Source organism: Pseudoalteromonas sp. JC28 (assembly GCF_013319255.1).
In the GTDB taxonomy this organism is placed as follows: domain Bacteria; phylum Pseudomonadota; class Gammaproteobacteria; order Enterobacterales; family Alteromonadaceae; genus Pseudoalteromonas.
The window spans coordinates 749,377-807,047 of sequence record NZ_QOKX01000001.1 but is presented as its reverse complement, the minus strand read 5'-3'; the positions used below and the strand labels follow the sequence as shown (position 1 = coordinate 807,047).

Annotated in this window: 44 protein-coding genes and 1 tRNA gene (2 of these 45 only partly in view); 8 read left to right on the top strand and 37 right to left on the bottom strand. The window is 43.7% G+C overall.

Going from position 1 to position 57,671, the window contains the following annotated elements; all coding sequences use genetic code 11:
* Window positions 1-844, top strand: the 3' portion of a protein-coding gene (locus DS891_RS03455) for an integron integrase (RefSeq protein ID WP_174168848.1). It extends 116 nt beyond the left edge of the window; only the last 844 of its 960 coding nucleotides appear in the window; its start codon lies off the left edge, out of view; the stop codon is at window positions 842-844.
* A 272-nt stretch (window positions 845-1,116) separates the two neighbouring features.
* On the opposite strand, the gene DS891_RS03450 is transcribed toward DS891_RS03455, so the two are convergent.
* Entirely contained in the window at window positions 1,117-1,551 is a 435-nt protein-coding gene (locus DS891_RS03450; RefSeq protein ID WP_026000942.1) for an AAA family ATPase, read from the bottom strand.
* A 228-nt stretch (window positions 1,552-1,779) separates the two neighbouring features.
* Between DS891_RS03450 and asnS the strand changes: the two genes are divergently transcribed.
* From asnS to DS891_RS03425, 5 genes are all read left to right on the top strand, one after another.
* Complete coding sequence (gene asnS / locus DS891_RS03445; RefSeq protein ID WP_010379069.1) at window positions 1,780-3,177, top strand: asparagine--tRNA ligase; 1,398 nt, start codon at window positions 1,780-1,782, stop codon at window positions 3,175-3,177.
* A 279-nt stretch (window positions 3,178-3,456) separates the two neighbouring features.
* Window positions 3,457-4,467: a heme-binding protein gene (locus DS891_RS03440; RefSeq protein ID WP_174168847.1), complete on the top strand. Its 1,011-nt coding sequence runs from the start codon at window positions 3,457-3,459 to the stop codon at window positions 4,465-4,467.
* 533 nt (window positions 4,468-5,000) lie between these two features.
* Complete coding sequence (locus DS891_RS24430; RefSeq protein ID WP_227387119.1) at window positions 5,001-5,186, top strand: hypothetical protein; 186 nt, start codon at window positions 5,001-5,003, stop codon at window positions 5,184-5,186.
* Window positions 5,187-5,481: 295 nt separating this feature from the next.
* Window positions 5,482-7,875, top strand: coding sequence for a TOMM precursor leader peptide-binding protein (locus DS891_RS03430; RefSeq protein WP_174168846.1), 2,394 nt, complete (start codon window positions 5,482-5,484; stop codon window positions 7,873-7,875).
* 9 nt (window positions 7,876-7,884) lie between these two features.
* Entirely contained in the window at window positions 7,885-8,847 is a 963-nt protein-coding gene (locus DS891_RS03425) for a Gfo/Idh/MocA family oxidoreductase (RefSeq protein ID WP_174168845.1), read from the top strand.
* A gap of 213 nt (window positions 8,848-9,060) precedes the next feature.
* Here the strand turns inward: DS891_RS03425 and DS891_RS03420 are convergent, their stop codons facing one another.
* From DS891_RS03420 to DS891_RS03380, 9 genes are all read right to left on the bottom strand, one after another.
* Complete coding sequence (locus DS891_RS03420) at window positions 9,061-9,675, bottom strand: FKBP-type peptidyl-prolyl cis-trans isomerase (protein ID WP_010604796.1); 615 nt, start codon at window positions 9,673-9,675, stop codon at window positions 9,061-9,063.
* Window positions 9,676-9,794: 119 nt separating this feature from the next.
* Complete coding sequence (locus DS891_RS03415) at window positions 9,795-10,178, bottom strand: hypothetical protein (protein ID WP_010604797.1); 384 nt, start codon at window positions 10,176-10,178, stop codon at window positions 9,795-9,797.
* Between the two features lie 53 nt (window positions 10,179-10,231).
* Window positions 10,232-10,322 (bottom strand) — tRNA-Ser (locus DS891_RS03410).
* A gap of 90 nt (window positions 10,323-10,412) precedes the next feature.
* Window positions 10,413-10,784 (bottom strand): hypothetical protein, encoded by a 372-nt coding sequence (locus DS891_RS03405; RefSeq protein ID WP_010379077.1) that lies wholly within the window; start codon window positions 10,782-10,784, stop codon window positions 10,413-10,415.
* A 234-nt stretch (window positions 10,785-11,018) separates the two neighbouring features.
* Window positions 11,019-14,069, bottom strand: a complete 3,051-nt coding sequence (locus DS891_RS03400; protein ID WP_174169085.1) for an efflux RND transporter permease subunit — start codon at window positions 14,067-14,069, stop codon at window positions 11,019-11,021.
* Between the two features lie 45 nt (window positions 14,070-14,114).
* Window positions 14,115-15,152, bottom strand: a complete 1,038-nt coding sequence (locus DS891_RS03395) for an efflux RND transporter periplasmic adaptor subunit (protein WP_010604799.1) — start codon at window positions 15,150-15,152, stop codon at window positions 14,115-14,117.
* Window positions 15,153-15,350: 198 nt separating this feature from the next.
* A complete protein-coding gene (locus DS891_RS03390; RefSeq protein ID WP_174168844.1) occupies window positions 15,351-16,361 on the bottom strand; it encodes an L-threonylcarbamoyladenylate synthase in 1,011 nt (336 codons plus the stop codon).
* A 107-nt stretch (window positions 16,362-16,468) separates the two neighbouring features.
* Window positions 16,469-17,851 (bottom strand): NAD-dependent succinate-semialdehyde dehydrogenase, encoded by a 1,383-nt coding sequence (locus DS891_RS03385; RefSeq protein WP_174169084.1) that lies wholly within the window; start codon window positions 17,849-17,851, stop codon window positions 16,469-16,471.
* A gap of 302 nt (window positions 17,852-18,153) precedes the next feature.
* Window positions 18,154-19,137, bottom strand: coding sequence for a rhodanese-related sulfurtransferase (locus DS891_RS03380; RefSeq protein ID WP_174168843.1), 984 nt, complete (start codon window positions 19,135-19,137; stop codon window positions 18,154-18,156).
* Window positions 19,138-19,345: 208 nt separating this feature from the next.
* Between DS891_RS03380 and DS891_RS03375 the strand changes: the two genes are divergently transcribed.
* Together DS891_RS03375 and DS891_RS03370 are read left to right on the top strand one after the other, a co-directional pair.
* A complete protein-coding gene (locus DS891_RS03375; RefSeq protein WP_174168842.1) occupies window positions 19,346-20,677 on the top strand; it encodes a DEAD/DEAH box helicase in 1,332 nt (443 codons plus the stop codon).
* Window positions 20,678-20,679: 2 nt separating this feature from the next.
* Window positions 20,680-21,510, top strand: a complete 831-nt coding sequence (locus DS891_RS03370) for a S1 RNA-binding domain-containing protein (RefSeq protein WP_010379092.1) — start codon at window positions 20,680-20,682, stop codon at window positions 21,508-21,510.
* A 288-nt stretch (window positions 21,511-21,798) separates the two neighbouring features.
* Here the strand turns inward: DS891_RS03370 and DS891_RS03365 are convergent, their stop codons facing one another.
* The 27 genes from DS891_RS03365 to tssC form a co-directional block, all read right to left on the bottom strand.
* The gene (locus tag DS891_RS03365) at window positions 21,799-22,680 is read right to left on the bottom strand and encodes a patatin family protein (protein WP_102056833.1); all 882 of its coding nucleotides are present in this window, start codon (window positions 22,678-22,680) and stop codon (window positions 21,799-21,801) included.
* A 161-nt stretch (window positions 22,681-22,841) separates the two neighbouring features.
* Window positions 22,842-25,958 carry an efflux RND transporter permease subunit gene (locus DS891_RS03360; protein WP_174168841.1) on the bottom strand — a complete coding sequence of 1,039 codons (3,117 nt, stop codon included), beginning with the start codon at window positions 25,956-25,958 and terminating at the stop codon, window positions 22,842-22,844.
* 9 nt (window positions 25,959-25,967) lie between these two features.
* On the bottom strand, window positions 25,968-27,008 hold the full coding sequence (locus DS891_RS03355) for an efflux RND transporter periplasmic adaptor subunit (RefSeq protein WP_174168840.1): 1,041 nt from the start codon (window positions 27,006-27,008) through the stop codon (window positions 25,968-25,970).
* A 278-nt stretch (window positions 27,009-27,286) separates the two neighbouring features.
* On the bottom strand, window positions 27,287-29,455 hold the full coding sequence (locus tag DS891_RS03350; RefSeq protein WP_174168839.1) for a DUF6359 domain-containing protein: 2,169 nt from the start codon (window positions 29,453-29,455) through the stop codon (window positions 27,287-27,289).
* 70 nt (window positions 29,456-29,525) lie between these two features.
* A complete protein-coding gene (locus DS891_RS03345) occupies window positions 29,526-31,565 on the bottom strand; it encodes a bifunctional 2',3'-cyclic-nucleotide 2'-phosphodiesterase/3'-nucleotidase (protein ID WP_102056837.1) in 2,040 nt (679 codons plus the stop codon).
* Window positions 31,566-31,884: 319 nt separating this feature from the next.
* A complete protein-coding gene (locus DS891_RS03340; protein WP_174168838.1) occupies window positions 31,885-34,599 on the bottom strand; it encodes a DUF5666 domain-containing protein in 2,715 nt (904 codons plus the stop codon).
* 136 nt (window positions 34,600-34,735) lie between these two features.
* Window positions 34,736-35,008, bottom strand: a complete 273-nt coding sequence (locus tag DS891_RS03335) for a hypothetical protein (protein ID WP_254605663.1) — start codon at window positions 35,006-35,008, stop codon at window positions 34,736-34,738.
* Window positions 34,983-35,834, bottom strand: a complete 852-nt coding sequence (locus DS891_RS03330) for a hypothetical protein (RefSeq protein ID WP_254605661.1) — start codon at window positions 35,832-35,834, stop codon at window positions 34,983-34,985. Before DS891_RS03330 ends, DS891_RS03335 begins: the two co-directional genes overlap by 26 nt.
* Window positions 35,835-35,885: 51 nt before the next feature.
* On the bottom strand, window positions 35,886-36,158 hold the full coding sequence (locus DS891_RS03325; protein WP_254605660.1) for a hypothetical protein: 273 nt from the start codon (window positions 36,156-36,158) through the stop codon (window positions 35,886-35,888).
* On the bottom strand, window positions 36,133-36,984 hold the full coding sequence (locus DS891_RS03320) for a hypothetical protein (protein ID WP_368032159.1): 852 nt from the start codon (window positions 36,982-36,984) through the stop codon (window positions 36,133-36,135). Before DS891_RS03320 ends, DS891_RS03325 begins: the two co-directional genes overlap by 26 nt.
* 49 nt (window positions 36,985-37,033) lie before the next feature.
* Window positions 37,034-37,996 carry a hypothetical protein gene (locus DS891_RS03315; RefSeq protein WP_174168837.1) on the bottom strand — a complete coding sequence of 321 codons (963 nt, stop codon included), beginning with the start codon at window positions 37,994-37,996 and terminating at the stop codon, window positions 37,034-37,036.
* Between the two features lie 13 nt (window positions 37,997-38,009).
* Window positions 38,010-41,819 (bottom strand): toxin VasX, encoded by a 3,810-nt coding sequence (locus DS891_RS03310; RefSeq protein ID WP_174168836.1) that lies wholly within the window; start codon window positions 41,817-41,819, stop codon window positions 38,010-38,012.
* Window positions 41,816-42,838 (bottom strand): DUF4150 domain-containing protein, encoded by a 1,023-nt coding sequence (locus tag DS891_RS03305; protein WP_174168835.1) that lies wholly within the window; start codon window positions 42,836-42,838, stop codon window positions 41,816-41,818. The genes DS891_RS03310 and DS891_RS03305 overlap by 4 nt, the downstream gene beginning before the upstream one ends.
* Complete coding sequence (locus DS891_RS03300; protein WP_174168834.1) at window positions 42,835-43,737, bottom strand: hypothetical protein; 903 nt, start codon at window positions 43,735-43,737, stop codon at window positions 42,835-42,837. Before DS891_RS03300 ends, DS891_RS03305 begins: the two co-directional genes overlap by 4 nt.
* The gene (locus DS891_RS03295) at window positions 43,727-44,767 is read right to left on the bottom strand and encodes a DUF2169 domain-containing protein (protein ID WP_211200958.1); all 1,041 of its coding nucleotides are present in this window, start codon (window positions 44,765-44,767) and stop codon (window positions 43,727-43,729) included. Before DS891_RS03295 ends, DS891_RS03300 begins: the two co-directional genes overlap by 11 nt.
* A complete protein-coding gene (locus tag DS891_RS03290; protein WP_174168833.1) occupies window positions 44,754-45,905 on the bottom strand; it encodes a hypothetical protein in 1,152 nt (383 codons plus the stop codon). The genes DS891_RS03295 and DS891_RS03290 overlap by 14 nt, the downstream gene beginning before the upstream one ends.
* Window positions 45,906-45,922: 17 nt before the next feature.
* Complete coding sequence (locus DS891_RS03285) at window positions 45,923-46,345, bottom strand: hypothetical protein (RefSeq protein WP_174168832.1); 423 nt, start codon at window positions 46,343-46,345, stop codon at window positions 45,923-45,925.
* Between the two features lie 16 nt (window positions 46,346-46,361).
* Window positions 46,362-48,401: a type VI secretion system Vgr family protein gene (locus DS891_RS03280; RefSeq protein WP_174168831.1), complete on the bottom strand. Its 2,040-nt coding sequence runs from the start codon at window positions 48,399-48,401 to the stop codon at window positions 46,362-46,364.
* 26 nt (window positions 48,402-48,427) lie between these two features.
* The gene (tssH, locus tag DS891_RS03275; protein WP_174168830.1) at window positions 48,428-51,115 is read right to left on the bottom strand and encodes a type VI secretion system ATPase TssH; all 2,688 of its coding nucleotides are present in this window, start codon (window positions 51,113-51,115) and stop codon (window positions 48,428-48,430) included.
* A gap of 28 nt (window positions 51,116-51,143) precedes the next feature.
* Complete coding sequence (gene tssG / locus DS891_RS03270) at window positions 51,144-52,109, bottom strand: type VI secretion system baseplate subunit TssG (protein ID WP_227387105.1); 966 nt, start codon at window positions 52,107-52,109, stop codon at window positions 51,144-51,146.
* Window positions 52,110-53,834, bottom strand: a complete 1,725-nt coding sequence (gene tssF, locus DS891_RS03265) for a type VI secretion system baseplate subunit TssF (RefSeq protein WP_039495808.1) — start codon at window positions 53,832-53,834, stop codon at window positions 52,110-52,112. It abuts the gene before it with no gap.
* Window positions 53,834-54,235, bottom strand: coding sequence for a type VI secretion system baseplate subunit TssE (gene tssE / locus DS891_RS03260; RefSeq protein ID WP_010604823.1), 402 nt, complete (start codon window positions 54,233-54,235; stop codon window positions 53,834-53,836). The genes tssF and tssE overlap by 1 nt, the downstream gene beginning before the upstream one ends.
* Before the next feature lie 78 nt (window positions 54,236-54,313).
* Window positions 54,314-54,799 (bottom strand): Hcp family type VI secretion system effector, encoded by a 486-nt coding sequence (locus DS891_RS03255; protein WP_010377064.1) that lies wholly within the window; start codon window positions 54,797-54,799, stop codon window positions 54,314-54,316.
* 165 nt (window positions 54,800-54,964) lie between these two features.
* Window positions 54,965-55,453 (bottom strand): hypothetical protein, encoded by a 489-nt coding sequence (locus DS891_RS03250; RefSeq protein WP_254605657.1) that lies wholly within the window; start codon window positions 55,451-55,453, stop codon window positions 54,965-54,967.
* A 47-nt stretch (window positions 55,454-55,500) separates the two neighbouring features.
* Window positions 55,501-55,992: a hypothetical protein gene (locus DS891_RS03245; protein WP_174168828.1), complete on the bottom strand. Its 492-nt coding sequence runs from the start codon at window positions 55,990-55,992 to the stop codon at window positions 55,501-55,503.
* Window positions 55,985-56,317 carry a hypothetical protein gene (locus DS891_RS03240; RefSeq protein ID WP_174168827.1) on the bottom strand — a complete coding sequence of 111 codons (333 nt, stop codon included), beginning with the start codon at window positions 56,315-56,317 and terminating at the stop codon, window positions 55,985-55,987. Before DS891_RS03240 ends, DS891_RS03245 begins: the two co-directional genes overlap by 8 nt.
* A gap of 80 nt (window positions 56,318-56,397) precedes the next feature.
* Window positions 56,398-57,671, bottom strand: the 3' portion of a protein-coding gene (gene tssC / locus DS891_RS03235) for a type VI secretion system contractile sheath large subunit (RefSeq protein ID WP_174168826.1). It continues 253 nt past the right edge of the window; the window shows 1,274 of its 1,527 coding nt (coding positions 254-1,527); its start codon lies beyond the right edge, outside the window; its stop codon occupies window positions 56,398-56,400.

The window sequence follows — 57,671 nt, the reverse complement described above, 5'->3', positions numbered from 1 at the left end:
CCACAAGCGTCACCCTGAGACAATGGGAACGGAAGAGGTTACACAATTTTTAACCTTCCTTGCCAACCAACGAAATGTGGCTATCAACACACAAAAAATTGCACTTAACGCGTTAGCCTATTTGTATCAGAAGCTTTTGCACCATGAGCTTGGGGATTTAGGTTTTTGCTATGCCACTAAACAAAGATATTTACCTACAGTGTTATCCCCATCAGAAATCTCACTAATACTAAATGAACTTGATGGCCGTGATAGACTAATAATAGAACTACTCTATGGTAGCGGACTAAGAGTTTCAGAATGCCTCAGGTTACGTATCCAAGATATTGATATTGATAGAGCTTCGCTGACCGTTAGAGACGGTAAAGGGCATAAAGATAGGCAAACCATCCTCAGCAATAGATGCTCAAAAAAGCTCACTACATATATTGAAATGGCTATTAAGATTCAACAGGATGACAACCTTCACGGGATAGGTCCATCTCTGCCAAATGCAGTAGAACGCAAGTATCCCAACGCGTTTAGGCAGCATGGGTGGATGTTTATTTTCCCTTCCAGCACTACTTGTATCAATCCTTATACAGGAACACTTTGCAGGCACCATTTACATCAAAGTGTTATTCGTAAAGCGCTCGGGAATGCCGTGCGTAATATTCAAATAAATAAACGCGTCACCTGCCATACGTTTAGGCATAGCTTCGCAACCCATTTGCTTAAAGCTGGTCGTGATATAAGAAGTGTTCAAGAATTACTGGGCCACAATGACGTTAGTACCACACAAATCTATACACATGTACTTGGCCAACATTTTGCGGGTACAACTAGCCCGTTAGACACAATATAAATGTCAGAGCCCTTTCGAAACTCAGTAGCATTACGAAAATTGGGTCAACTGAAGCTAAAAAAGTTGGTTGCACATCACACTGCTGAATAGCAATGGGGCAGGAATGAGCTAACTAAACGGCCGCTATGTAGAATAAGGCTAACATTGACGACCGTCTCTTGTTTGCTCTAAGGTGAAGTCTAAACCCGCTCTTTTTAACTGTAAGATCGGATATGATACTACCCTGTTTAACATACACGAGCGTTGTTAGGGTTACTCTACCCTAAGCTTGATCACCATTCGAAAAGGTGGGCCATTTTTGAAATTGTTTTCAAGCCAATGCCATGGCTATTACGCTTGGCATATAAGTGCTGTAGGGATTTATCTTTAATTTCACCGACAATGACTTCTTTCACTTGATAACCCATTGCCACAGCAGCTGACGCATAAGCAACAAACTCCCATTTCTTGATATTGGTGTTATCAACAACGACCAAAGGGATACCTTCAGCTAAGGCGTTAATAAACCGGGCTAAGTTTAAGTTGTGATATTCTGAAAGGCGTTGTTTTTCAAAATGATACTCGCCGTTTTCATTAAGAAAATAATCATCGGTTGAACAGATAAAATACTGTGTTTCATCGCCGGAGACTAGGTCGTCGGCTAGCGTTTGCGCATAATGCGATTTTCCAGAGCCAGGTAGACCCCTCAAAATAAAAACTTGTTTCATCGAGTTTTGAACGTCACTGTTAGTATTAATAAAGCTATTTTTATCATCGAACATTCATAATGCCACAGTCCGACTGTTTTTTCATGGCTTTTACTCATTCTTTTCAGCCCAGTTTTTTGCATTTCAGTGTTTTTTTATTTGTCCATCGCAGGTAAGATACGGCTTACATGACGATAAGACACTCTGTCTTTTAATTTACAAATAAAAAATAAATCATTTGGAGTAAAGATGAGCCACACAGCGATAACGGAGCTACTAGCAGGCACCGTTGCGGTTGACAGCCAAGTAACAGTAAAAGGCTGGATCCGTACACGACGTGATTCAAAAGCAGGTATTTCATTTCTAGCCGTTCATGACGGTTCTTGTTTTGACCCTATTCAAGCCGTAGTCCCTAATTCGCTGAATAATTATGACGAAGTGACTCGTCTTACTGCTGGGTGTTCAGTAGCGGTGACTGGTGTGCTTGTACAATCACAAGGTCAAGGTCAATCTTTTGAGATCCAAGCGAACAGCGTTGAGGTATTAGGCTGGGTTGAGAATCCAGATTCATACCCAATGGCTGCAAAACGCCACAGTATTGAATACTTACGCGAACATGCGCACCTTCGCCCTCGCACTAATGTTATGGGCGCGGTTACGCGTGTACGTAACTGTCTTGCACAAGCTATTCACCGTTTTTATCATGAGCGTGGCTACCAGTGGATCAGCACGCCTATCATTACCGCAAGTGACTGTGAAGGCGCAGGCGAGATGTTCCGTGTATCTACACTTGATATGAACAACCTACCACGCACAGACAAAGGCGATGTAGACTATTCAGAAGACTTTTTTGGTAAAGAAGCATTCTTGACCGTATCGGGTCAGCTTAACGGTGAAACATACGCCAGTGCCCTTTCAAAAATCTATACTTTTGGTCCAACATTCCGTGCTGAAAACTCAAACACTTCTCGTCACTTAGCAGAGTTTTGGATGGTTGAGCCTGAAGTGGCATTCGCCGACCTTAACGACATCGCAGCGCTTGCAGAAGACATGTTGAAGTATGTGTTTAAAGCAGTACTTGATGAACGTCGTGATGATATGGAGTTTTTCGCACAGCGCATCGAAAAAGATGCCATTACTCGCCTAGAATCATTCATCGATAAAGACTTTGCTCAGGTAGATTACACAGATGCTATCGAAATTCTAAAAGCATGTGATAAAGAGTTTGAATTCCCTGTTGAGTGGGGCGTCGACTTACAATCAGAACACGAACGTTACCTTGCTGAAGTACACTTTAACGCACCAGTAGTTATCAAAAACTACCCTCGTGATATCAAAGCATTCTACATGCGCCAAAACGAAGACGGTAAAACCGTTGCTGCTATGGACGTCGTTGCGCCTGGTATTGGTGAAATCATTGGTGGCTCACAGCGTGAAGAGCGTTTAGATGTGCTAGATGCGCGTCTTGAAGAGATGGGCTTAAACAAAGAAGATTACAGCTGGTACCGCGACCTACGTAAGTATGGAACAGTGCCTCACTCAGGCTTTGGTCTTGGCTTTGAGCGCTTGGTTGCTTATGTTACTGGCATGGGCAACGTACGTGACGTTATTGCCTTCCCTCGTACTAAAGGCAGCGCGACTTACTAAAACGTCACAAACTCAGCTTTGCTAAAAACGCTCCCTTTTATGGGAGCGTTTTGCATTGTGCGTTTAGAGAGCTCTCATGATAACGTCAGCACTTTACTATAGTTGTACCAACATAGCGCTCACCCGAGTTCAAAGAACCCTACCAATTCAAACGCCTAAGCATTCGAATGCACAACACAGCCCTTAATGTAATGTGATGTAATCGATTAATTTGCATAACCATACTTAAATTAAACACCGAAAACACTTTATTAACAAACCTTTTAAAGGGAGTTTTTTATGTTTAATACTGTCACCAATCAGCAAGCAAAAGCCACAGCAGATCACCTACAAGCTGCGCTGCAACCTAACAAGCAAGGTTTTGTCCCAGATTACAATATACCTTTACTCGCAACAGGAGGAGGAAATAGCCAGCCAGAAACCCTCAGCGCACTTGGGCCATTGGCAGATCTCATCGGCACTTGGGCAAGCGCTCGTTTTGCGGGATTTAACGTCATGCCGCTGCCGCAAGAAACTGCTCCAGAAGGGGTTATATTATTTAATTTCCCTTACTACGAGGTGATCACCTTTAGCGCCACACAAGGAAAAGTAGTAAATCGAGGTGGAGATTATCAACAAAATAGTTATACTATCTTTTATGAACAACGTGTATTTTTTGCCGACGGTGACAAGAAAGACCAACTTGTGCATGCTGAAAATGGCACTTGGCTCAATTTAGCCACCACCAATCAAGGTTCAGGTAAGTACAACCGCCCTCCTTATATCCCCGCTCCTTCAGGTGGAGCAAACGTGCCAATACAAAATCCAGAGCATGCGATAGTCAAACAGGTTTCAATTCCACACGGTAACTCAATTTTAGCACTTGGAAATCATCACTTTGTCGATGGTCGTCCAGAAATTCCCATTGCCAACACGCTGCCGCAACCAGAAACTAAGGCAGGTACTGCCATTGCGGGTTTGTATGGAGAAAACTCACCGAGTAATCCAAATATCAATCCGAATATCGTGTTAGAACAACAATTGCTAGTTAACCAAGCATATAACCCTATCACTAAAACGGATATTTTGACCGTTAACAGTGACAATGATGGATTAGTTTCAAGTATCCCATTTTGTAAAAACCATGTAGACGTTCCAAACTTTTCTACCACTTACTGGATAGAAAGGTTATCCAGTGGCGCGTCGCAACTGCAATACACACAGAATATTTCGCTACAGTTTAACAACACCAAAAACAGCAAACTACTGTTTCCCCACATTACTGCAAACACCCTGTTTAAGGTGGGATAGCGATACTAGGATTTCGCTCAGGTTCAAAATATAAGTTGATATCTACATGTAGTTAGTCAGGTCTCAACCTTGTTGTTATTTGCCATGGCGAATTTAGCGGTGTCTATCGCTCGGCACCAAACATCAATCTAAAGCCATGACTTTGGTCATAAAGGATTTGAAAATGAGTAATGACGTTAAAGATCTTCAGGTTCAGCTCACAGAGCTAAGTTCAAAAGTTAAAGAATTAGAAAAGCAATATTCTGAGCAGCAAGCAGAGGGAGTACGTAAATGCGACGCTTGCGCCCTTACGTGCAGTCCTTGCTATTTATGTACTCCTTGCACTCCATGCTCGCCTTGTACAAACTGCCTCCTTTGTGTTGTCAATTTCTGTAACTGCTGCCTTCACTGTCAGCCTACTGCTACGCCAGAATCTGCATCACTGCAATGTCTACAGTGTCAACCTTCAGGGGGCGCTAGCGTTCAATGCGCACAAAGCATACAGTGTGTTCCTTGTATCATTTCGTTCTGTGTAACCTGTCAGCCTGCGCAGTGTGTTACTTGCCAGCCAACACAATGTGTTTTATGTCAACCGCAGTGCGTTCCTTGCCAACCAACACAATGTGTTTTATGTCAGCCGCAGTGTGTTACTTGCCAACCAACACAATGTGTTTTATGTCAACCACAGTGCGTTCCTTGCCAACCAACACAATGTGTTTTATGTCAACCGCAGTGTGTAACTTGCCAACCAACACAGTGTGTATTATGTCAACCGCAGTGTGTTCCTTGCCAGCCAACACAATGTGTTTTATGTCAACCGCAGTGCGTTACTTGTCAGCCGACACAGTGTGTGTTGTGTCAACCCTCTGTTAATCACTTTCAAGGTGCACAATTGTGTGCCGGAAGTAACCCAACATACCAATGTTATACCTGTACACCAGGTCCAATTTATTGCTGTATGTTGAGTGCAGTTCAAGGATAAAGACATTAGTGAAGCCTCTCTATCGGGGCTTCCATAACTTACAGAGGATGCATATGAATAAAGATAAAATAAGGCTATCACCTGCCGCAAGTATCTTACCTAACGATGAGGGAGTATTGCTACGCTCTGATCTTGGAGATTTTCAACTCCATGGAAAAGACATAAGTGCTTTTGTTGACGACATTATTCCTTTATTAAATGGTGACTTTGGCCTCGATGAGATCGCATCACAGATAACGCAATACTCTAGCGCTAGTGTTGAGCAATTATTGCGCTTATTGGAGCAAAAAGGTCTCATTGAACGCGTTGTTATCAACTCAACCTCAGCTCCTTGGCCTGAACAATACCGCTTTATTAACGCGTGGCAAAATGAGGCAAAGCGTGATCCACGAACACTCCAGAATAACCGTATTCTGTGTATAGGGTTAACGCCTTGGGCGATGCCTATGCTAGAAGAGCTGTTAAATGCTGGCGTGGGGTATATTCATATTCTTGATGATGCTAATTGTACTAACCAAAGTGGCTATTATCATCATGCAGTTAATCACCTGCCAAGTAATACTACAACGGTCGATGCCTTCACAGACTACCTAAAGCAACGCTTTGTTCACTCAGAAGTTAGTGCACAAACTGCCGAACTGAACTCCCCATTAGATGAAGTTATTCTTCAAAACTGGGATCTGGTTGTTATTTCTCTGCCATCGGACTCGCTCAGTGCGCATACCAACATCGCCACGCATTTAGCTAAGCTTGCACTACCTACTTTTTACGTCTCAATTGATGGACTAACCGGGCATGTAGGTCCATATGTTACCAATCAAGGCGGTGGATGCTGGAACTGTTTACGACTGCGAAAACTTGGCACTGCAATAAATCCGCAAACTGCACACAAGATTGATGAGATCACGAATAAAGCACATTCCGGCGCTCGAGCCCATTCAATTTTAAGTAGTATGTCAGCATCAATCGCAATGCAGGCTGCAACTGATATACAAACCATTTTGTTACAGTACACGCAATCTGTGCTGCAACATACTACCAGAACAACCAATTTGGTTAGTGGAGAAAGCTCGCTCCACCCTATTATTCCAGTCCCTGAATGCGCAGTATGCTCTGGCCCTAGCGAACAAGATATCGCTGCTAGCAATAACACCTTAGCGGCCATTTCTGAATTAAAGACAGTTGAGCAATTTAAAACAATGATGCGAGGTTGGGTTGACCCAGAATTTGGCGTGATAAAACAACTAACGGGCCATGCCCCCCACTTACCTGAACTCCCAGTCACCGCATCTGCTAGCCTAAGTAGTTTTACAAGTGGTCAGTTTGATCCGAGAACACAAGGCCAAGTTGGTTCAGGCAAAGGATTAGACTCGCTTTCAGCTCATATTAGTGCCGTGGGTGAAGCACTTGAACGTTATTCAGCAGCGAGATACGATATTCGTAACTGTCGTTATGCCACGGTAAATCAACTTCAAGGAGACTACGTAAACCCAGCAGATCTAGTCCTCTATTCTCCCGAGCAGTATGCAACACCTGGATTTCCCTTTAGCAAATGGCGAAGTAAACAAAAAATTCATTGGGTTGAAGGCAATTGGATTGGCACAAGTCGCGCTACTTGGGTACCCGCATTAGTGAGCTACTTTAATTTTAGTTGCCCTTATGAAGAGCAATTCAGTCAAGTTTCTTCCAATGGCTTAGCGGCAGGTAAAGATAACGAAGATGCCGCTATCAGAGCTTGCTTCGAACTCATTGAAAGAGATGCGATGATGCTTACTTGGTACGCCCAACTCCCTTGCACTAGATTAGATGCCGACTCTTTGCTAACTGGTAAGTTGAAGCTCATGGTCGAATCGATAACGCAGCGAGGCATAGCACTAGAATTATACCTTCTTGACGTCGGCATCCATATCCCAACGGTGGTTTGCCTTGGTCTAGGCGATGGCATCACCACGCCTGCGGTATCAGTTTCATTAGCAACCCATGACAACATCAATGTGGCTGTCACCAAAGCATTATTAGAGCAAGGTCATGTTATGCCCTATCTTTGCAGCCTAATGCAGAGTGGGCATAAAGCTCCACAAACCGTAGAACAGGTCAGGACGTTAGAAGATCATGCCGCGTTTTATTTCTCTAACGCGCACTTATCCACCTTTAACTTTATGAGACAGCCTAAATCTGAAGCTAAACCACTATCATGCTGGCCTTATCCTACTCTTGAGGGAGCCGCAGATCTAAGACAGCGCATTACCAAAGCGGGGGTTGATATTGCCATTGTTGATGTCACTGCTTCAGACGTTGCATTAAGTCCATTTAGAGTGGCTCGAGCTGTTGGTGTTAATATGCAGCCCATTCACTTTGGCGAACAATTCAAGCGCATTGACAACCCAAGATTGCATAAACTCTTGGCTGGCCGCGCGGTTAACTTGTATCCACACCCCATTGCATAAGGACTCGCTATGAAAGTTTTAGTATGCGGAACCAATTACGGTGCTACTTATATTCGGGCATTACAATTTCAAAATACGGGATTGATGCTCAGTGGCATATTGTCAACTGGTAGTCTTCGCTCAACACAGTACGCTCAGTCCTTTGCCGTACCACATTACACCAATGCAGAGCAGATAACAGACAAACAAGTGGATATTGCTTGTGTGGCTATCGCTGGCGATGCCGGTATTGAGATTACTATCGCACTATTAGAAAAACATATCCATGTAATTTGTGAACATCCAATTGGGCCGACCTCGATGGCACAGGCACTAGCAGTTGCCAAAGTTAATGGTGTTAGATTCTGGGTGAACGCCCATTTCGCTGATCTGTACCCTATTCGCTCTTTCTATGACAGCTACTTCGGTGCCGCAGCACATGGCCAATGTATGCATTTAGACCTCGCCGTCAACCTCAGGACACTGTATTCGGGACTGGATTTAATTTATCGTCTATTTACCGACGAAGTTGATGTGACAGTAGCCATTCAACCCAAGGCTACTCCGAGTGCGTTTGCTAGTATTTTGCTACAACGCGGGGCGATGTCCATTTCGCTGCTTTGTCAAAACTTTGCGTCTGAGTTTGATGATGGCTCAGCAACATTTATCAATCATAGAGTCTCAGCCATATTTAACCATGGCACATTACTACTAAGCGATACTTATGGTCCATTAACTTGGTTACCATCACCTATCACTATGTCTAGTAAAGAGTGGCGAAGCCACTACCTGCTGGAGCAACATGCGTTTACGGTGAATGAAATAATGACATTGCGCGATAAGGCCAACTTAGCCGTACTTGAACAACTTAAAGCCGTGATCTATGGCGACCGCGTCTGTCCCCATTTTCAAACGCCTGACTACCTAATTGCATTATCAAAGATTTGGGAGAATGTGTATTTAGTATTGAATGGAAGCAATGAGGCGGGTTAAAGAAAATATGTCGAAAAAGTAATAACAGCTAGCGTAGCTCAGTGACCCTTTTTGAGGCGATAAAATCTTGTCGATAGCACAGCTGTGGGCAAGGTAGCGACGTCTGTGTCAGCAAGGTAAAAGTTTTTGTTATTTTAGTTGCTCAATTTGAGGGTGTATTAAAGCTAAATGGAATAATAGAGTGGATCCAACAGATCCACTCAAAGCATAGACTTAAAGTACGTCTAGTAGCTCAACGTCAAAAATCAACGTTGAGAAAGGTGCGATTGCAGCACCCGCACCACGCTCGCCGTATGCAAGCTCATGCGGCACGTATAGACGCCATTTAGAACCTGCTGGCATCATTTGAAGTGCTTCAGTCCAACCTTTGATCACGCCATTTACTGGGAATTCAGCTGGTTGACCGCGCTCGTAAGAGCTGTCAAATGTAGTACCGTTGATTAGAGTACCGTGGTAATGAACACGTACTTTTGAATCTTCAACAGGCTTATCGCCTTCGCCAGTTTCAACTACTTCATACTGAAGACCAGACTCAGTTACTGTTACTTCAGCACGTTTTGCATTTTCTTCTAGAAATGCAACACCTTCAGCTGCTAATACTTTCGCTTCTTCTTCACGACGCTGTTGGATTTCAGCATTGATCTTCTCAAATGCTGCTTGAATTTCAGGGATCTCAACGCGGAAGCTGTCACCAGCATAAGCGTCTTTCATACCTTCGAATACAGAGTTAAGGTTTAGACCTTCAAAAGGGTTTGCTTTAAGTTGCTCACCCATTTGTAAACCAATACCGTAGCTCGCTTTATCTGCGTCTGTGTTGAATTGAGACATAGTCTTTCCATATTTTTTATTAACAAGAACCTTAGATTGTATCACAGCCAAAATAGGCAAGATACCGGAGCTGCTTGATTATCAAGCAGTCGAGCTATTCGTCGGACACAAAAAAACCGCTAACTAGCGGCTTTCTCTTCGGCATATTGTTTGAGTTTTTTCATTACAAAGGTTGCAAATGGCAGCAATAATACAAGACCAATATTAAGCTCATCACTGTACTCTCCCAAGCTACCAACAAAGTAGTGTCCAAATCCAACCACACCAAATAATGCAATAACTACACTGGCGATTTCTGGCCAGGATTTTTCATATTTAGTGATCAGATGACCAACAAGGCAATTGAATAAAAAAACATGCAGCAGCGTCATCGTAATATCAGGGTCTTGTTGCGAATCAATCGACAACGTTAGCGCCATGTTTAGGCCGCTAAGATAAAAATAACTAAATACAATCCAAATAGAACTATGTTTTATTATTGCCATGTTACTAGCCGCAGACATACACGCCTCCAAACGAAAAAAACCGCCATTTGGAGGCGGTTTTGGGAATGAGGTGGCGGAGAGATAGGGATTTGAACCCTAGATACGCTATTAACGTATGCCGGTTTTCAAGACCGGTGCTTTCAACCACTCAGCCATCTCTCCGTTGTTGGCGCGCATTTTATGGAGTTATCCATCGGTTGTAAAGCACTATTTCGATTTTTGCATTCAAAAGCGCAAATAATAGCCGAATAATCAATAATATTGCTTTGGCCTTTTGGCAATGTAAGCAAAAATACAACTGGCGATAACCATTGCAATCACGATGATCCCCGAGTCAATCATACCGATGACTGCGTTTTTTGCAGGCAGCACTTTTTCAATGATAACCGGAATAGATGAAAACAACACAACGGTACTAAGCACTTTGAATGCTCTGGAAAAATCAAATCGCTTGGTGTAACTCATCCATGTTGTTAGTAATCCTAATACCAAAATAGGCGCTAATAGCCCCATCCATATCTCACTGGTATAACTCGATAATGCAACGGTTGCCGTGCATCCTATCAAGCTCCAAATAATCCAGGCGGTCCAATTTTCCCGTTCTTTTAAAAATAAATTACCCATGACACATCTTCTTTCAATTAGCTTGTTATTTTTATTATTGTTATAGAAAACAGGATTTACTGTCTTAGAGTAGCAAACATACTGGCTATAAAACAACCACATCGGTTGTGACAGTTTAAATAATGAAAAGTTCAACAAAAAGTATCAAAGAATGTGTTACCACAACATTAATCGCTGTATAAAAAAAGCGCAGCTATTGCTGCGCTCACCTTACTTTATTTTTACCCGCGGAATTTAACTTTCAGCTTTATCAAGTTCATCCACTAATAATTTGGTTTCATCCGCCCTCGGTTTTGTAAATCTCGCTAAACCGAGATAAACGACAGGTGTGAGGTAAAGCGTAAAGAAAACCGCTAAGCCTAATCCGCCAAATACGACCCAGCCGATTGCATTTCTCGACTCAGCACCTGCGCCTACCGATAAAATCAATGGTAAAGCACCAAGCAATGTGGACACCAAAGTCATCATGATAGGACGCAAACGGATCACTGCTGCTTCTTCAACGGCTTGTCTTACTGACCGTCCTTTGTCACGTAACTGATCAGCGAACTCAACTAACAAGATGGCATTTTTAGCAATTAAACCAATCAACATCACTAAGCCGATTTGCGAATATATGTTTAGCGAAGTACCAGTAAGATACAGCGCCAATATGGCGGAAGTGATCCCAAACGGAACTGTGATCATAACTACAACGGCACTATTCACGCTTTCAAATTGTGCAGCAAGTACGAGCAATACAATTAAGAATGCCAGCACGTAGGTAAGTAACACTTCGTTGGCCGTTTCTTCAAACGTTAACGCTTCCCCTTTAAACGCCAGCGTCACGCTGTCGGGTAAACTCTGATCTGCTAGCGTTCGTAATTTTTCAACCACTTCTGCCATAGGCATGTCTTCTGGCTGTTTCATATCCAGCTCGATACTACGACGCTGCGCATGACGTTCAAGCTCGGCAGCTACGCCCTCTTCTACAATAACGGCAAGGCTACTTAGCGGAACCAATGCACCAGAGCGGCTGCCAACATAAAGGTTAGCCAAATCACTTGGGTCTCTGATGGTATGGTTTTGAGCTTGCAGCATAATTGGTATGGATTGGTCGCCAACATTCAAATCAGCAACATCATCGCCATTAATGGCTGCCCTAAGTGTCGTTGAGATATCACTCAAACTGACGCCAAGCTCTTCTGCTCTTCTACGGTCAATGTTTACGCGCAGCTGAGGTTGTGAGGGTTGATAAGAGATTTGCACCGGAGCCACGTCTGGCATTTCTTTTTCAACCAAAGCCGCAAATTGTTGCGCTGCTTTAAAGATCTCTAAATAGTCGTTACCAAGTAGCGCAAGCTCGATACCACCACCTTGGCCTCTTAGGTTTAAGCTATTTGCACCAAAGGCACGAGCAGGTGCACCTGGTATATTACCAAGCGGTCCTCTGATCTTATCGATAATTTCCTGTTGCGAGAAATGACGTTCATCCCAATGCTTTAATGGCACAGTGATAAATACAATATTTGGATCCCACTGACCGACAACCGTATAGATTGACTCTATTTCTCCGCTTTCTACAAAGGGTAATAAGATGTCCTCCATCTGTTTGGCCTGTCTATCCATAAAGTTAAGACCAACACCGTCAGGCCCTCTTGCGAAAATGCGAATTTTACCTCTGTCTTCAGATGGCAAAAGCTCATTATCCAATTGCGAATAGAGCGCACCTGATAGGCTCGCAATAACCACAAATACACCAAAGGTTAGCCATGCATGGTCAAGTACCCAGTGGATCGTACCGCGATACATTTCTGCGAGTTTCACACCAATACTCGAAAATAGATGCTTTTTGCTATCTTGCTTTACTTTTAACTTAGATGTTAATGCTGGCACCAATGACAGTGCCACAAATGAAGAAATAATCACGGCACCAGCTAACACGCCACCAAACTCCCTGAACAATCGGCCCGCAGTCGAGGGTAAAAAGGCAATCGGTACGAATACCGCAGCAAGTACTGCGGTTGTCGCGACTACAGCAAAGAAGACTTCTCTTGTCCCAAGTACCGCCGCGGCGCGACGACCTATCCCTTCGCCACGACGACGCTGAATATTCTCACTAACAACAATCGCATCATCGACGATAAGTCCAGTGGCCAACACAAGTGCTAGCAAGGTTAAAATATTAACAGAGAAGCCAAGCGCCCAGATCAGCGCCAAAGAGCCAATAAGCGCGACCGGGATTGCAAAAGCTGGAATAAGCGTCGCACGCCACGAGCCGATAAATACCCAAAGCGTGAATACCACCAGCAATATGGTTATCACTAACGAGCTCAAGACTTCGTCTACGGATGAGCGAATAAACTGTGCATCATCGGAGGTAACAAAGAGCTCCAGATCTGGAAAGCGTACTTTTATCTTATCGACGAGCTGTAGTACTTCATCTGAGATTTCAATGGTATTGGACTGTGCTTGGCGAATGATCTCAAGCCCAATTACAGGCTCTCCGTCGAGTCTCACCATAGAGCGAGGATCAGCCGGTCCAAAATACACAGAGGCAATATCCCCCACCCGAGTCTCATCACGAATGATGATATCACTCACCTGCTCAGCGGTTACAGAAGTGGCATCGGCACGGACAATCAGCTGCTGATCGTCTGACTTTAAACTGCCTGCGGGTACATCAAACGGTGCTTGTCTAAGCGCCGCAGCAACATCCGGAACGGTTAGATTAAAGCTTGTCAGTTTTAACGGATCAAGTCTTACGCGCAGCACCCGCTCTCTATCGCCGTTCAGGCGCACATCGGCTACGCCAGGAATAGTTAAAAACTGCGGCGCTAAGTCTTTTTCTACTCGCTCGGTCAATCCTTCAAGTGTTAAAGAGGCACTACTTACAGTTAAAGACACCACGGCTTCTGCGTCATTATCCGCTTTAATAATGGACACCCGTTCAACTTCTTCAGGTAGCTCTCTTTGTACTCGAGAAACAGATTCGCGTGTTTCGTTTGCTGCATCGTCTAGGTTAATGCCCGGACGAAATTCAACAACAATCCGCGCATTATTCTCTTCACTTTGTGCACGAATGCTTTTTACACCACTGACACGCGCAACAGCCCCTTCTAACTTACTCGTTACTTCGGTGTCGACAGTCTCAGGCGAGCCCCCAGGAAACGATGCGGACACCGTTAAACGCGGCCTATCTACATCGGGCAGTTCACGAACTTCAACGCCGGCAAGAGCAGCAATACCTGCAATAATAATCAATAAATTTAATACAACGATTAATACTGGACGGCGAATGGCCATCGACGGTAAATCTTGTAACTGTGGTAACTCCGGTTTAGTCACGATTTATTCCTTCGCCAGTGCATTCGTCACCGCAATTTCTTGCCCAGGACGAAGACGTTGCACCCCTTCTACAACTAATAACTCTCTTGCAGCCAAATCGCCTGATACCAGCAATTTACCCGGCAACCGCTGTTGGATTTTGACATCAATACGCTTAGCTTTGCCATCTACTTCTTTCCATACATAAGGACCTGTTGCGCCCCAAAGCAGTGCGGCTTCAGGAATAACGGCAAACTCTTCACCCAATACCGTTAGCGATACTCTAAAGCTCATTCCAGGCAAAAAACGGTCATTGCGGTTTTCAAAGATGGCTTTGATTTTTAGTGTGCGGGCTGTTGGGTCTATTCTAGAGTCCATTTGCGCTATCTTTGCGTCGATCCGTGTTGAATTATCATTCCAAGGTGTCAGCAGCACGCTATCGGTCGATTTAAGCATGCCATACGCCGATTCCGGTGCCGCAAATTGAACATACAACTTATCAAAGTTATCGATACTCGCAATCGCGGTTTGGGTGGTAATGCGATCTCCAACCTCAACGTCGGTGAGTCCCATTACGCCAGAAAAAGGGGCGATCACTTGGCGGTCTTCTAATTCATTCTTAGCTTGGATCAAGGCGACCTTTGCTAAGTCTCTGTCCGTTACCGCTTTATCTAATTCATTAATTGGGACGGCGCCGCGCTTTTGGCTATCGGTTAGACGGTCGACGGTGCGCTGCGCATCTGCAAGACGAATTTTAGCTTCTTCAAGCGCCGCTTTTTGGCGGCGTGAGTCTAGCTCCAATAGCAAAGTACCCGCTTTAACCTGATCGCCCGGTTTAAAATGTACCGCAGTCACCCTATCACCAATCGCGGGATACAAAATAACCGATTGAATAGCTTCAGCATTACCTACTGCCTGAATTTGCTGGCTACTGCTTTCAAATTGAATAGGCTCTGCAATCACTTGCGAAGGTTTCGCCAAAGCGGCATTGGTTATCAGCATAGTGGCCGTAAAAACCACCAAGCGCGTTACTTTACACATATTAACCTTAATAATTTCCATTGTTCTTAGCTATATTTGAGTGTAACAGTTAATCACTCACATCAAGATAAACTATTCGATAACACACAGTATAAGTGCGATAAGATGCAGTATGCCTTGCAGCGTTTTAAAGGCAAGATAAGCCCATGTAAAGTAAGGTAAAGTTATGTAAAGATTGAGGCAGAGTTAGGCGCGATAGACTACCACGCCAAATAATGACTATTGTGCGGCCGCGCGCATCAGTCTGTCATTAACATCGCGCCACTCGGGCGCCGTTGGTGGTGCTTCCAACAAAATCTCGGTTGCACTTGATTGGTCCAATTGATGTAACCCGTGATAAAGGCCCTGCGCATACTTGGCTTTGTCAGCACCAAGTTTGAGATCCACCAGCTCGTTGTTTGCTGAATTCTCAGAGATCATTCGCTCAATTTGCGATGAATAATACAACACACCGGTATTCGCTTCGCACTGGCCGCTTAGGCGAGCAACTAACTCTTCCGTTGACAACAGGGTAAGCGGTTTGCTTGGTTGATAATGGGCTTTTACGTTACCAGGGACGGCTACAGTGTGCACATCGGGCTCATCCACTTCAATATTGAGCACCGCTTCAAGTGCAGCTTTAGTAATAGGGCCTGCTCGCAAGATCCTCGGTGTCGCTGAAGATATATCGACAATCGTAGACTCAAGTCCTACTTCACACGGACCGCCGTCTAACACAGCTGCTATCTTGCCAGACAATCCAAACAACACTTGCTCGGCGGTGGTTGGACTAATTTTTTTGTAAGGATTGGCAGAGGGCGCAGCAAGTCCGGAGTTAATGTGCTGCAATAATGCTAGCATTGCAGGATGATTTGGCACACGTATACCCACGGTTGGGTGGCCGCCTGTGACTACATCGCTCACATGTGCTTGCTTTTTGGCAACGATCGTCAGTGGTCCCGGCCAAAAAGCATCTGCTAAAGCGTCAAAATAGTCTGGCAATGTTTCCACCCACTCAGTGACCAAAGGCTTGTCAGCGAGGTGTACGATTAGCGGGTGATCAGCTGGGCGTCCTTTTGCTGCAAAGATTTTTTTTACCGCATCGGGTTGCCTTGCATCTGCTGCTAAGCCGTAAACGGTTTCTGTTGGAACCGCAACAAGGTGACCATCACGTGCAAGTTCAGCCGCTTGCGCCACTGCGCTTGGATCGGTTGCCAATAAATGTAAGGTTGTTAAGCTTGCTTCGCCCACGTGTCTTTCTCAGTGTAAAAAATGGACGCGAATTATAACCAATTTAAAATGCAAAGAGCCAGTATTACTGGCTCCAGCGTAAAAACTAACATCAAGAACGGTTTGCGTTATTCAGCGCTTGCGACCATTACGGTTTTCACGTTAACAAACTCTTTGATCCCAAAGCCACCATGCTCTCTACCATAGCCACTGTCTTTAACACCTCCAAACGGCAAATTTGGTTGTGCCAGCGAATAACCGTTGATATTCACCATGCCAGTATCAAATTCCTTGATAGCAAGCTCTGTGGCACGTTGAGTGTCTTCAGAAAAAATGCCACCACCTAAACCATAGCGTGAATCATTGGCTACCATCATCGCCTCAGCCTCATCATGCACACGAATTAGCGACGCCACAGGGCCAAAGAGTTCATCATCATAAGCCGGCATACCGGGTTTGACGTCTTCCAAAATGGTGACAGGATAATAAAACCCCTGTTGCTTTGGAATTTCTCCACCAAGTGGACAAGTCGCTCCCGCCTTAACGGACGCTTCAACTTGTTGGTGTAATTCATCACGTAAATCTTTACGCGCCATAGGACCTAAGTCGGTGTCTGCTGCGGTTGGATCTCCCACCTTAAGCTGCTTAAACCCAGCCACAAAAGCCTCTCTAAATTGGTCATAAATTTCATCAACGATAATAAAGCGCTTCGCGGCAACGCAGGTTTCACCATTGTTGACAATACGACCTTGAATACACGCGGACACCGCTTTATTAATATCAGCATCTGCCAGCACCACAAAGGCATCGTTACTACCAAGCTCTAGGACGGTTTTTTTAGAAAGCTCAGCAGCTTGTTTGGCAACTTGTTTACCTACTTTATCGCTTCCGGTAAACGTAACACCACGAATATATGGATTCTTTATCAACTCGCTTGCTGTCTCACCATCAATTAACAGTGATTGATAGCAACCTTTTGGAAAACCGGCTTCTAAATACAGCTCTTCAATTAATTTAGCCATACCAAATACATTTGAGGCATGTTTCATTACCGTGGTATTACCCGCCATCACGTTCGAAACACTGTATCTAATCACCTGATAAAGCGGAAAGTTCCAAGGTTGTATTCCTAAGATCACGCCTATTGGTTGATAAGTGATAATGGCATGTCCCTGCTCAAATACCCGATGCTCGTCCTGTAATTCTTTTTCGCCATGCTCAGCGGTATATCGGCAAATTTCAGCACACAAGGAAACTTCCTGTTCACCCTGCTCCGTCACTTTGCCCATTTCCTCGGTCATCAGTGAGACTAACTTGGATTTATTTTGCTCAATTAAATCAGCAAGCCTGTTTAGCTTTTGTGCTCTTTGTGTAAATGTGGCTTTCTTCCAAAATGAATAACAATCATTGGCTAAGTCTACCGACTTTTGCGCCTCGTCCAAGCTCATTAACGTGTATTCGTTAACGGGTTGCTCTGTCGCAGGATTAATTGTGGTTACCGTATTTGACATCATAAAGCTCCTTCAAAAATTTAACGGCGTAAATCAATTTTTAGATTTACAGCGATAGCCTTTGAATAAGCAAGGAAGGCACCAATCTGAGAATAATGAATATCCCATTGATTATTATGAATTAATTTAATTTCAGAATTAGATTTAAAAGAATTTGAATACGTGAATTAGAAAAGGCTACACACCTAATATGAAAAGTTTGCAGAGCGAATGGCGCTTGCGCAAATAGCTTGCAATGAAAGTTTAGCTGAGAAAAGGGACCATCCGGTCCCCTTGTTATGTATTCTTAGTACAATGCACCTTTAGCGCTTTTGACGTTGCGCTTCTTTTTGCGCTAGCTTTTCTTCTTTACGCTTACGAATAGCATCCTGTGCTTCATGACCGATATGACCTTCGCCGCGTAGCTTCGCCAGTTCAATTTGCTTTTGGCGCTCAGCAAATCGTGCAACTTGCTCTTCTGTTAAGTCTTTGTGGCAGTGGTGACAAGACACCCCTTCCATATATTCTTCGAGTTGTTTCTCTGCTTCCGTGATTGGCATACGACAAGCATGGCATTGATCATAAGACCCTTTGTTTAAATCATGATCGACAGCAACACGGTTATCAAACACAAAACACTCGCCTTCCCACATGGTTTCTTCTTTTGGCACGTCTTCTAAGTATTTTAGAATGCCGCCTTCCAAGTGATAAACCTCTTCGAAGCCTTGCTCTTTCATATACGCTGTCGATTTTTCACAGCGGATCCCGCCAGTACAGAACATCGCCACTTTTTTGTGTTTTTCTGGGTTTAAGTTATTTTGCGCCCACTCAGGGAACTCACGGAAAGTCTTGGTTTTAGGATCGATGGCATTTTTAAATGTACCGATCTCGATTTCATAGTCGTTACGCGTATCAACTAGCACAACGTCAGGATCTGAAATCAATGCGTTCCAATCTTGTGGTTTTACGTACGTACCAACCACTTCTTTAGGGTCTATACCTTGTACACCCATGGTCACGATTTCTTTCTTAAGCTTTACTTTAGTGCGGTAGAAAGGGCAAGTTTCATCGAACGACTCTTTATAAACGATGTTATCAAGGCCCGGTTGTTTGTTTAACCATGTAAGTAGCGCATCAATGCCTTCACGTTTACCGGCAACGGTACCGTTAATGCCTTCTTCGGCAAGTAATAACGTGCCGCGAACTTCATTCGCTTCCATCACATCGTGAAGTGGCTGTCTTATCTCTTGATAGTTAGGTAAAGAGACAAACTTGTACATAGCACAAACAACGTATTGTTCTGACATTGTATTTTCCTAGATTTAAGCTTTGATTAGCTTACACATTAAGCATGACGATGTGTAAAGCACGAAAACCGAGTCGCAAACCCGGCGCTGAGGCGCGTATTTTACGGATTTTTGATTAAAATGCAAAAAACACAAATTCTATATCCGATAGCGTCTATGCTTTGGTATAATCTCGTGTTTTTAAAATTCAAGACTTGGAGAAATTGACTTGAGATTCACTGAACTTGGGATAGATACGCGCCTAGAACAACAATTGGCTCACCAAGGGATCACGGAACCGACCGAGATCCAAGCGCATGCCATCCCAACGGCTCTAGCTGGCCACGATGTTTTTGCGCAGTCTAAAACAGGCTCTGGCAAAACCCTAGCCTTCTTGCTGCCTGCCGTACAGCGTGTAATGAAACAAAAAGCGCTGAGTAAACGCGATCCTCGCGTTGTTATCGTAGCTCCAACTCGTGAACTCGCGACTCAAGTATTCTCTGAGTGTCGTGCACTGTGTGCTGGCACTAATATTCAAGTCTGTAAGATTTTGGGTGGTGAAAACTACAATGATCAGGTAAAAGCGCTACGCCGCGACCCGCATTTTGTGGTGGGTACTCCTGGTCGTATTGCCGATCACGTTGAAAATCGTTCATTATTTTTAGGCGGTCTTGAACTGCTTATTTTTGATGAAGCAGATCGTATGTTTGACCTTGGCTTTGAAAAACAGTTGGACGTCATTAATGATTCTGCGGATCACCGCCAAAGACAAACGCTGCTATTTTCAGCCACACTAGACCATACTCAAGTTGAAGCATCATCACGTCAATTACTTAAATCGCCAAAGCGCATTATGTTAAGCAATGCCCACCAGCAGCATGAAGACATTAAGCAAGCACTCTACTTTGCCGATCATTTAGATCATAAAGAAGCGCTGCTTAAGCACTTCATCACACAAGATGACGTAGGACAGTGCATTATCTTTACCGCAACTCGTGGCGACACAGACCGATTAAGCAAACTGTTAAATGAGATGTCGATTAAAGCGGTATCGTTGTCGGGCGATATGCCGCAAAATAAGCGGTTAGACATTATGGAAAGCTTCAGCCGTGGGATTTATAAAGTGCTGGTTACCACAGACGTTGCCTCTCGTGGTCTCGATTTGCTCTCCGTTACCCATGTTATGAATTTTGACTTGCCTAAGCAGGCAGAAGAATATGTCCACCGTATCGGTCGTACAGGACGTGCCGGATTTAAAGGCACTGCGATTTCATTTGTTGGCCCCAAAGATTGGGATAGCTATGTGGCAATCAAAAACTATCTTGATGAGCCACTACGTTTTGAAGAAGTCTCTGGTCTTGTTGGTAAATTCAAAGGACTTAAGCAAAAACCGCAGCAGAGTAAAAATCGCTCTGCAGAGTCTGCGCCAAAGCAAACAAGTAAACCTAAGAAAAAGCCGGTGAAAAAATCACAACCGAGAAAAGTGGTCCCGCCACCAATTGATATTGACGGTACTATGCCGATGCGTCGCAAACCAAAACCACAAACTGACGAGGAATAATCATGTTAGGTCAAATCAAAATGTTAACCATTGAAGAGCTTACCGCGGAAGGGGCTTATTTAAACGGTGGTGAGCTTGGCGATGTGTTTCTTCCTCGAGCAGAAGTGCCAAAGCACACCGAAGAAGGTGACTCTGTTGAAGTATTTATCTATTTAGATAACTTGGGACACGCAACGGCAACAACCAAAAAGCCACTTGCACAAGTCGGTGAGTTTGCTCTGCTTCGCGTAAAAGAGATCAATAAGGTTGGTGCTTTTATGGATTTGGGCATTGAAAAAGACGTGTTAGCGCCTTTCAATGAACAAAAACCGAAAATGCGCGACGGCTATAGCTATTTGGTTAGGCTTTACCTAGACAACGCGAGTAAGCGTATTTGTGCGTCTAGTGCGCTGGGTAAATTTTTGAGTAAATCAAAAGCCGAGTACGAAAAATTCGAAGAAGTAGACCTAATCGTCGCGGCAAAAACCGATCTTGGCTATAAAGTGATCGTCAATGAAAAACACTTTGGATTGGTCTTTTTCAATGATGTGTTTAAGCGCATGTATATCGGTCAGCGCATGAAGGGCTTTGTAAAAGCGGTTCATGACGAAGATAAGATTGATATCGTGTTAGAAAAGCCAGGTATAGGTAAGGTTAAAGACCTTGCGGAAATCATTTATAGCAAACTCGAAGAAAGCGGCGGCTATTTACCGCTAGGCGATAAATCAGATCCTGACGCCATCAAGCGTACTTTCTCTACCTCTAAAGCTAACTTTAAAAAAGCCATCGGTGGTTTATTCAAAGATGGCCGAATTGATATCGAAGCGACTTCTATTTCAATTCGCAAGTCTTAAACGCACATAATACTTAACCTGAGGTTTGGATAAGGAATGTTCCAACTCATTGTTTCTAAAGAACAACTTAGTTTTTCCTTTTCTAGCCAGAGAGTTTTAGGGAAAACACCGCTTCCGCGTCCTGCTCTCGCTAAGGTACCTACATCCTGTAGGCAAGGCGAATTTACGCACCAATAGCTGGCTATTGGAAGTGAATTCAACGCAGTTAGCGCTAAAACTGGCTGCTAGAAAGGCATTAATTATCCGCAGCTCAGGTTACTTAGCAAGTCTCAACCTGAGACTTGCTTGTTACATTACACTGACTTCAAGCATATCACGCCATTTATCTACCGCTTTTAATCCCAGCTCAAACCCCAATTTATAATCAGACTTTAAGGTCTCAGGGCTTGAGCCTAAAATCATAGATTCCAGTGGTCTATTGGGCGCTATTTGAATGATGTTAACATCTTCTGGTGGTGAATTCATAAAGTTCACCGCATCGGCATAGCGACTTTGATAGTGATGATACATTTCAAACATTCGAGGAGATTGATTAACGCGCCGCATGATTGGCTTTAAGCGCTCAAGCACTGGCATTTTGCCATCGTCATGTGCCTCAATGGTTCTGATCACCCAAATCGTCTTTGCCCCTTGACTGTGTGCCCAGCGCACGGGTAAAGGATCGGCCACGCCTCCATCCATCATTCCGTGACCCGCAACTTTAACGCCTGGACGATATAAAAAAGGGATCGCACTAGAAGCCTTTAAATGGGTAAACATGTTATCGTGCCACGTATGCAAATAATGTGGCTCAAGCGAGTCTAAGTGACTTGCAACCGCATAAAAGTTACTTTCCGGCGTGAGATGGTTAGGCTCAGTTGGAAACCGTACTTTGCCGCTGTGCTCTACTTGTTGAAAATACCAATCCAAGTCAATGACATTACCACCGGTAAAAAATCGCGCGGGACGGAAAAACTGCTGCTCCGTCGTCAGAGATTCGATAGCAGTTTGCGCATATTGACTTGCGCGAGCACAATAGGCTGCGAGGTTTTGTGCACCCGCTGAGACACCCACTTTTAAATCAAAAGGCGTAAATTTTTTCTCAAGAAAAGCATCTAGCACGCCCGCTGTAAAAATGCCTTTTTGACCTCCGCCCTCAGCGATAATTGCAGAGCGTATGTTAGTTGTCATGTTGTGCTCTTTTTATTATATAAACCTGTACGCATCTTATTTTACTGTGGGCAAAAACCTCGAAATTCAAGCTTTCATACCACTTTGCAATAAAAATGCCCTGCAGAACAGCGTTGTTCAAGCAAGGCATTCATAATATCCACAGTGTGATTAATATGTGGTTAGAGTTTGCTTACAGAACTCTCTACCGGCCGTTTTAAAAAGCTGACTAATAGCGCGGGTAAAATGGTGAGTGTGACGATAGTTGCCATAGCAATACCACAAAGCACTATCATGCCAACGCCTCGATAAAGTTCAGATCCTTCTCCTGGAATGAACACCAATGGCGCAAGACCGCATAGGGTTGTCATCGTTGACATCACAATCGGTTTTAATCGCGTTTGTAGTGCTGAGATCACCGCCTCGTAAACACTCATCCCGGTACTCTCAAGGTTTCTGCGGCTTTGATCGACAATCAAAATAGGGTTATTAACCACAGTCCCTAACAAGATTAAAAAGCCAAGCATAGTGATCATATCAAAAGGCTGGTGGAAGGTGCCTGTTATGCTACCAATACCATTAATCGCAATTAGTCCAAGTAATCCCCCTGCCATGCCAAGCGGCACTGTTGCCATAATAAATAGCGGATAGCCCCAATGCTTGAAGATTGCAACAAGTAATAAGTAACACAACGCTAATGCAACGATAAAGTTACTGCCCAGCGCTTCTTTAGTTTTGTCTAACTGATTGGCAGCACCACCGATACTTACATTAACACCAGGGAGCAGATCGCCCTGCCTTTGAAGCTGCGGTAATAATTCTGTTCTTACTAATTCCTGCGCTTCCTCTAGCGCGACATTTCTTGGCGGAATAATATATACAGTTACGGTTCTACGACCATCAACTCGACGCAAACTATCACTGTCTGCTTTTTCTCGTAGATCGGCCAAAGCGCTCAGCGGGATCAGTCCAGCTTTAGTGACAACAGGTGACTGCGCTAATTGCGAAAGACTTTGCTGATTACCCGACTCAGAAAATAAAAAGACGTCTACTTTGTCATCGTCTAAGATCAACTCATCAACATAAGCGCCGTCACTCAAGGCTGCGACCGTATAGCCGAGTTCGTCAGCACTCATACCCACTTCAGCCAACCGTTGCCACCTTGGTTGGATTTCTATTAGCGGTTGGTCGAGTGTCAGAGAAGATGGCGCAGAATCCACTTGTGGATTATCAAAGACCTCCCCCGCTAACCGATACACTGCATCTGCTGCCCGATAGAGCGCCGTTTGATCTGTACCGCTAATATCCAAAGCCACTGCTCTTGAACCGCCATCATTACTTGAGATAATCGAGCCTCGTGAAGAAAATGCACGCATTCCTGGGTAGCTTCTAAACTTGGTCGTGATTGCCTCCATCATTTCATCGATGTATTCACGGTTGTATGGTTCACTCAATAGCCAAATGCTACCAACACCAACGGACATCGAATAATATTTTAAAGGTGGCAACGACGTTTTACCTGATACAAAATCGCTGTCATCGTTTTCCAAATGCTTATTTAAATAAGGAAGTAGTTCATCAGCAATTTTTTGCATATGGCTGAGGTTATAGCCCGGAGGCGCTATCATCATAGAGAACGCTTTTGGCTCCTCTCCCTCTGGCAAATATTCGGCTTTAGGCATAAATAACCACGCCCCACCGAGTAACAACACACTACCGAATACAATACACACTATGCGAGCACGTAGACTTGATAACATCGCCGGAATAAACGTTGGTAGTTTAGGCGTAGACAACATGCCACTGGAGATTTCCTTACAGGCAAAATTTGCATTAGCAGCAGGCACCACAAACAAGGCGACCAACATAGAAGCGATGATTGCGGCAGAAATAGCTATTGCTACATCGGAATAAAGCTGTCCGGCTTCTTGCTGAATAAATAAAATAGGTGCGAATACCAACACTGTGGTCAGGGTTGAAGCAAGCACCGCAGGCCATACCTCTTGAACACCGGTAATGGCTGCTTGAAGTTTGTCGAGACCTCGGCGTCTGGCTTGCTCTATGTTTTCAAGTACAACAATGGTGTTATCAACCGTCATGCCAATGGCGAATGCAACGCCGGCGAGGGAAATCACGTTGATCGTTCTGTCAAATAGCAACAGGCCCAAAAATGCCGCGATGGTACAAATTGGAACGCCCATCACACCAATAAAGGTCGAGCGTGGGCTCTTTAAAAACCAAAACATCACCAGAGTCGCAAGCACCGCACCTAGCGCTAAATTCGTCCAAACATTTTCAACAGATCCTTTAACGTAACGAACATCATCGCTCAATAGCGTCAGTTGTAGTCCATTACTTGCAAGCATGTCACGGTTGATGCGAGCCACTACCTCCATCATTTCTTCTTTAATCGCCATCACGTTAGAACCACTTTCCCGTCTCACCGAGAGCATTAAGGTTCGCTCGCCATTGTTATAGGCAATATCGCGCACTTCATAATGATCAAGCTTTACCTGAGCGATGTCTTTGAGCTTAATTGTGGTGCCCGCACGGTGACTGACTACCAGCTCTTCTAGCGCTTTAGCTGACTCAAAGCGGCCGACCATACGCAGCAAATAACGGCGTTTACCACTGTCTATATCGCCGGCAGAGGCATCTTGGTTACGGCTGCGTATTGCATTTCTAACGTCAACTAAGCTAATTCCACGGCTCGCCAATTGTTCTTGATCTACCAAAATTTGTACTTGATAGAGTGCACCACCACGCACACCAACCTGAGATACTCCACTGACTCTTTCCATTTCTGGGCGAATAAAGTCTTCGGCATAATCACGAAGCATATCGATATCAAGATTGAGTGGATTTCCCGGTTGTGGCTTTAGATTAAAAAACATAAAGGCATTGCTCGAAAACGCGCTGCTGTATAACACCGGCTGGTCAACGTTTTCAGGATAATTTGGTACTTGAGATAACGCATTACTCACGTTTATGAGCGCTTCGTTGACGTCGACACCAAATGGAAACTCAAGCTCTATCTCTGCCTCACCGGTATTTGCATAACTGGACATGCGAGTTAGATTCGCAAGTGAGCGAAGATACCTTTCTTGCTCTATAAGTATTTCTTTTTCAACATCCTGTGGCGTGGCACCGGGCCAATTGGTCACCACAGTGATGGTTCTTACTTCAAGATCTGGGATCATTTGCACCGGAATTTTAAACGCTGCAACAATACCCAATATCGAACAGATCAATACCGTGACTGCAACTAAAATGGCGTGATTTACACTGGCTCTTAACATCACCCGCTCCTATAAACCCGGTACAATGTTTAATGCTTGGCCTTCTTGCAATAACTCATTGCCTTCAACCACCACTTGTTGCCCTATCTCTAAGCCTGATAAAACTTCAATATGACCATTAATTCGCTCACCAATTTGAACGTTTAACCGCTTTGCTTGACCGTCAACGGCCACAAAGACACTGAACCCACCGTCGGGATGACGCAAAATCGCATCGCTAGGAATAATCACGCTGTGGTCTTGTGCTCGAATTAGCGGCAGTTTTGCCGTAGCCGATGCGCCGACACGCAACTGCGCATCTGTTGGGATTGCCAATCTTAATAGAAACGAGCGACTGGTTTTGTCAACGACAGGAAGTTTTGCCAATACATGAGCTTGATGCTGCACGCTTGGCGCGCTTGCAACACTAAAATTAACGACGCGGCCAAGGTTAATAAGCTGAAAGTACTCTTGTGGCACTTGCAAATCGAGCCACAGAATATCGCTACTTACTAGCTCAAACACCGTTTGTCCGCGCGTCACCCACTCACCTAAATTAACCGTGCGCCTCGCTATTATCCCCGTAAAAGGCGCTTTTAATTGATGGCGGTTAACGAGCTCTCGCTGATAAGCTATCTTAGCTTGTGCTTCTAAAAGAGAGGCTTCTGATGCTTGTAACTTTGCCTGTCTGTCAGCAAGCTCTGTTTGCGCAAATAATTTTTGCTGCGACAGAGACTGTGCTTCTTTTACCAACCTTATCGCATTGTTGCGATCGACCTTGGCACGCTCAAGTGCAGCTTCTACACTTTTCAGCTCAGCTTTTACTAAAGCTGCATCGAGACTCAGCAGTACAGCATTTGCTTCAACAATGTCGCCGGCTTCAGCTGAAATCTTAGTTATTACACCATCGGTTAAACTTGACACTTGTGCGTATTGTGCTGCACTAATTGAGCCCGTTAAAGACAATGTTCGTTCAAGCTGTTGTTGCTTTACATCAGTGACCACAACGTTGACCGCTGCAGCATAAAGGTTAAAGGATAAAAGAGAGAGTATTAAGCAAACGCATTTCATGTAGTTTGTTCCAAAGTTAAAAACACTATTCCTTTCAGTAAACACTATGGAATAGCACCTACTGATCTCAACGAAGCATTGCAGCTGGCGAGTTTATGTCACTATAACGCCGACACACTAACACAAATAAAAATCATTACTATCCAAACTAGGTAAATGACCTCAAAAGTGTAGTTTGTGAAATAATGAATGAACAAAGAATATACAGGAATAACGCTTAGAATAAAGTAGACATAAACGTCGCTATGCCTACTTTAAGGAGGGTCAATTACATTGATTTAATTTAACAATACAAGTGAAGTAACATTGCGAACACCGGGATGACTCATATAGTCATTTTTAATTCCTTCAACTCTCAGTGATTTACCAATCAAACTCGGGTTAAGCTTGGGACTAAATGCATCACGCTGAGCTGCTTCCAACTTAATATATAGCTTGTTGCCAACGACAGTTGGGTCGCTTAATTCAAGCGCATAGATATCGTTTACAGCAGCTGTGATTTTGCCACTGACTACCACTGCTGAGCCATTATTTAGCGCTAATACGTCAGCAACACTCATATCACTAGATGGCTCTGTCGTTGTACCAACGGTTTGTATTTCACTGACTTCTCGTATCCCCGGTGCACTCATATACGATGAGCGAACACCTTTGATAACTAAAGTAGAATCAAGAATGGATGGATTAAGCTGCGGACTAAATGCAGCACGCTGGTGACTTTCAAGTTTAACATTTATCGTATGAGTAGGATTTTGGCTGTCCTCAAGTACTAAAGCATAGATATCATTAAGTGCAGATTTAACACGCCCAACAAGCTCAATTTCATTGCCCTCGGCGGTTGCAAGCGCCTGCTCAACCGACAATGCCACTGGTGCAATCTGAATATCGCTTACATAACGAATACCAGCCTCACCCATATAGCTGTCTCGAGTACCAGTCACTATAACTGATTGACCAAGGATCTCTGGATTGAGTTGCGGGTTAAAGTCACTGCGCTGAGCAGATTCAAGCTTTACGTTGATACTTAGCGATGCGTTGGCAGTATCTGTGAGTAATAGGCCATAGATACCGTTTACTTCGGCTGTCACTTTACCTAACACTGCAAATTTAGACCCAGCTGAAGCAGCAAGTGCCTGTGCTACAGAAATCGTGCCATCAGGAGTTGGCTCTGGATCGGGATTAGGATCTGGATTGGTTTGCCCTGAACCATAAGGCGCATTGAAAGAGTTATTTTTATAGCTATCTGTATTCCACGCATCAAAACCCGATGCAGGCGTCCCCCATGGCTGACCATTGTTTGGATCAGACATTTCTTGCAGCGCCATTGGCACAGGTGTTACTTCGCCGCTTGCATGACCGTTAGTACCATCAAAGTACTGATACGACTCGGGCGTTGCTAGCCAATTGATGATGTTGACCGAAAGTACAGCTGCATTACCTCTGTCCGTCCAACCGGGGTACGTCTTTTTACTATTGCCATTATCCTGACGCTTGTACTTAGGCGTAGCGTCTTCAATTGGAGAAGAATCACCAATAAACGCAGCTTTACCTAATCCGGCTTTTGAGATAGCAACATACGGGCCTTCATTTCTACCACCAAAGTAAAGCCCATCATCTTTAGCATGACGCCACTTAGCTGGTGTATCTGAAGGTGAAAAATAAACCAAGCCCTTCGCTTTTTGTTCATCTACAATCGCAAGCGTCGCGCCCGCGGCCATCAATACAGGAGTAACTCCGAGTGTGATCCCTTCTGTTTTGCTCGCAGACTCAATACCACTTACGCCTTGCTTGTAGTCAGCGGCATTAAAGCGAAAGCGGATCCCAAAATTTTCTGCAAGCCATCCCATGTCTGCTGATTTTGGATTACGCCAGTCACCGTACTCACCACCTAGATTATACTTGGCCAGATCTGAGCGGTTGTAGCCGTTAAAGACTTCAGTGGCATCCCACGTATTTAGATTACGATCCGCGTCATAATGATCTGCGATAAAAAATATCCCTTTTCCATCCGCTACAAACTGCAATAACGCTGCTTGCTCTGATTGAGTGAAAGGACGGTTAGTTTCTGCCAATACAAAGACATCTGCATCTTTAATCGCATCGTAGCTGATAACCGCTTCATTTTGATTGCTTTGAGAGGTACGGTCGTCAAAGAATCTAATCTTGCCGTCATTGTTTAAATCAACACCGCGATATTCTTTTACGGTATATCCTTCATTAACCAATGCATCCGCAAAGTCTGAAAACGCACCGTCAATAACCCAATCGGCATTTCCCTCCACGCCACCGTGTGACACATCAAATAATACTGTCTTACCATTGCTGTTTGTGGTTGGTGTTTTAACTGGAATATGGTTATTCCAGTCATACGGCTGTGCTGCAAACACAGATGTGGATATAGCCGCAGCCAAAACTACGCTGCTAAGCTTGAAGTTTACTTGTTTCATTCGTCAAATCCCGTTGAAAATTATAAAAAGAAGCGATAAAAAAGCCGCCAAAATATGGCGGCGTAGTGTATTAGTTCAGCGGTTGTGTTAAATCCAGCTGATAAAGTGCAAAACCTCGTTCGTCGGTTTTGCCAGTAGGTAGAATATGATTAAATTGCTGACTGTAGGTTTCAGCATCCGCACTAGTTGAACTAAAAAACTCAATATTAGCGCCAACTACAGGTGCAAATGACCAGTTCATATCTGCCGATGGATCAAGTCCTGCGGCACCATTTTGGTCGCTAACAAAAGTAATATAGTCAGCAACGACCTGACGGTTCTCATTTGGCGAGTCGACAACGATTTTATCTCCCTTAATATTTGGGAAATTACCGCCACCAGATGCACGATAGTTATTCGTTGCAACCAAGAATACTTGGTCGTCCTTCACCAACTCACCTTGATACTTCAATGCCTTAATGCGGTTACCGTTTGACACCTTTTCACCGTTTGCCGCGTAGCGTGCAGGCTCAGTGACATCAATTTGATACGTCACACCATCTAGCACATCATAGTTATATGAAGGAAAGTCTGGATTGATCAGCGCTTGAACGCCTTCAGTATTCGGTGTGATTTGATTGAACTGGCCTGCAGACATTTCAAGCCATTCGCGCACTTCGCTGCCCTTGAGCTTCAACACCTTAAGTACGTTAGGATAAATGTACATATCTGCAACGTTACGATAGGCGATATCACCTGCAGGAATTGCGGTAAAGTCATCTGGCCCGCCACGCCCAGCTCTAAAGGGTGCACCCGCAGACAGAATAGGTAATCCATCAAGCTCAGTACCTTGCACTATTTTTGCTGTATACCATGCTTGTGCGTCAGTCACGATTTGGATTGAGGGGTCGTCATTCACTAACGCAAAATAGCTGTTCACAGTGTTGGTGATTTTAGCAAAAGGCTCATTCACCCATGCGCGCGTTTCAGCATGCTCACTATGCACTACCGCTTCAATTGCTGCATCGCTTTCAACCAATGATATCGTGTTTCGATTTTCATCCGTTTCATAGATTGGTTTAAGCGTTGACTGTGAGTCAACCACCGTCCATTTACCTGACTTAAACTGGATATCTAAGTCAATTACACCAAGGTGATTTCCCCAAAAACCAGGCATTACAGCCGCAACGCCATTGATTGTGCCTTTATCGTTATCAACACCATGTGCCGCTAAGTCTGCATAGCCCGAACCTGGGAAGTTTGCATGCGCATGACCAAACATAATGGCGTCTATATCATCCACCTTAGATAAGGCATAAGATGCGTTTTCAGCCATTGGCTTATCGGCAGATACATCAAGACCTGAGTGCGGAATAGCAACGACAATATCCGCGCCTTCAGCTTTCATTTTAGGCACGTAGTGTTTTGCCATTTTTACGATGTCTTTGGCTATCACTTTGCCTTCAAGATTGGCCTTATCCCATTGCATGATTTGTGGTGGAACAAACCCGATAAAGCCAACTTTAATCACCTGAAGTTTGTCATTCTCGTCAAAGAATTGCTTTTCTTGAATTAGGTAAGGCTTAAATAACGGCACATCATTTGTTTCATCTTCGTCGCCATCAACCTTAAATACGTTTGCACTGATGTAGGGAAAATTCGCATCGTCGATTGCTTCGTCTAAAAACGCCAAGCCAAAGTTAAACTCATGATTACCAATATTTGCGACATCGTACTCTAGTGTGTTCATGGCCTTATAAACCGGGTGAACTTCTCCCTCTTTGAGGTTTTTGATTTTCGCCATATAGTCGCCAAGCGGACTACCTTGGATCAAGTCGCCGTTATCTACTAGCATGGAATTTTTAACTTGGCTTCTCGCTTGATGGATTAACGCCGCGGTTTTCACTAGACCCACTTTGTCGTCTTGCTTGTCTGAAAAGTAGTTGTAGTTCAATACATTTGCATGCAAATCTGTGGTTTCTAGTAAACGCAAAGACACCGCAGTGCCCTCTTTTGGAATATCAGGTCCTTTCGGCACGTTTATATCAACATTGTTATCTGAATCTGAGCAACCAGTAATAATGCTTGTGGCACCGCACAATAGTGCGATTGGAAGTAGTTTTGTTTTCATAAGTCCTTTCTTTACTTTGTTTGCATACCCGTGCGCATGCGTTTAGTTATTTCAGCAATACCAAGTCACGTCTCTTCTTACTCCACTTCATAGAAGCTGAACCTAGAAGCACAGCGAGTCAGTATAAACCGTTGCGTTTTGCGTGGCGGGTGTCACTATACGAGGGAAAAAAGTCAAGAAAGCTAAGCTTTTATGGCAGTTAAGTACTAGAAATATGACGTTACTAAGTCAGGAGGAGTGAATTAATTTTAAAGTGAAATATACACAAAAAAGCCTCCACATTGGAGGCTTTAATTGTGACTTTTACATTTACCAATAGTTAATCTTCAAAATCGACTTCTAGCGCGATGATCGTGCCTTCGACCATTTGAGCGGTAACTTCAACCTTAACATCATTACTAAGGTCACTTTTTTGGCCATCTTTGAATACGGTGTCATTGGTTACATGAACCGTCATTCCAAATAATGTAAATTGGTCGCCAGACAAGTTTGCAACTTTACCTTCGAGCTCAAAATAGGCGTAGTCTTCGAACTCTACCTTTTCAGCTTGAATATAAGTTTCACCATTTTTAGTTACTAAATAGCCTTCAACTTCAACGTTTTTGCCTGTTGCAATATCAGATTGACTGCCACCTTTAAACTGAGTTTGCTCAGATACTTTGACTTTTTGGCCAAGGACGTAAAACGCCTCATCTGTCTCAACTTGTGTGATTGGACCTTCAACCTCCACATATTTTACGGCTTCAAATTTGAGCTCTTTAGCAATAACAGTGACACCGTCGGTTGTGTAACCTTCAACCTCAACTGCCAAGCCATTTGAAAACTTTTCAAAATTACCATTCTTAAGCTTTGTATCTGCCGTAATTTGAACGCGCTGCGCACCAAGGTTGAACTCGTAATCAAACGCAGAGTTTTTGACTAGGTCCTCAATTAAGCCTGCAATTTCGACTTCATCAACGTCATCTTCCTCAAACTCGACCTTTTTAGCCAACAATACATTGTCGTCAGTTAACACGCCTTCTACTTCAACCGTTACACCGTTTCCAAGGTTACTGCTACTGCCATCTTTAAATTCCGTGTTGCCATCAGTTGCAATAGAGACACCATTCACCATGAACTCAGACGCTGAGACAAAGTTTGTGATTTTGCCTTCGACTTCAAGTTCAATACCATCATCAGACTCGATTTCAATTTTGAGTGCCAAGATTGAACCATCAGCACGCTGAATAGCGGTAACTTCAACTTCATCGCCAATCACAAATAAGCCGTTTTTAAACTCAGTATTTCCATCAAAAAATACTGTCTTACCATCAACACTAAAAGTTGCGTCGACCGGATTAAAACTAACCACTTTACCTTCTAGCTCAAATCTACGGTCATCGAAGTCATCGTCTTTGTCATCAACTTCAACTTTAGTTGCGATCAATGAGTCTCCTTGGATCACATAATCAACTTCCGCGATATCACCTGCTGCCACTTGTTCAAAAAATGTCGTGAGGTTTACATCATCTTCAAGTTCCAGCTCTGTCGCACCATTGATGGCAAAGACAAGTTTGCCTACTGTGATTGTTTGCTCGCCAGCATTAACAGCCGTGATTTTTCCCTCAACCTCATGTTCTTGCTGGTCGTCAAAATCGCTTGCAGAGATACGCTCTAAATCTCTCACAACGTAGGCACCTTCAAAACCAAATGCCTCAATTTCTACGACATCACCTACACTAAGCTTCTCAAGTTTAAGTTCGATGTCTTCTGCATCCGAGTCATCTTCAAACTGGGTATAGCTATCCACAAAATAGGTGCTACCAAATACTGTTAGTGTCTGTGCTTCAAGGTCAATATCTTCTACTACGCCAGTTAATTCGATTTCAGAGTGCTTATCAAAGCGTACTTTTTTTGCGATTAAACCTTCTTCGGTTGCAACTGCAAGCACAAATACGCGCATACCGATTTGCAGGTCATCATCATCCCCTTTTTTGAAATCAGTGTCGTCATTTAATGTGAAGCTGTGCCCGCCGATTGCGAAGGTGTCGTCACTGACTTGAGTTACAATACCTTCAAATTTGGCGACCGCACCTGTTGATACTGGCTCGTTGCTATCAACCTCTACACTGTCTGCAAGTAATACACCGTCAATAGGTAAACTTGATGCTTCCACCTCCACTATTGCATTGTTTTCAAGCGTCCCTTCAACCTCTGTTGCTTGGCTATAGTCTATAGTCAACATACCTAATTTGAATGTTTTCGCATCAAGATCTAGCTCAGCAACCTTACCTTCAATTTCAAATTCGCCATTTTGCTCTTCCACATCAATGCGGGTAGCAACATACTGACCCTGCCCTTGATGCAACGCACTGATCTCTACGAAATCACCTGTCGTTATTTCTGTGAAAGCTACCTCTAATTTCGTACGTTTATCAACACTAAATTCTTGACCCAACACAGTGATTGTTTGTTTGGCGTAGTCGACAGCCGTCACCACACCTTTAGCAGTTGCGTCATAGATAATAGAGTCAGCTACTGCAAAATTGCCATCTGCGCCTTGCTTACCTTGCAGATTTATCAGCATGCCCACTTTAAGATTTGCTTGTTGATCTGGCGTCGTCTCATAACGCACACCGTTTACGTATACACTGCCAAACCCAGTTACCGTTCCCTGTGCACTTACTGATGTACGGTAGGTAATGGTGATTGTTTCTTCTTCATTACCACTCAAATCGACAGTAACCGAGTTTTCATTTGGCTGATAGAGTGCTTGATCCACAGAACGAGAAGTCGCCGTTAATTTATACTCCCCGTTTGCTAAGGCATTTAGAGTAGTCGTGCTTGTAATGTCTTCGCTATAGCTAGAAGGGCCTGTGAGCGTTAAGCCCGCATCTGCACCAGCAGGTAAGCCTTGTACAATGACTTTTATTGAACCTTTAGTTCCTGTGTTATCACCAGGTTGCGGATCGGTATCACTTCCACTTCCGCCCCCACAAGCAACCAAAAGGCTACTCGATGCCAATAACGATGGTAACAACCATTTTTTATCCATTATATAATCTCCTAAATTTTGGCTCATTTAGTACATGCAGCTGCTAGCCACAAAAACTTAACATGCACTCTAGACGGCCGAAAATGAATGCGCGCTTTACTAACGCCTTGCTTGTACCTACTTTGACTTTTCGTCGTTACCACACTTCCATGCGATTTACTTGGCAGTCATCGGCATCAAAGTACTTTTTCATCACCTCTGGAAATGGGCCATTGCCGTGAGCATTCTTATTCTTTTTAAACGTATACTCCATAGCACTGTGATAGTACTCGTCAATTGGTTGAGTAATATCCATAAACCTATTCATTTGTGACCAATCGTGAGCATCGCCACCTCCTGCAATACCTATACGATTTCCAAACCAATAGTGCTCGGGGTATTTTCTACAACTTAAGTAACCCGTTTGCATCGATGCGCTGCCTCGCATATTTTTTACTTCTGGACCAACAACATACTCTAGGTCTTCTATGGGGATATCCTGCAATACCTATACGATTTCCAAACCAATAGTGCTCGGGGTATTTTCTACAACTTAAGTAACCCGTTTGCATCGATGCGCTGCCTCGCATATTTTTTACTTCTGGACCAACAACATACTCTAGGTCTTCTATGGGGATATAAAATGGCTTTCTGAATAAGGTGTACGGCGTTCTTACCAATCCGGTATGCCGGTTAAACTCGATTGCATCCACAATACGAATTGCATTCCCTATTTTGTACATTATTAGAGGGAATGCAGTCAGTAAAAACAGCCCCAACCATGAATGCCAAGCTGGCATACTGTCGTCTGTCATACTTACCCCTAACAGACAAATCCCAATAATAGGGCCTAATACCAACCCATGCAGCCTAATAGACCATAATCCCGGTGAGCGCGGTACGGAAACAACCCGACCATCGCATTGGCTAGGGTAACTTACACCACTAAAGTCGTCTCTCGGCGCAAATCTGTCTTTGCAGGGTTTTGCTTCTTTAAACTTACAGCCGTTTAGTTCTTCAGCCTTGGCTAAGCGTTCCTTATAGCTTAAGTTATGGAGGTAGTCTTTTGATAACGCATCATAAAAATTTCCCTCTCTAATATATTTTAACCTTCGTTCTGAGTACCTTTGCATTTCCTCCAATTCTTTTTTCTCAGCTTCACTAGCTTCTTCTTGATAATATCTCTCTCTTCTTTTGTCGCCTTCTTTGATGATTTCTTCAAGTTCTTCTTGAGTCATCTCTTCAATCTTTTTCATCACCAATTCCTTTTAGCCAACCACTAGAAAGCACTTGTAATGATTAACGCCCTACCACACTTCCATGCGATTTACTTGGCAGTCGTCGGCATCAAAGTACTTTTTCATTACCTCTGGAAATGGGCCGTTACCGTGAGCATTTCTATTCTTTTTAAACGTATACTCCATAGCACTGTGATAGTACTCGTCAATTGGTTGAGTAATATCCATAAACCTATTCATTTGTGACCAATCGTGAGCATCGCCACCTCCTGCAATACCTATACGATTTCCAAACCAATAGTGCTCGGGGTATTTTCTACAACTTAAGTAACCCGTTTGCATCGATGCGCTGCCTCGCATATTTTTTACTTCTGGACCAACAACATACTCTAGGTCTTCTATGGGGATATCCTGCAATACCTATACGATTTCCAAACCAATAGTGCTCGGGGTATTTTCTACAACTTAAGTAACCCGTTTGCATCGATGCGCTGCCTCGCATATTTTTTACTTCTGGACCAACAACATACTCTAGGTCTTCTATGGGGATATAAAATGGCTTTCTGAATAAGGTGTACGGCGTTCTTACCAATCCGGTATGCCGGTTAAACTCGATTGCATCCACAATACGAATTGCATTCCCTATTTTGTACATTATTAAAGGGAATGCAGTCAGTAAAAACAGCCCCAACCATGAATGCCAAGCTGGCATACTGTCGTCTGTCATACTTACCCCTAACAGACAAATCCCAATAATAGGGCCTAATACCAACCCATGTAGCCTAAGGGACCATAATCCCGGTGAGCGCGGTACGGAAACAACCCGACCATCGCATTGGCTAGGGTAACTTACACCACTAAAGTCGTCTCTCGGCGCAAATCTGTCTTTGCAGGGTTTTGCTTCTTTAAACTTACAGCCGTTTAGTTCTTCAGCCTTGGCTAAGCGTTCCTTATAGCTTAAGTTATGGAGGTAGTCTTTTGGTAGTTCTTCATAAAAAACACCACTTCGGCGATAACCTGTTTCTCTATCTATATACACATCAATTTTTGCGAAGTCTTCTTTTTCTTCTTCGGTAGCTTCTTCACGGTACTTTCTGTTTCTTTCTTTAGCCCTCTCAATTAAATAAATATTCCGCTCTTCCTGAGTCATGTCCTTTATCTCTTTCACCATTAACTCCTTTTGATTAACTACTTAAAGCACTTGTAATACGAACCCTCTACCACACTTTCCAGCGGTTTACTTGGCCGTCATCGGCATCAAAGTACTTTTTCATCACCTCTGGAAATGGGCCGTTAAAATGAGCGTTCTTATCGAGCTTATAGTGATACTCCATAATTTCGTAGTAGTACCTATCTATCGGTTGGGTAGTGTCCATAAACCGATTTATCTGAGCCCAATCGTTTAGGTTTCCACCATCACCAAGTCCAATCGCGTGACCAAACCAAAACTTTTCAGGATATTTTCTGCAACTTAGATAACCCGTTTGGAACGAGCCGCCACCTCTTGCGCTTTTCACCTCAACGCCCACCACATATTCAAGGTCTTCTATTGGGATATAAAATGGTTTTCTAAACAGGGTGTAAGGTGTTCTCACCAACCCGGTATGACGATTAAACTCAATGTTATCAAGAAACCGTAAAGCGTCAGAAAATTTAAACAACAAGAAAGGCGTGATGAAAAGACCAGCCAAACTCAAGTATAAATAGTCTACTGGAAATACATCAACCAGTGTCAGTACAATCAACATAAACCCAGCAATTGCGGACAATATGGTGATTACCATTCTAAAAAGTATTAGGCTTGGGTGACGAATTACCGCAACTTTTTCACCGTCACAATTCCAAGCACCAAAGAGGCGTTTAGGGCCATCAAAATCGTCTCTCGGCGCAAATGCGTCTTTACAGGGTTTTGCGTCTTTAAACTTACAACCGTTTAATTCTTCCGCCTTGGCAAGTCGTTCCTTATAGCTTAGGTTATGGAGATGGTCTTTTGTTTGTTCTTCATAAAAAATACCACTACGACGATAACTTGTCTCTCTAGCCAAGTATGCATCTCTTTGTGCTTTCCTTTCTTTTTCTTCTTCAGTTGCTTCCTCTCGGTAATATCGCTCTCTCTCCTTTGCTTTATTTGCCAAATAGCTATCTAACTCTTCCTGAGTCATATCTTCAATCTTTTTCATTCTTCGGTTCCTTCTATCTTATTGGCGGCCTTTCAGGAAATCTGAACTTTTGATTTAATCTGGATAGTTCTTTGATGTATCTAACCCCTTTCGTAATCAAATAACCATCGTCTTTTTTGGTCACCACCGTTGGCAAGGAGTACAACTCAGTAGCGCTCTCGATCACTTTTTTACCTTTGCCATTGGGATAACTTTCTACTTCTATGATCAACTCAATAGAGCTACCAACTTCTAGGTTTAACAGTTCACAGAGCTTACCTTCAGTGAACTCGAAGTAATAACCGGTTCGATTAGGATATAGCTTCCAACCACTGCTAAGCTTGGCCAACTGATGATGATTTATCTCCTGTATTTTATCATCACCTTCTTTTGACCAATAGAAACGAGCAGAAAAGCCTTCTAATTCATTGGTTAGTGGCGCGCTTACCTGCACCTTAAACACACTTAAAAATCTTTGAATATTTATCGCAGGCGAGTACAACATACTATAAAAATCGGTTAACGCATTTTCCATTTTTTGTTGCCATGTTGATGCCCTTACAGCAGAAGACTTATTGCTATCGTCTTTATATTTTTGTTGGCGCTTTTTACTCCAAGGACAGGCATTTAGCCAAGCCTCAATTTCAGATTCATGAAAAATAAGCAGTAAACCAGCACCGATTAAAATTATTAGTAGACCCAATAACCCTAATACACTCGCGATCGCTCCAAGAGTTGCAATTGTACTCGCAGCCATGCCGAGAGTTAAAAAGGAGGCTAGAATTATAGAAGAAGACGCTGCAAGTGAAATAAAACCCATCATTAACGTGACATTGGCAAAATATAGTTCTTTATCACCGCTTTCCTTTTCTGATAGTGCATCAGTAAAAGCGACATATGCACTTACTGAGCTTGCAATTAAGGTAAGAAAGGTACCCGCGACAACTAACCAAGCGCGAGAAACTATTTTCGCACCCACCCCAGCAGCCTTTTGACTGGTAATTGAGTTAATTTGAAGTGCCGTTGGCAGACCATGTTTTTTTTCCACAATATTTAAGCCAATATTAAAAATTATATCGGCAAGATCTAACACTGCTGATGCTTTTGATAACCCACTAGCCTCAACCTTAACTAGCGTGCTAAAACAGTTATACACTTCAAGTACTGCAACAGTCCCTAAAGTGCCATGTAGCATAGTTTCAAACACTTTTGGGGGAACTTTAAATTTTGATAGTCTCTCCAAAGCATCCACTTCTTTTTTAATACTATCCAGTTCCCAGTTTTTTCCATCAATCTTACTGTCAAGTTCCGAAAACTCACTTATCATTTCTTCAACTTGGAAATCAAGTTTTTCAATCCTACTCGCATCCAACACCAATACTTTTTGCTGTAAGCGTTTTTGTGCAAATTCGGCTTTTATTTTTTGTCGCTCCAGTGTTTTTTCAATTTCACCCAAGGTACCATCCAGAGACAAAATATGATCTAACTGTTGCTGAACAACCTGTCCTCCACCTAACTCAGTTCTGACATAAGGGTGTGCTACAGGGGTCTTCTGATGACTATCAGCAAACGCCTCTGCCGCTTTTTCCAGCTCACTGAGGCGCTTAGATGCTCGTTCAGCTTTTGACTGAAAATCCAGAGGTAAAAATCCCTCAGGTAAATTGCCATCTAAATAGTCTGCAATTGATAGGTTGATCTCTTTTATCAAACCATTTGTCGAAACATCTACTAATTGCTTAAATCGACCAAAGAGATCCCCTCTGACACTGTTTTCAAATCTAGCTGATTTTGCATACTCTATAGAGCTTGACAATGCACTAAGCTCTCTCTTTGCATTCGTTAGTTGGTATTGCACATTGGAGGCAGTTTTTTTGATATCACGTAATGCTTGCTCTTGGCGTTTTATTTGTAAGTCTAGCTGTGCCACTACTGAGTCAGGATTCATCCCTCCTGCAACAGCCGCATTTAAAATTTGGTTACGCGCTTTAATGTAAGCATTAATTTCCGCTTGTTTAGCTTCAATAGAGCGCTCTAGTGCCACTTTTTCATCTTTTAGTGCATTTGTATCAAGCGCTAGCGTTTCTGCTTTAGCTTTACGGTCTCCGTATACCGATTTAATATCCTGCCCTTGCGCTGCATTTAATCCAGTTGGCACCTCGAGACCAATCACCAAGAATCCCCACATCGCCTGTGAGGCTCTTCGAAGTACTTGTATTACCGCATCTGTATATGATGCGTCTTGGTCATGTAAGGGCTGCAAGTTATCTTGCATAAGCGTAAGATCAAAGCGCGTGTCAAACTCGTCGTTTGAACCTTTAAGACGGCACTCATACGCTGTCATCTCATCCTTTATCTTTTTAGGATAGAGCAGCTCAATTAATCTTAGCCTTTCAGTCGGATGCGTCCCCATCACTTTTAGCCAACACTCTTGCCCTACGTCATTCGCATCCAATTCATCTAACTTTTTGAAATCATCGTCTGACACCGCAAAATGACTGATCAGGGTAATGGTTAAGTCCTTTATTGGGCCGAGTACATCGGAGCATACTGCGTATAGTAAGCACCGGCGTATATCATCGTAGTAGGCATAGTCTTCAATGGAGTAATAAAAAGAATTGTTTTTTTGCTCGTCGCTCATAATCTCAAAGAGCTTCGCTTTTGATTGATTAATTTGCAGACCGAGTTCAAAGGCGCGGTCAGTGTGAAGATATTTTCTAAATTCAGTGGTGCTGAAGCTATCTTCTATATACTCCCGATACTGCTGTGCAAGATCCTCAGCGTCTTCATCAACTTCCACTCCGAGCGCCTTCTTCTTTTCTATTCCTTTTGGATAGTGAAAGAAAGTGCTCTGAATTGCAGTTGCTAACGAATGCTTTGCCAATTGGTTTGGACTAGGTTCAAAACGTTCTGTGTTTGACTCTGATTTAAATTCAGGATCTTGTTGTATTGACGTTACCGGAAGGCTTAACAACTCCTTGCGATATATCGCAACTCTGGCACTGGTGTCACGGGCTAACCCTATACTGTCGGCTAGTACCGGTACATACACACCTGACATATCTGGAACAGGTAAAACTAGGTGATCGGGTAATGTCGAATTATCGTAACCCTGCTTAAAACTTGCCAGTTTATCGAGTTTTTGCATTCTGTTGGCACGTCTGTTGGTCGCTTGGTCTCCGTTAAGACCGGGCTTTACACTTGGTCCATAATTTAAACGCGGATCCGTTTCAGCCATACCGCCAAATGCTTCAATTTGCTTCCAGCTCCATTGCGTTTCTGAATAAGCAATTTCAACACTACACTGTTGACCATACAACTTGTTTGGGACGATGATGGTACTGAGCTCTTCTGTAGTGGCTTTTCGCTCACCTTTGTCAACCATCTCAAGTGCTAATTCTGTATTGTCTACACTACACTCTTTGCCATAGTTATCTTTTTTATAAGAATATTCAGCAACACGAATAACTTTATGACCCTTTTGAAAGGCTAAATTGACATCTTTAAACGCGACACCTTCACCATTTTCCCTTGGAAGTACTTCCAGCTCTCGCCATAAGTGTCCGTCAACGTAAATATAGATAAATCCTTCTCTTAGCTGATCTTCTCCGTCTATCCCCATTCTCAACGGATAAATATGGACCAACTCCACTTCTGCATCTTGTGCAGTGTCATTCGCCGAAGAAGTACCAAGTGGTATTTTGTAGTATCCCGAGGTGCCAAGATCTGGGTTAGTATCAGCAACCATCAAAGACACTTTCTCTTGGTCGTTTGCTAGCCCTTCAAAAACCAGCTCTCTGTGAGCAGTTTCAAGATTCGTTAAGTCTGGTACTGTAAAATCACTCATCCTAGTTTCACTCCATCCTTGTAATACTCTTTACCTGATACGCTTACTTTTAACTTTTTACTTCCTGATTTATCGGGGGTTGCATCTCTTTTCGCCACTGACAGTGAGCTAGGGGTCGCACCGCCCGGTTGATTCAAGGGAGAAGGTGGCGTGTTTTTACTGTTAGAGATCATAAGATCTCCTTGGCGCACGGCGGGTTTTCCTTCGATATACACATCAAAAGAGCTGGTAATAAACTCTGCTTTGCCTTTGATTGTGCCACTGGCAATGCCTTTCTTTTTACCGGGTTGATCACCGGTGCTTTTTGAAAAGTTACTTTTGATATTTGCTGCGGGATTGCCATTGATTTTTACTGAGCTTGCCGTGCTCGCTGCATCACCCGATTTGGCGAGATTGCTATAAGGGATTGGCACAACAACTTTACCAATCTTAGTCCAGCACACATCTATGGTATTTAGCATGCCACCACTGTCTTTATGAACTGCGGTGCGACCATTAATTAATACGTTTTGGCCGCTTACGATACCGACTTGCTGTGCTTCGCTATCTGTGTCTTTTTCGATTTGTTCCTCAGTGCCAGCTTGCCATCCTATTTTGCGCTCAACCAAATCTAAAAATGCCCGAGCGTTGTCAATGGGCATGTGCATATCCATGCCAGTCTCTGGCTCTTGATGAGGTAGAATTGGCTCGTTTTTTTCATCGTTCCACTTAGGCGGTGGGACAATATAGTCACTGGCAAACTCGGTTATCATTTCACCCAGCATCATATCGCCATATTTAGCGCGCGCAATCTCATCTATAAATGCGTTTTCACCGCTGGCTTTGTCAGGAAATACGGCTATCCCATTTACACAGCCAATGGCGCCATTATTTTTCGCTGCGATAGTAAGCTTTAACAATGCAGGATTATTATGTCGCCACGACACACTCCCGCCTACTCGAAGCGTCGCAGACATGGCATCTTGATCGTACTGAATCGAATCTGGCTCTTTTCCTTTTACTGCCGCGATAAAGCTCATAACACACTCCTTGTTACTGAGATTAATTGTGGTTTTTCTTGCTCTGTGATCAGCCACACTCTGTCAATATGGCTATTTAACGGGTTATGTAGATAACTACTGGCAACCGCAAGTCCCATTGCATTATGGCCAGCGCCAATATACCCAATGGTATTTGCAGTGTTGTTTAGCTCTATTAACGCGTCATACTCTTGGTACAAGGCGCGGCTGGCATTGAGCCATTCTCTTTGCCACTGCTCACTGAGTAAGCGGGTCGAAATATAAGGCTCGTTTATCTCCGCGTGCAGCTCTTTTAATAGCTCACCTAAGCCGCCCTGATATGCTTTGGTTTGGCATGAAGTCTTACTAGCGCTTGTACCAAGCAGTACGCAACCGCCTTCACTTAATACAATACCTTCAGGGCCGCCAACAACTTGTAGCTTGCCTACCCAGTTTGGTTTTGACGCTTCATCATAACCAACGCAACTATCTACAAATACATAGAGACTATTTGGCGAGAGCGAATCAATATCAAGCGTTTTATGCAACTGAATATCATCAACGTTCAGCTCAATATGGTCACAAAGCGTCCTAACATCAGACACTTCGATATATGGCTCTTCTGATTTTGCGTAGCCAGTAATTAGATTAATGGTGCCGTCCCACGCGTTGGCACTGCCATCAAGCCGTTGCTTAGTCTGGCTTAATAAAGATTCTAGAATGGTTAAACAGCGGTCTTTACGTAACGTGACCGAGATCTCTTCGATTTGTGCGCGCAAGTATGGCGCGTCGAGGCTTATATCGTACCTAACAATGGCTTTGCTTGGCGAGCAAAAGCGCATGTTATTTGCGACCGCGGTATATAAAGCACTAGGATGGTTACCGGTTGGGGTTTCTAGCGCGATTAATTCAAACTGCATGTGCCACTCCTTGAGTTTGTGCCACTTCGACTAAGAACACGCTGTTACTGCCTGTTTGGCTCTTTTTTACCCTTCCTCGCCATATTAATGAAAACTGCTGTGTTTGCGAGTCAATTACCAGCGTATCACACTGCATATCAATAGGCGTGGCGTCTGGGCCATTAACCAAACGACAGCGAGGTACGATTCTGGGCAACGTTAGCTTTAGGCTTTGTCCATAAGGTAAATCTGGCGTCAAGCCCATCATGTCAATCCACCAGCCATCACTAAATGGGTTTGAAGTTTGTTGGTCTTGCGGTGCGACTTGATAATGCGCAGCAGGGACTGCTGCTTTAAATGGGAACTTGCCCGCTAAAGCTTGGGATTCGTCAACCTCAGGAAGTTTATCCACCCTTGGCGACCAAAATGGTGGGATCGCTGCAAAGCTTGCAACCGCAGTGTCGTGGCTCGGCTTTTTTAATACCTGATTAGCATACTCCACTTGTGGCAATGGCTGGCCTTTCGCTTCTTTATTTTTGAGCTTATAACCACGACCGAGGGGATTTTGGGTAGAAACTTGTTCTTCATCCGACGGACTTGTGCCGCCATAGGCAAGTTGATAATTTAATACACAGGACGATAATACTTGTGGATCGCTCGCCACGGGCCCGAATAGCGATCGCTTCCACACACGCTCACCAGTAACTCGAAGTAATTTATCAACAAATACCCTGTCGTTACAGCCGAGTTTTAGTCCAACTTCAATCACTCGCGCTTGCTTGTCGGTTGGTGGAAAACAGGTCAATTCGCCGTATACTTCAAAACCGGTTTTATAGGGCTGAACTTCGCTAACGGCGGTTAGGCAGGCTTCAAGCCCTTCACCGTCGAAGTCATCAGCAAGTACAACAGGCGCTCCAGTTGGATCGGGATACACATTACCATTTACGTCGTATTCAAAGTTTTGCTTCACAGCGATGACTACGATGGGATCTTTTTCCTCATCCCAAGCCTCAACCGTGCTACTTTGCCACTCGGATTCATTCACTAGCATGGTTCAACTCCTGCTTTACTGATTGCCATTGAAGATAAGCCATCGGCATGTAAAAAAGCGCAGCGCCAAGTGCATGCGAGGAAATTTTGGAAAGCTTGCGCTGTATAGCAAGGCCAGCCAATCCCTGTTGTAACCAAGCCGCTGGCTCAGAGACTTTACGCCCTGCGAGTTGATGTTGGGTATTTGCTGTAATTAGGGCTTGGCGTTCGTATTCTGCTTGCTTAAAACTGGGTAATTTTTGCGATTTTTGAGATTTAATGCCAGTTTGCGCATCACTTATTGCGAATTCTTCAGGCAAGTCGAGATCGGTGATTTGTTTCCACGCCTCGTAAGCCGGACGAGCGGTACTGGGGGCTTCGAGTAACTTAACTAGATTTTGTAACGAACGGGTATGAGAAAAGTACGGAAATACTTCTGCAATGTAGCTTGGATTATGCTGACAATAAAGTAAGCATGGTTCATCCCATTTTGGCTCATCGAGTAAACCTGCCAGCTGCAATAGTTTTGCTTTTAGCGCGGCATCATCGGTCATCGCAAACCGCTTCACTAAGTGCTCTGAAAGTTGCTCTGTATTACACAGCCACATATTCACCAATGCCGTGTAGGCAATTTCAGGGTTGCTATGTTCAAGTGCGGCCATGAGTTGGTGGCGCGACAAGTTAGCCGTACTAAATGCTAAATAGATAAGGCTCGTAGGCCAATTTTCATCTGTTGATAAAATTCGCTGTCTGAGTGCATCACCAAAATCAATGCGCCATGCTGACAAGTTATGAATGAGCAGCTCAGCAAGCGCAGGCTCGCTGTTAATCGCCGTGATGATTTCACTAGCTTGGGCTTCAAGCGCTCTTGTCCCAAAAAGATGGTTAATAAGTAACAACAGCTGAGGTGAGTCAATCTCTTGGGTTAACGTAAATACATCATCAATCGACCCATGCGCGATACAATCTAGTTGGGAGCGATTTATCCAGTGTTCTTCGTCCGTCGCAGCTAAGGTATACACATGATTTAATAGTTGTTTTTCAAGAGCATGTAAACGCCCAGTCTCAACTACTTGGCGTGCATTAAACTTTTGATAATGACGCCAAAGCGACTTGAGTTGCTGACGGTGAACGGCCAATTTGGTTGCAGCTAAAAACATAGTCACACCGTATCAGCTTAATTTAATCGAATTGGCCAGCCTTGGAGGCTGAGATCTTGCTCAATATCGGCGTTTAACAGTTTACCTTCAAGCTGTATCTCACCATTGCCGTTGATCGCAATGCTGCCATTTTTGGTTTTGACACAGACTTCTTGCTCGCCATTTAACACCACGGTGCCGTTGTTATTTGTCACCGACGCCGCCGGAAAGTCTTGCGGTGCAGCTAAGCGACCAATAACGATAGGCATTGCCACGCTATGTAGCAACACTTCATCGTCAATACTTACGCGTGTCACACTGTCTAATTGACCTTTAACCTTCATTTCTACATTAGATCCGTCACACTTCACTCGTAACACTTTGCCTAATTTATCAATGGCAGATACACGCCATACGATGTTACTCAACGATGGTGGAAATTGTACGACATTGGTTTTCATAGACTTTGCTCCCTGCTTAGTTATGGCTAATTGCAGAGCCAGACACTGAAATGTTGCTGGCGCTTAAGTTCAAGTTGTTCGCATCAATGGTAATATTACCTGCCGCATCAATTTCTATTTTACCGCCGCCTTGAGAAAGCTGAATTGAGCCGCTACCTTGGCCAACGATAGAAATGTTTCTATCGGCATTGATGGTCAAGTTACCATTTTGCGCCGCAAGCTCGACGTTACCGTCAACACTGAAGTAACTGATGTCTTGCGCGGCCTCTAGATTAATGGATTGCTGCGCTTCGAATTGAATATTGCTATCAGCAGACTGAATTTTAATGTCGGTATCTGCGGTGAGTTGAATAGCCTCTTTGGCATTGATCTCAATATTGGACTCAATACTTTGGATATAAACAGCATCTTCTGCGCGAATGCTTATTTCTTTGTCGGCTTGTGCCACAATATTCGCTTGTGATTGCAGCGTCATCGCTTCTTTCGATTTAATATCGATGTAACCTTTTTTGGTTTCAAGCTTGATAAATTCGCTACCTTCGGTGGCATTAAATTCGAGTATATTTTCTTGCGATTTGGTGAACAATTGAATTTTCTCTTCGCCTTGTTTGTCATCCATCAACAAGGTGTTTTCTGCCTTTGTCACCAATTTATTTTCAGTGGCATTCTCTGCAGTTACCGGGCTTAGCGCTTCATCGTTAAATAGTGCACCGAGAATAACTGGCCTGTCTAAGTCACCATTTTCGCCCGCCACCATAACCTCAGTTCCTTTGTTTAGAGGAAAGTGTATGCCGTGCCCGCCAGGTCCACCATAGTGCTGCATAAGTCGAGTCGGTTTACTCTCTTCCCCTTCACCATCTTGGTTAAATGGCAGCTTGACTTTATAGCGCCCTTTGTCATCCACTTCTTGCTCAATCGTGGCATTAAACGATGCAAAGACCTTTTTACGCTTAACCACAGGCGCTTTAAACTGCACATCAATTGGGATGATCGTCGCTTGGTTTTTATAGGTTAAGCCTTTTACCTTGGAGCCATATTCAACGCTGCCACCTTGACAGCCTTTATGAGCAACAGACACCACTAAGTAACGACCGCTGTAATTAGGGTGATCGGTTATGGTTAAAGCGACACCTGGACGAAGCGCTCGACAGTCAGTATCGATTACAAAAAGATTTCGCTGACAATCAATACTTTGCTGGTGCACTTTGGTAAGTGCATCGCCATCTCCTTCAGTCATGAAGTTTTCAGCGAATATACTGTCTTCACCAAAGCCGCCAACCTCTGTTTGATTATTGCTATTTACAGACAGTGCGCAGCCTTTTTCATAGTCTTCGTCATACAGCCTAAAGCCGCTATTTAGTAAACTCGCTTTTTTAGAAAAGGCAAAGACAGACTCGCTCGGTCTTACCTGTCCGGTGGGTGACGCATAAGGCAAAGTGATCTCTTCCATCTCTGAAGAAAAATCACTGCTGCTGGCAAATACCGATAGGTTGGCTTGGCTACCCGTTGACTCTGTGCTGCCGTAAACAAAACCGTAGCGGCGCATTAGACGCGTTACAAAGTCAAAATCACTTTCATCATACTGTACTGTCATAGCAAGGGAAGGTGATGATGCCTTTAGTTGCAATTTTCCTGACGGGAACCCAGCCTTGTCTAACACACTTTTAACGATGGCATCCGCAGACATGTCGGTAAAAACGCGATTAGATCGTTGATGCTTGAGCAACACCAAAAGTGATTGAAAGGATAAGGTATACACGTAGCCTTGATGACTGCGACCATGGCAGATATATTCGGTAATAATCCCCGAAACCGTTCTGTCAGACATAGCCCATGTAATGGAAAATGTAACATCTTTACCAATCACTAGATCAGGCTCAATTAGCTCTTCACTTAACACCTCAATATCGAAGCGGTAGTCGCTGCATAAGCTGTCATTCTGTGATTCAAAACTCAATACTTTAAATAAACTCCCAGACAACCCCGCAATTTCGATTGCAAAGTGACTCTCGTTTGCCTTAGGTAGTTTATCGGCAAGTGATGCGAACATTTCCATTTTTGTCTCCTTACTCGTATCTACCGTTAACTTAAGTCGGCGAATACGGCTTCAATTTCACCATTTTCATCCAGTGTCAGCGTCAGCAGATCTGGCATATCTTCTTCGCTCATAAAGCCCAAAATTGAGCGAGCGATCCCAGGTAAAATTTGTTGTTCAATTGTTGCGTTAACCAATCGTGCGCCGCTATCAGACATAGCGCATTTATCGGCTAGATAATCTAGCGCTGTTTGATCTACGCGCAGTTGTATTGCGTGATTGTCACGAAGTCGTGCTGCGACCTTTTCAAGCTTTAGTGCCACAATATGTTTTAACACATCGGTATCAAGCGGGAAGAAAGGCACAACCTGCATACGTGCTAAAAGCGCAGGTGCAAAATGCGCGAGCAAGTTTGGCTTAATTAAGCTGACTAGCTGCTGAAAGCTCGGTCTCTCAAACGGTGTTTCTTCCTCGTTGTTGTCTTGTGCTTCTTCATCTTCAGGTACGCCTTGCTGAATGATCCCATCCACCATTTTTTGCATGGCCTGCTGCTCGGTTTCTGGTGTACAAGCATTGATGATTTGCTCAGCCCCTAAATTAGAAGTCATGATAATAACCGTGTTTCTAAAATCGATTTCACGCCCTTCACCATCACGCATTACACCCATTTCAAACACTTGGTAAAACATATTCATGACATCTGCGTGGGCTTTTTCCACTTCGTCAAGTAACACCACAGAATATGGACGTTGGCGCACCGCTTCGGTCAACACCCCGCCTTCACCATAGCCTACATAACCCGGTGGCGAGCCTTTGAGTTGTGATACCGTATGTGCTTCTTGATATTCACTCATGTTTATCGTGGTTAAGAATTTTTCACCACCAAATAGTAGTTCGGCTATGTGTTTTGCGGTTTCGGTTTTACCAACCCCTGAAGGACCCGCTAATAAGAATACGCCCAGTGGGCCAGACGACGCCGATACACCCGCTTTTGCAACCCGTAAGGTTTGTGCAATCGCAGTCAATCCAGCATTTTGACCCACAACGCTTTGTGCCAGTGATTGCTCAAGCTTAAGTAAGCTCTCCAGCTCGTCTTTCACCATGTTACCGACAGGGATCCCAGTCCAACTTGCGATCACTTGCGCTACCGTATCGCTGGTCACTTCAGAGAAAATTGCATTATCATCTTGATTTAACGCAGCAAGCGCTTGTCTAATCGCAGGTTTCTCTTCGTCACTTGCACCGTGTAAGGCATTATAAGTATCAATTTGCAGCTCACGACTTTGCTCAAGCTCAGCAAGCTGCTCTTGGGCTTGTGTAAGCGCATCGGTGAGGCTTTGAATACAAGTTTGATCTGCAATCCCAAGCTTTGACTCGATTGCCAAACGTTCAATTCTGCTTTGATAGTAACGGATCTGCTCTTTGGCTTTATCAATCACCACAGGCGATGTTGCCGGTCCCATTCTGACCATAGCAGCGGCGGTATCTAGTACATCAATGGCTTTGTCAGGTAATTGTCTACCTGTGATATATCGTGCAGATAAAGTAACCGCGGCTTCAATTGCACTGTCTGTGATTTGAATTTGGTGGTGCTTTTCGTATTTATCTTTCAGCCCCGTGAGCATGAGCTTCGCAGCTTGCTCGGTTGGTTCATCGACTTTAATTAATTGAAAACGGCGCTCAAGCGCAGCATCGCGCTCAAAATATTTTTTATATTCGCTCCATGTCGTTGCAGCAAGTGTTCTTACTTCTCCACGTGCAAGCGCAGGTTTTAGTAGGTTTGCGGCATCTCCCATGCCAGCGTCGCCACCAGCACCAATCAAGGTATGCGCTTCGTCAATAAATAAGATAACGGGGGTCGCTGAACGCTTTACTTCATCAATGACTTGTTTAAGACGACGCTCAAATTCACCTTTTACACCTGCTCCAGCTTGTAGCAGACCCATATCTAGTACGCAGATCTTAACTTCTTTAAGTTCTGGCGGAACTTGCCCTTCAACTACGCGCTGAGCAAGTCCTTCTACCACTGCCGTTTTACCAACCCCAGGTTCACCGACAAAGATTGGATTATTTTTACGGCGACGACACAACACATCAATAGCGAGGCGGATCTCCTCGTTGCGCCCAAGGACTGGGTCAATTGCACCAGAACGTGCTTTTTCAGTGAGGTCTTCACAAAATGCTTCTAGCGCGCTTTCACCTTGTGAGCGACTATTCGACACCGTGTTGTCAGCATTTGGCTTACTAAATACTTGGCGCTCAGTCGAGCCTTTACAAATCTTATTTAAATTCTGCTTTAAGAAGTGTGTATCAATCTTGTCGAACTCGCGTGCCAGCCCAAATGCAGGGCTGTATATCGCCATGTCTTTGAACGAGTCAATAAGCGCAGCTCCTGTGATCCAATCATTCTGATGGCGCATGTTTGCACTGAGCCACGCTTTTTCTAACCACTCATAGAGACGACGGGAAAAAACCGGCTTGCTCGGGTTGCCAGCATCTTGTTGATTGATAAACTCGAGTGCACTATTCCACAATGCGTCTTGATCAACTTCGAAGAAAGGTAAGATCTTCGCAACATCGCCGTCATTGTGCTCTTCCATTAACTTTAATAGGTAATGCTCTGGTAGCACTTCAAAATGCTTTCGACTCGCTGCGAATCCAGCCGCGGCTTCTAACGCTGTCGCGCTGTGATGATTGAGTTTGTCTATGAGATTCTTTATGCCTGTTGCGTCCATCTTTTAATCCTTGCTATTCCCGTTCGCATTAAAACTGTGATTGTGAATATATTTTCTTCTCTACGCGTGCGTTAACTTTACCTATCGCACAACTTATCCCAAGCTTGCCAGCTCCTAACCGAGTTCCCTCGCGTGCTTGGCGATTGATCTGCACTACCAGTTGCCAATTCATTTTGGTTGAGGTGTGCCAATTTAATAATTGTGATAAACGTTTGGCTTTTACACCACCGGGCTCATATAGCTGCGCCTCAGCCTCGTCCATTGGACCTAGCTCAATGCAAATACGATTGCCCGTCACCAATACACGTTTGCCCAATATGCCATTGCCGCCCAACGAAAAGCCGCTTTGTTTTGACCCTAACTTACCCGCTTCGGTAATTCCTTCCCACTCAACGATATTATCTTTAATCGTTAAGCTTTCGTCTTGTAGCGCTTGCTTTAATACTTGCTCAAGCCCAGCTGCGCTGGTTTGTTTGGCACTAATTAGGTTTAATTTGCTCTTATCTGACTGGTTATTTTCAAATACTGCAGCAACTATTTGATCAAATTGCTGCGCACCTATGCCCGCAAGGTTTATCTGAGATTTCTTCCAACTTTGAAATAGCTGGCAATACAATACATGATTAAAGAGATCTAAAAATGCACGCGTTCTAGCACCTATCTCCTCGTCTCCTGCGGCTTGTTCTAACAAGTAGTGCGGCATCGCAGCGTCAACGCCATATAAACCGAGAAATGATGTTTCGAGCCTCAGTTTACCTCGTTGCCTTACTTGCAATTCACAGCGTCTAACGTCTGACGCTGGAAACCCAAGTTCTTTATACGGTGCAATTTCAACGCGATGACTGTGGCCACTTTGTAACTCGTTATTGCTAGCCCAGTGCTGTTCAATAAGCGTTAGCGCCTTGTACAAACTAAAACGCCAAGGTGTTGCCATCAATTTAGCGATTGGCTCTGGCAGTTTTGCCCAAATAGGTTGGTTTTGCTGCTCCATCATTTACACCTGATAACTATCGCCTGCAGTCACATCCCACTCCCACTCGTGGTAACTTGGCAGCAGCGTCACTCGGGTTTTTAAGCACTCGTTGATTGGTGCATATAGTTTAAAGAACTGATGCAACACATCGCAAAAATGGTAAGCGTCGGCTGTACAAACAAAGCTCTTTTCGTTTAGGGTTAAGTGTATCTCTATTCCTTTAACAAACACGCCCTTTTGTAGCAATGAGATAGGTTTAGACTCAGCGCCTTGGATGCTCTCGATACGATTTCGATTTTCAGAGCGCTCCGACCAATCAAACAGCGCCAATAGCTTTTTCAGCTGGGTTGGCTCCGCAAGCTGAGAGAAACGCATATTCAACAAGCTAATGAGCTGCCAATGTAAAGCCTGATCAGGAGAATTAAGCAACTTGCTCGGCCTTACGACATTTTTAACGCTAAGTACCGACGGCACATCAGCGCTTTGCGCATTGATATCGCCTTCTTGCAGTGTTTGCCTTGGCCACGCCGCGTTATGTGCCAACAGATCAGTCGATAAAGTAGTAATATCACCCACTTCTTGCATTGAAAGCTGAATGTACGTCTGTGGCGATACCCCGCCAATATCACGGCTTATCAGTGAATACAAATGGGCGTTATCTTCATATACCGTGCTATACCGAGAAACAAAGTCGATGGCTTCTCCAGTGCTACTGCTTGCGCCTTGTACCGACTTCACGCTATAACAAAAACTCTCTCCAAGTTTATTTTGCACTGGATGCAATTGGTACTCTGTTTGGTTTTCACTGACTCGGATAGGCTCGGCATCTACAGGATAGATATTTACCGCAGGTACACAGTTAAGCAGGATATTATCCGCGTTTACTTTGTTACCGGGCGGCAATTTAATATCACTGGCTATTTTGATGCTGATAGTATTAGTGTCTGGATCAATATTTAGCGTATCCAGTCCCGTTAGTTCAACAAAATAGAACTTTTCACGAGAGTTAAAGTAATCAAGCAGCAACGCATATGCGGGATGACTCTGTTCGCTATTCGGCAGCATTCCGGTGCTGTCTTTATGAAAAGCCGCATCAATTTTTGACTTGTTCAAGGTATATTGCGTCGTACTGCCAAGCTTTCCTGTCTCAACCTCTATCGCTGCATTTGGATTCTTCATCATTTGATAAAGACTGGCACAAAGCGGCGTGTCTCCACGTAAATACACCCGCAATTTAGAGAGATCGTAATCATCTAAACTGCCTTGGCCTAACCGCTTGAGGTGCAAGTTTAACGTTGCACCAGTGTGGATCTCATGATAGTCCACAGAGTAGATCTCAAACGGCAGCACTTTCGTTTCTGCGGTGGTAGTAAAGTGACAAGCCACAGGCGCGTTGTCACTTTTATGGGAAGATATTTTCGCGCCTTTTGGCACACTCACCAGTCCTTGCATGGTGAGTTTTGGCGCAAACTCTAGCACCGTCGTAGACGGATAGTAGTTTAATAATATTGGGCAAATCTGTCTGAGTACCTGCTCAGACACTTCAGGTAGCGTTTCGTCCAATCGCTTTTGCGTAAATGCTGTTAAGTAAGCGACTCCTTCGAGCAAGCGCTCAACATGAGGATCTCTATCCTTTAATGCGTCAATATTTAAAAAGCCGGCGTGTTCGGGATACTGCTGAGCAAATTGTTTACCTGCTTGTGTTAACAGCCTCATTTGCGCATCAAAATATTGCTGCATATCCATTAGTCTGCTCCTCCTGCATTGACGTTTGCTTTACCACCTGATGCAAACTTAGTATTCAATCTGATTATCTCGCCGGTTTTTAATTGCGCTCTTATCTCAAATCGAATCACACAGTTTTCCTCTTTTATGTCGATGGGTCGAACGATGAGGTTGGTAATTCTTGGTTCGTACTTTTCTATGGTTCTTTTTACTTCATTGGCAAGTGTTTGCTGTGAATAAGGTAGCCCTTCATATAAATCTTCCACATCCGGTAAACCATAATCGCTTAAGTGCTCAAGCACTCCCCTACGCGCATTCAACAGTTGCGTTAGGTGTTTACATACGCTGTCGCTTAGATGCGATAAATTGTTATCGCTATAGGCTTGGCGTGATGGTTGAGCTAGCAAATCAAATAAGGCCATAGAAAAATACGCTCTCTATTCATTGCGCGAACTAGTGTAAGCTTGAAAAGGAGGCCAATAGGCCTCCAACACTCGAAATTAACGACCTTCAGTCCATGAGTCAGAGAACTCAATGTTACCGTCTAGGTACGTCCAAGTGATGCGCTTGTAACGCATGTGCACTGTTTCAAGGTGAGGATAACGCTCTTTATCCAAATCTTTAACGTTGTGCATTGTTGGCGTGATTGAAGTGATTTTCACGTCTTCAAGCGTATGGCGGAAGTACTCACGCTCAGTACCGGTGTCATCAATACGGTACCATTTAAGCTCAAGTTGCTTTAATGTTTGACCGTTTGAACACGCTTTGTACATGTACGGAGTAGCAGCATCCACAGCTTTTGTGATAACAAAAGGCTCGTGCTTACGAGTACCTGTTAGCTCGCCCGTGTCGTTATCAGTTGGGATACGCAATTCGTGATCGAAATGCAAAATCTCAATTGAACCTTCACGCTCAGCTACAGTTACTGAACCTTTAACGTCGTTACCTTGGTCGTCCTTTAACCACATATACGCTGGAATTGCCATTTTTAATTTCTCCTTTTAAGATAAGATGTTTCCTAATTATTAAAGGCATTGATCAAACGCATGTTTTTCACGTTTGATCCCCAAACAAAGCGCCACGCTTTATGCCAATTTGGGAACATGTCCCAAGTTGGTGGCAGCCAACTTGGGGCAATCTTTCACTACATGTTATAAGTCACCACGTAATTCCATCACTAACGTCGCCGCATCAAATGGCGTTTTTAGTATATCCAGCTGCAAAAAGTGCTGCTGAACTGCTTCGGGTAACTGTTTAAATTCGAATTCTCCACGTACCTCTTCCTCCAAAGCGGAAATAACAAAGCTATCAACCTCTAACCATTCATCACGATTAACCAAAGAGTTGTAGTAGTTAACTGCACTTAAGAAACGAATATATTCGTCTTTCATACAATGGTTAAGCGCGACGTAATGCAAATAATATACCGCATCTACAACTAATTCTGTTTCAAGTTTGTCTATTTTTAACTGACTTGGCGTAACTCGTGGAGTATGTTCAAAACATGTTTCCATTGATTTTGTGTAGGAAATGGTTGTTTCTTGTAATTTCTTTTTTGCAAAAAAGAGCTCCGAAGTTGCCGTTTTAGCAAAAACAATAACCGGAAATAACAACATCAATGAGTAATAAAATTTCTTCATTCTCATACCTATTCAACCAATGCTTGTGGTAAACCTTTGATTACGTTTTATAGTTCACCGAGCAACTCCATCACTAATTTCGCTGCGTCAAATGGCTTTTGTAATGCTTCAAGTTGTGAAAAGTGCTGCTGAACCTCTTCAGGTAACTGTTTAAATTCGAACTCAGACCTAAGCTCTTCATTCCACCTATATGTCACAAAACTGTCTACTGTGATTAATTCATCCTTTGGCGCTGTTTGATTGTAATGTTCAACTGCTTTTAAAAAATCGACATCACGATCTTTCATACATTTATTGAGTGTCAAATAATGGAAATAATTTACAGCCTTGACAGCAGACTTCACATTAAATTTGCTCGCATCCAATTGTTTTACGTTTACCTGTGGTACTTTTTCAAAGCAAATTTCCATCTTATTTGTGTATTCAATCGATGCCTTTTGCAATTTCTTTTTAGAAAAAAATAATTCTGGACTCAATGCCTGTGCTGACACAGAAATAGGAATAAGCAACCCTAATAATATGAAAGATAATCTAGTCATTCTTGCACCCGTTGACCAATGCTTTCCAAAACTCTCGTTCTTTGTGAGAAGTCGCATTCTGAAATGCACGATAAGCAATTATTGATATTGAATGCCGTTTCATTTTCGGCACCGTCTTCAAAGACTCAGCCATTTGGGCAAAGTCTGTATTTGCAATATTAAATTGTGCAACTAAAGAACCGTTACCTACGAAAATAGCGGCAAGTGTTCCGAAGCTAAACGCTACAGTTAGTAAGTCAGTTTTCTTTGTCAGTTCCCTAACTTGCTCCAAGCTTTCAAGGTTTTCTTTAGAAAACTCTAATCCAGTTATATTTGGGCATCTCATACTTTTATCCTTAAAGTTGATTTGAAATTTAGGCGGGTTTCCCCGCCCTATATACGCTTCATTGGTTCTTCAGGTGGCCTTCATTTTTCACCAGGCATTTGCCCAACGAGTGCGAGGCGTACGTCGATACCTTCCACTTGGAAATGTGGAACCACATACGTATTCACACGGTAATAACCAGGATTACCCGGGATCTCCGACACAGTCACGTTGGCATCTTTTAACGGGTGCGTAGCAATTAGAGACTCGTCTGGATTATTCATCTTAGTAACTAATGCACCTAACCAATCATTAAGTTGCTGTTCTAGCTCGTGACGAGGCTTGCTTGAACCGATATTTTCACGTTGGATCACCTTCATATAGTGCGCAATACGTGATACCAAGTAGATGTAAGGTAATCTTGCATTGATCCGCGAGTTAGAGGTGGCTTCCGGCGTCTCAAAAATTTGTGGCTTTTGCGCACTATTTGCAGAAAAGAAACACGCAAAGTCACTGTTTTTGTAGTAGCTCAGCGGGATAAACCCTTGGTTTGCAAACTCAAGCTCTTTTGTTTCAGAGATAAGTACTTCTGTTGGGATCTTAGTTTCTTGACCACGACCTGCCTCAAAAGAATGCAGAGGTAGATTTTCAACGCGACCGCCAGATTGTGGACCACGAATATTTACCGCCCAACCATTTTGGTGGAAGCTACGGACGATATTTGCGGCGAACGCAAAAGTCGCGTTACCCCATAGATAACGTTCGTGATGCTCACTGCTAACGTCTTCTTGATAGTTAAAATGGCGAATTGGGTTTAAGTCACCATATGGTAAACGCAGTAAGAAGCGTGGGAACGCTAAGCCAATATAACGTGCATCTTCTGATTCACGGAAGTTCTTCCAACGTAAAAACTCAGCACGCTCCATGTAAGAGCCCAAATCCTGAATTTTTGACACTTCTTCAAGCGAATCTTTTAAGAAGAACTTGGCACCAACACTACCTAAGAAGGGACAATGGGCTGCTGCAGAAACCCTTGAAATTTCTTGCAATAACGATATATCAGGCGCTGAACAATCAAATTCAAAGTTTGACACCATAGTCGAAATTGGCTCGCCCCCTGGTGTGTCATACTCAGCCGTATACACTTGCTTATAAAGCGCAGATTGCGTGGTATCTGGTGCTTCTTCGAAGTCGTCACGTAGCGTTTCTTTATCAACATCAAGTAGTTCAAGCTTTACGTTTGAGTTATTTGGACAACGATTCACCAAATAACGCAATGAACGCCACGCTGACTCTACTTTTTGAAACTGTGGATGATGTAAAATTTCGTCCAGCTGTTCAGAAATAATTTTGTCGACTTTAGCGATGTAGTCAT

Bases quoted from the DNA above. Each gene is read 5' to 3' on its own strand.
- DS891_RS03450 (WP_026000942.1), bottom strand. From the start codon at position 1,551: ATGAAACAAGTTTTTATTTTGAGGGGTCTACCTGGCTCTGGAAAATCG.
- asnS (WP_010379069.1), top strand. From the start codon at position 1,780: ATGAGCCACACAGCGATAACGGAGCTACTAGCAGGCACCGTTGCGGTT.
- DS891_RS03440 (WP_174168847.1), top strand. From the start codon at position 3,457: ATGTTTAATACTGTCACCAATCAGCAAGCAAAAGCCACAGCAGATCAC.
- DS891_RS03430 (WP_174168846.1), top strand. From the start codon at position 5,482: ATGAATAAAGATAAAATAAGGCTATCACCTGCCGCAAGTATCTTACCT.
- DS891_RS03425 (WP_174168845.1), top strand. From the start codon at position 7,885: ATGAAAGTTTTAGTATGCGGAACCAATTACGGTGCTACTTATATTCGG.
- DS891_RS03420 (WP_010604796.1), bottom strand. From the start codon at position 9,675: ATGTCTCAATTCAACACAGACGCAGATAAAGCGAGCTACGGTATTGGT.
- DS891_RS03415 (WP_010604797.1), bottom strand. From the start codon at position 10,178: ATGTCTGCGGCTAGTAACATGGCAATAATAAAACATAGTTCTATTTGG.
- DS891_RS03405 (WP_010379077.1), bottom strand. From the start codon at position 10,784: ATGGGTAATTTATTTTTAAAAGAACGGGAAAATTGGACCGCCTGGATT.
- DS891_RS03400 (WP_174169085.1), bottom strand. From the start codon at position 14,069: ATGGCCATTCGCCGTCCAGTATTAATCGTTGTATTAAATTTATTGATT.
- DS891_RS03395 (WP_010604799.1), bottom strand. From the start codon at position 15,152: ATGGAAATTATTAAGGTTAATATGTGTAAAGTAACGCGCTTGGTGGTT.
- DS891_RS03385 (WP_174169084.1), bottom strand. From the start codon at position 17,851: ATGTCAAATACGGTAACCACAATTAATCCTGCGACAGAGCAACCCGTT.
- DS891_RS03380 (WP_174168843.1), bottom strand. From the start codon at position 19,137: ATGTCAGAACAATACGTTGTTTGTGCTATGTACAAGTTTGTCTCTTTA.
- DS891_RS03370 (WP_010379092.1), top strand. From the start codon at position 20,680: ATGTTAGGTCAAATCAAAATGTTAACCATTGAAGAGCTTACCGCGGAA.
- DS891_RS03365 (WP_102056833.1), bottom strand. From the start codon at position 22,680: ATGACAACTAACATACGCTCTGCAATTATCGCTGAGGGCGGAGGTCAA.
- DS891_RS03360 (WP_174168841.1), bottom strand. From the start codon at position 25,958: ATGTTAAGAGCCAGTGTAAATCACGCCATTTTAGTTGCAGTCACGGTA.
- DS891_RS03355 (WP_174168840.1), bottom strand. From the start codon at position 27,008: ATGAAATGCGTTTGCTTAATACTCTCTCTTTTATCCTTTAACCTTTAT.
- DS891_RS03350 (WP_174168839.1), bottom strand. From the start codon at position 29,455: ATGAAACAAGTAAACTTCAAGCTTAGCAGCGTAGTTTTGGCTGCGGCT.
- DS891_RS03345 (WP_102056837.1), bottom strand. From the start codon at position 31,565: ATGAAAACAAAACTACTTCCAATCGCACTATTGTGCGGTGCCACAAGC.
- DS891_RS03340 (WP_174168838.1), bottom strand. From the start codon at position 34,599: ATGGATAAAAAATGGTTGTTACCATCGTTATTGGCATCGAGTAGCCTT.
- DS891_RS03335 (WP_254605663.1), bottom strand. From the start codon at position 35,008: ATGCAAACGGGTTACTTAAGTTGTAGAAAATACCCCGAGCACTATTGG.
- DS891_RS03330 (WP_254605661.1), bottom strand. From the start codon at position 35,834: ATGAAAAAGATTGAAGAGATGACTCAAGAAGAACTTGAAGAAATCATC.
- DS891_RS03325 (WP_254605660.1), bottom strand. From the start codon at position 36,158: ATGCAAACGGGTTACTTAAGTTGTAGAAAATACCCCGAGCACTATTGG.
- DS891_RS03315 (WP_174168837.1), bottom strand. From the start codon at position 37,996: ATGAAAAAGATTGAAGATATGACTCAGGAAGAGTTAGATAGCTATTTG.
- DS891_RS03310 (WP_174168836.1), bottom strand. From the start codon at position 41,819: ATGAGTGATTTTACAGTACCAGACTTAACGAATCTTGAAACTGCTCAC.
- DS891_RS03305 (WP_174168835.1), bottom strand. From the start codon at position 42,838: ATGAGCTTTATCGCGGCAGTAAAAGGAAAAGAGCCAGATTCGATTCAG.
- DS891_RS03300 (WP_174168834.1), bottom strand. From the start codon at position 43,737: ATGCAGTTTGAATTAATCGCGCTAGAAACCCCAACCGGTAACCATCCT.
- DS891_RS03295 (WP_211200958.1), bottom strand. From the start codon at position 44,767: ATGCTAGTGAATGAATCCGAGTGGCAAAGTAGCACGGTTGAGGCTTGG.
- DS891_RS03290 (WP_174168833.1), bottom strand. From the start codon at position 45,905: ATGTTTTTAGCTGCAACCAAATTGGCCGTTCACCGTCAGCAACTCAAG.
- DS891_RS03285 (WP_174168832.1), bottom strand. From the start codon at position 46,345: ATGAAAACCAATGTCGTACAATTTCCACCATCGTTGAGTAACATCGTA.
- DS891_RS03280 (WP_174168831.1), bottom strand. From the start codon at position 48,401: ATGGAAATGTTCGCATCACTTGCCGATAAACTACCTAAGGCAAACGAG.
- tssH (WP_174168830.1), bottom strand. From the start codon at position 51,115: ATGGACGCAACAGGCATAAAGAATCTCATAGACAAACTCAATCATCAC.
- tssG (WP_227387105.1), bottom strand. From the start codon at position 52,109: ATGATGGAGCAGCAAAACCAACCTATTTGGGCAAAACTGCCAGAGCCA.
- tssF (WP_039495808.1), bottom strand. From the start codon at position 53,834: ATGGATATGCAGCAATATTTTGATGCGCAAATGAGGCTGTTAACACAA.
- tssE (WP_010604823.1), bottom strand. From the start codon at position 54,235: ATGGCCTTATTTGATTTGCTAGCTCAACCATCACGCCAAGCCTATAGC.
- DS891_RS03255 (WP_010377064.1), bottom strand. From the start codon at position 54,799: ATGGCAATTCCAGCGTATATGTGGTTAAAGGACGACCAAGGTAACGAC.
- DS891_RS03250 (WP_254605657.1), bottom strand. From the start codon at position 55,453: ATGAAGAAATTTTATTACTCATTGATGTTGTTATTTCCGGTTATTGTT.
- DS891_RS03245 (WP_174168828.1), bottom strand. From the start codon at position 55,992: ATGACTAGATTATCTTTCATATTATTAGGGTTGCTTATTCCTATTTCT.
- DS891_RS03240 (WP_174168827.1), bottom strand. From the start codon at position 56,317: ATGAGATGCCCAAATATAACTGGATTAGAGTTTTCTAAAGAAAACCTT.